Source organism: Streptomyces sp. SLBN-8D4 (assembly GCF_049739545.1).
Lineage (GTDB): Bacteria > Actinomycetota > Actinomycetes > Streptomycetales > Streptomycetaceae > Streptomyces > Streptomyces canus_C.
This window is the reverse complement of the sequence record NZ_JBMGQC010000001.1, coordinates 2,399,527-2,457,197: the sequence shown is the minus strand read 5'-3', so window position 1 is coordinate 2,457,197 and position 57,671 is coordinate 2,399,527. Positions and strand designations below refer to the sequence as shown.

Annotated in this window: 45 protein-coding genes and 2 pseudogenes (1 of these 47 running past the window's edge); 19 read left to right on the top strand and 28 right to left on the bottom strand. The window is 70.7% G+C overall.

Features of this window, described 5'->3' with window-relative positions; translation table 11 throughout:
- Positions 1 to 3,390: the 5' portion of a GH92 family glycosyl hydrolase gene (locus RKD20_RS10870; RefSeq protein WP_424883196.1), read on the bottom strand. Its footprint begins 345 nt before the window's first position; 3,390 of the gene's 3,735 nt are visible here — the first part of the coding sequence; the start codon lies at positions 3,388 to 3,390; its stop codon lies beyond the left edge, outside the window.
- 421 nt (positions 3,391 to 3,811) lie between these two features.
- Here RKD20_RS10870 and ngcE point away from each other — a divergent pair, with 421 nt between their 5' ends.
- The 10 genes from ngcE to RKD20_RS10820 all read left to right on the top strand — a co-directional run bounded on the left by ngcE (position 3,812) and on the right by RKD20_RS10820 (position 17,401).
- Positions 3,812 to 5,257 (top strand): N-acetylglucosamine/diacetylchitobiose ABC transporter substrate-binding protein, encoded by a 1,446-nt coding sequence (gene ngcE / locus RKD20_RS10865; protein ID WP_424877552.1) that lies wholly within the window; start codon positions 3,812 to 3,814, stop codon positions 5,255 to 5,257.
- A gap of 66 nt (positions 5,258 to 5,323) precedes the next feature.
- A complete protein-coding gene (locus RKD20_RS10860; protein WP_424877551.1) occupies positions 5,324 to 6,259 on the top strand; it encodes a carbohydrate ABC transporter permease in 936 nt (311 codons plus the stop codon).
- 17 nt (positions 6,260 to 6,276) lie between these two features.
- Entirely contained in the window at positions 6,277 to 7,200 is a 924-nt protein-coding gene (locus tag RKD20_RS10855; RefSeq protein WP_037720422.1) for a carbohydrate ABC transporter permease, read from the top strand.
- Positions 7,201 to 7,383: 183 nt separating this feature from the next.
- Positions 7,384 to 8,583, top strand: coding sequence for an ROK family transcriptional regulator (locus tag RKD20_RS10850; RefSeq protein ID WP_424877550.1), 1,200 nt, complete (start codon positions 7,384 to 7,386; stop codon positions 8,581 to 8,583).
- A 133-nt stretch (positions 8,584 to 8,716) separates the two neighbouring features.
- A complete protein-coding gene (locus RKD20_RS10845; protein ID WP_424883195.1) occupies positions 8,717 to 9,805 on the top strand; it encodes a sugar ABC transporter substrate-binding protein in 1,089 nt (362 codons plus the stop codon).
- A 288-nt stretch (positions 9,806 to 10,093) separates the two neighbouring features.
- Positions 10,094 to 10,885: an ATP-binding cassette domain-containing protein gene (locus RKD20_RS10840; RefSeq protein ID WP_424877549.1), complete on the top strand. Its 792-nt coding sequence runs from the start codon at positions 10,094 to 10,096 to the stop codon at positions 10,883 to 10,885.
- Complete coding sequence (locus tag RKD20_RS10835; RefSeq protein ID WP_424877548.1) at positions 10,882 to 12,198, top strand: sugar ABC transporter permease; 1,317 nt, start codon at positions 10,882 to 10,884, stop codon at positions 12,196 to 12,198. The genes RKD20_RS10840 and RKD20_RS10835 overlap by 4 nt, the downstream gene beginning before the upstream one ends.
- Before the next feature lie 136 nt (positions 12,199 to 12,334).
- Positions 12,335 to 14,254, top strand: a complete 1,920-nt coding sequence (gene dxs, locus RKD20_RS10830) for a 1-deoxy-D-xylulose-5-phosphate synthase (protein WP_424877547.1) — start codon at positions 12,335 to 12,337, stop codon at positions 14,252 to 14,254.
- A 142-nt stretch (positions 14,255 to 14,396) separates the two neighbouring features.
- Complete coding sequence (locus tag RKD20_RS10825; protein WP_424877546.1) at positions 14,397 to 15,896, top strand: amino acid permease; 1,500 nt, start codon at positions 14,397 to 14,399, stop codon at positions 15,894 to 15,896.
- 74 nt (positions 15,897 to 15,970) lie between these two features.
- Positions 15,971 to 17,401: an ArnT family glycosyltransferase gene (locus tag RKD20_RS10820; RefSeq protein WP_424877545.1), complete on the top strand. Its 1,431-nt coding sequence runs from the start codon at positions 15,971 to 15,973 to the stop codon at positions 17,399 to 17,401.
- 100 nt (positions 17,402 to 17,501) lie between these two features.
- On the opposite strand, the gene RKD20_RS10815 is transcribed toward RKD20_RS10820, so the two are convergent.
- The gene (locus RKD20_RS10815) at positions 17,502 to 17,867 is read right to left on the bottom strand and encodes an NTP pyrophosphohydrolase (RefSeq protein WP_424877544.1); all 366 of its coding nucleotides are present in this window, start codon (positions 17,865 to 17,867) and stop codon (positions 17,502 to 17,504) included.
- Positions 17,868 to 17,937: 70 nt separating this feature from the next.
- Between RKD20_RS10815 and RKD20_RS10810 the strand changes: the two genes are divergently transcribed.
- On the top strand, positions 17,938 to 18,966 hold the full coding sequence (locus RKD20_RS10810) for a hypothetical protein (protein ID WP_424877543.1): 1,029 nt from the start codon (positions 17,938 to 17,940) through the stop codon (positions 18,964 to 18,966).
- 82 nt (positions 18,967 to 19,048) lie between these two features.
- Here RKD20_RS10810 and RKD20_RS10805 read toward each other — a convergent pair whose 3' ends face one another.
- The 4 genes and pseudogenes from RKD20_RS10805 to RKD20_RS10790 form a co-directional block, all read right to left on the bottom strand.
- On the bottom strand, positions 19,049 to 21,175 hold the full coding sequence (locus RKD20_RS10805; RefSeq protein WP_424877542.1) for a 3-hydroxyacyl-CoA dehydrogenase NAD-binding domain-containing protein: 2,127 nt from the start codon (positions 21,173 to 21,175) through the stop codon (positions 19,049 to 19,051).
- The gene (locus RKD20_RS10800) at positions 21,172 to 22,398 is read right to left on the bottom strand and encodes a thiolase family protein (protein ID WP_037720402.1); all 1,227 of its coding nucleotides are present in this window, start codon (positions 22,396 to 22,398) and stop codon (positions 21,172 to 21,174) included. Before RKD20_RS10800 ends, RKD20_RS10805 begins: the two co-directional genes overlap by 4 nt.
- 118 nt (positions 22,399 to 22,516) lie before the next feature.
- A complete protein-coding gene (locus tag RKD20_RS10795) occupies positions 22,517 to 23,554 on the bottom strand; it encodes a LacI family DNA-binding transcriptional regulator (RefSeq protein ID WP_424877541.1) in 1,038 nt (345 codons plus the stop codon).
- A pseudogene (locus RKD20_RS10790) lies at positions 23,551 to 25,921 on the bottom strand (glycoside hydrolase family 2 protein). The gene RKD20_RS10795 and the pseudogene RKD20_RS10790 overlap by 4 nt, the downstream one beginning before the upstream one ends.
- A 163-nt stretch (positions 25,922 to 26,084) precedes the next feature.
- Here RKD20_RS10790 and RKD20_RS10785 point away from each other — a divergent pair.
- The 3 genes from RKD20_RS10785 to RKD20_RS10775 are packed head-to-tail and all read left to right on the top strand — an operon-like array spanning position 26,085 to position 29,166.
- Positions 26,085 to 27,398, top strand: coding sequence for an extracellular solute-binding protein (locus RKD20_RS10785; RefSeq protein ID WP_424877540.1), 1,314 nt, complete (start codon positions 26,085 to 26,087; stop codon positions 27,396 to 27,398).
- A complete protein-coding gene (locus tag RKD20_RS10780; protein ID WP_424877539.1) occupies positions 27,398 to 28,339 on the top strand; it encodes a carbohydrate ABC transporter permease in 942 nt (313 codons plus the stop codon). Before RKD20_RS10785 ends, RKD20_RS10780 begins: the two co-directional genes overlap by 1 nt.
- Positions 28,336 to 29,166, top strand: coding sequence for a carbohydrate ABC transporter permease (locus RKD20_RS10775; RefSeq protein WP_424877538.1), 831 nt, complete (start codon positions 28,336 to 28,338; stop codon positions 29,164 to 29,166). The genes RKD20_RS10780 and RKD20_RS10775 overlap by 4 nt, the downstream gene beginning before the upstream one ends.
- Before the next feature lie 16 nt (positions 29,167 to 29,182).
- On the opposite strand, the gene RKD20_RS10770 is transcribed toward RKD20_RS10775, so the two are convergent.
- From RKD20_RS10770 to RKD20_RS10760, 3 genes are all read right to left on the bottom strand, one after another.
- Positions 29,183 to 30,463: an HRDC domain-containing protein gene (locus tag RKD20_RS10770; protein WP_424877537.1), complete on the bottom strand. Its 1,281-nt coding sequence runs from the start codon at positions 30,461 to 30,463 to the stop codon at positions 29,183 to 29,185.
- A 134-nt stretch (positions 30,464 to 30,597) separates the two neighbouring features.
- Positions 30,598 to 31,260 (bottom strand): helix-turn-helix transcriptional regulator, encoded by a 663-nt coding sequence (locus tag RKD20_RS10765; protein ID WP_031044887.1) that lies wholly within the window; start codon positions 31,258 to 31,260, stop codon positions 30,598 to 30,600.
- A 235-nt stretch (positions 31,261 to 31,495) separates the two neighbouring features.
- The gene (locus RKD20_RS10760) at positions 31,496 to 32,164 is read right to left on the bottom strand and encodes a DUF3000 domain-containing protein (RefSeq protein ID WP_424877536.1); all 669 of its coding nucleotides are present in this window, start codon (positions 32,162 to 32,164) and stop codon (positions 31,496 to 31,498) included.
- Between the two features lie 116 nt (positions 32,165 to 32,280).
- Here RKD20_RS10760 and hemE point away from each other — a divergent pair, with 116 nt between their 5' ends.
- A complete protein-coding gene (hemE, locus tag RKD20_RS10755) occupies positions 32,281 to 33,336 on the top strand; it encodes a uroporphyrinogen decarboxylase (protein ID WP_424877535.1) in 1,056 nt (351 codons plus the stop codon).
- A 6-nt stretch (positions 33,337 to 33,342) separates the two neighbouring features.
- Here hemE and RKD20_RS10750 read toward each other — a convergent pair whose 3' ends face one another.
- Positions 33,343 to 34,170: a rhomboid family intramembrane serine protease gene (locus tag RKD20_RS10750; RefSeq protein WP_424883194.1), complete on the bottom strand. Its 828-nt coding sequence runs from the start codon at positions 34,168 to 34,170 to the stop codon at positions 33,343 to 33,345.
- 135 nt (positions 34,171 to 34,305) lie between these two features.
- Here RKD20_RS10750 and RKD20_RS10745 point away from each other — a divergent pair, with 135 nt between their 5' ends.
- Entirely contained in the window at positions 34,306 to 34,632 is a 327-nt protein-coding gene (locus RKD20_RS10745) for a hypothetical protein (protein WP_031044898.1), read from the top strand.
- A gap of 3 nt (positions 34,633 to 34,635) precedes the next feature.
- Here the strand turns inward: RKD20_RS10745 and RKD20_RS10740 are convergent, their stop codons facing one another.
- Positions 34,636 to 36,030, bottom strand: coding sequence for an FAD-dependent oxidoreductase (locus RKD20_RS10740; RefSeq protein WP_424877534.1), 1,395 nt, complete (start codon positions 36,028 to 36,030; stop codon positions 34,636 to 34,638).
- A 27-nt stretch (positions 36,031 to 36,057) separates the two neighbouring features.
- Complete coding sequence (locus RKD20_RS10735; RefSeq protein ID WP_424877533.1) at positions 36,058 to 37,095, bottom strand: DUF4349 domain-containing protein; 1,038 nt, start codon at positions 37,093 to 37,095, stop codon at positions 36,058 to 36,060.
- A 157-nt stretch (positions 37,096 to 37,252) separates the two neighbouring features.
- On the opposite strand from RKD20_RS10735, the gene hemG reads away from it, so the two are divergent.
- Together hemG and hemQ are read left to right on the top strand one after the other, a co-directional pair.
- Positions 37,253 to 38,692 carry a protoporphyrinogen oxidase gene (gene hemG / locus RKD20_RS10730; RefSeq protein ID WP_424877532.1) on the top strand — a complete coding sequence of 480 codons (1,440 nt, stop codon included), beginning with the start codon at positions 37,253 to 37,255 and terminating at the stop codon, positions 38,690 to 38,692.
- Between the two features lie 5 nt (positions 38,693 to 38,697).
- Positions 38,698 to 39,429, top strand: coding sequence for a hydrogen peroxide-dependent heme synthase (gene hemQ / locus RKD20_RS10725; protein WP_020122144.1), 732 nt, complete (start codon positions 38,698 to 38,700; stop codon positions 39,427 to 39,429).
- On the opposite strand, the gene RKD20_RS10720 is transcribed toward hemQ, so the two are convergent.
- The 16 genes and pseudogenes from RKD20_RS10720 to zapE all read right to left on the bottom strand — a co-directional run bounded on the left by RKD20_RS10720 (position 39,430) and on the right by zapE (position 56,699).
- Positions 39,430 to 41,046: an alpha/beta hydrolase gene (locus tag RKD20_RS10720; RefSeq protein ID WP_424877531.1), complete on the bottom strand. Its 1,617-nt coding sequence runs from the start codon at positions 41,044 to 41,046 to the stop codon at positions 39,430 to 39,432.
- Between the two features lie 300 nt (positions 41,047 to 41,346).
- Positions 41,347 to 42,189, bottom strand: a complete 843-nt coding sequence (locus tag RKD20_RS10715; RefSeq protein ID WP_424877530.1) for a TIGR04222 domain-containing membrane protein — start codon at positions 42,187 to 42,189, stop codon at positions 41,347 to 41,349.
- 100 nt (positions 42,190 to 42,289) lie between these two features.
- Positions 42,290 to 43,078: a DUF4142 domain-containing protein gene (locus RKD20_RS10710; protein ID WP_424877529.1), complete on the bottom strand. Its 789-nt coding sequence runs from the start codon at positions 43,076 to 43,078 to the stop codon at positions 42,290 to 42,292.
- A 292-nt stretch (positions 43,079 to 43,370) separates the two neighbouring features.
- Positions 43,371 to 44,669 (bottom strand): DUF692 domain-containing protein, encoded by a 1,299-nt coding sequence (locus tag RKD20_RS10705; protein WP_424877528.1) that lies wholly within the window; start codon positions 44,667 to 44,669, stop codon positions 43,371 to 43,373.
- A gap of 142 nt (positions 44,670 to 44,811) precedes the next feature.
- On the bottom strand, positions 44,812 to 45,444 hold the full coding sequence (locus RKD20_RS10700) for a TIGR03086 family metal-binding protein (RefSeq protein ID WP_424877527.1): 633 nt from the start codon (positions 45,442 to 45,444) through the stop codon (positions 44,812 to 44,814).
- An 83-nt stretch (positions 45,445 to 45,527) separates the two neighbouring features.
- A pseudogene (locus RKD20_RS10695) lies at positions 45,528 to 46,164 on the bottom strand (TetR/AcrR family transcriptional regulator).
- A complete protein-coding gene (locus RKD20_RS10690; protein WP_424877526.1) occupies positions 46,128 to 46,844 on the bottom strand; it encodes a peptidyl-tRNA hydrolase in 717 nt (238 codons plus the stop codon). The pseudogene RKD20_RS10695 and the gene RKD20_RS10690 overlap by 37 nt, the downstream one beginning before the upstream one ends.
- Positions 46,845 to 46,860: 16 nt before the next feature.
- Complete coding sequence (locus tag RKD20_RS10685; RefSeq protein WP_424877525.1) at positions 46,861 to 47,022, bottom strand: hypothetical protein; 162 nt, start codon at positions 47,020 to 47,022, stop codon at positions 46,861 to 46,863.
- Positions 47,023 to 47,031: 9 nt separating this feature from the next.
- Entirely contained in the window at positions 47,032 to 47,883 is an 852-nt protein-coding gene (locus tag RKD20_RS10680; RefSeq protein WP_424877524.1) for a polysaccharide deacetylase family protein, read from the bottom strand.
- Between the two features lie 57 nt (positions 47,884 to 47,940).
- Entirely contained in the window at positions 47,941 to 49,458 is a 1,518-nt protein-coding gene (locus tag RKD20_RS10675) for an FAD-dependent oxidoreductase (protein WP_424877523.1), read from the bottom strand.
- Between the two features lie 21 nt (positions 49,459 to 49,479).
- Entirely contained in the window at positions 49,480 to 50,376 is an 897-nt protein-coding gene (locus RKD20_RS10670; RefSeq protein WP_424877522.1) for a polyphosphate kinase 2 family protein, read from the bottom strand.
- Positions 50,377 to 50,455: 79 nt separating this feature from the next.
- Positions 50,456 to 51,862, bottom strand: a complete 1,407-nt coding sequence (locus RKD20_RS10665) for a PhoX family protein (protein WP_424877521.1) — start codon at positions 51,860 to 51,862, stop codon at positions 50,456 to 50,458.
- 100 nt (positions 51,863 to 51,962) lie between these two features.
- Positions 51,963 to 52,739 (bottom strand): slipin family protein, encoded by a 777-nt coding sequence (locus RKD20_RS10660; protein ID WP_424877520.1) that lies wholly within the window; start codon positions 52,737 to 52,739, stop codon positions 51,963 to 51,965.
- A gap of 101 nt (positions 52,740 to 52,840) precedes the next feature.
- On the bottom strand, positions 52,841 to 54,322 hold the full coding sequence (locus RKD20_RS10655; RefSeq protein WP_424877519.1) for a SulP family inorganic anion transporter: 1,482 nt from the start codon (positions 54,320 to 54,322) through the stop codon (positions 52,841 to 52,843).
- 5 nt (positions 54,323 to 54,327) lie between these two features.
- Entirely contained in the window at positions 54,328 to 54,906 is a 579-nt protein-coding gene (locus tag RKD20_RS10650) for a carbonic anhydrase (RefSeq protein WP_424877518.1), read from the bottom strand.
- Positions 54,907 to 55,598: 692 nt separating this feature from the next.
- Positions 55,599 to 56,699, bottom strand: coding sequence for a cell division protein ZapE (gene zapE, locus RKD20_RS10645; RefSeq protein WP_424877517.1), 1,101 nt, complete (start codon positions 56,697 to 56,699; stop codon positions 55,599 to 55,601).
- A gap of 37 nt (positions 56,700 to 56,736) precedes the next feature.
- Here zapE and RKD20_RS10640 point away from each other — a divergent pair, with 37 nt between their 5' ends.
- Positions 56,737 to 57,534, top strand: a complete 798-nt coding sequence (locus RKD20_RS10640; protein WP_424877516.1) for a pyrimidine reductase family protein — start codon at positions 56,737 to 56,739, stop codon at positions 57,532 to 57,534.
- The last annotated feature ends 137 nt before the right edge of the window (positions 57,535 to 57,671 follow it).

The following is a 57,671-nucleotide window of genomic DNA, read 5'->3' as shown; positions in this document are numbered from 1 at the left end:
CGGCACCTCGTCGTCCTGGGTGATCGACACCGGGGCGGCGTTCTTCCCGGTGCCCCACTTGGACGGCCGCGGACCCATGTCGAAGTCCAGGACGGCACCCTTCGACAGGTCCGAGTGGGGGAGCGAAGTCGACCTCCAGGGCTTGCCGTTGACCCTCAGGCTCTGCACGTACACGTTCCGCGCGCTGTTCTTCGGCGCCCTGACCACCAGGTCCCGGCCGTTCTCCAGATGGACCGTGGCCTTGGTGAACAGCGGGGAGCCGACGGCGTACTCGCCGCTGCCCATCACCAGCGGGTAGAAGCCCAGCGCCGAGAACAGGAACCAGGCCGACTGCTCGCCGTTGTCCTCGTCCCCGTGGTAGCCCTGCCCGATCTCGCTGCCGACGTACAGCCGCGACAGCACCTCACGTACGTTCTTCTGCGTCTTCCAGGGCTGACCGGCCGCGTCGTACATGTAGGTGACGTGGTGGGCGACCTGGTTGGAGTGCCCGTACATGCCCATCCGGACGTCCCGTGCCTCCGTCATCTCGTGGATGACACCGCCGTAGGAGCCGACGAGGTCCGGCGAGGCCGTCTCCGGTGTCGCGAAGTACTCGTCCAGCTTGTCTGCGAGACCCGAGCGGCCGCCGTACAGGTTGGCGAGGCCCCGGCTGTCCTGCGGGGCGGTGAAGGCGTAGCCCCAGCCGTTGGTCTCGGTGTAGTCGTAGCCCCACACACGCGGGTCGTACTTCGAGGACTCGACGCGCCACTCACCCGTCTCACCGCGTCCCTGGAAGAAACCCGCCTTGGGATCGAAGAGGTTCACGTAGTCCCGGGCCCGGTTGAGGAAGTACGCCGACTCCTCCTGGTAGCGCTTCTCGCCGGTCCTCGCGTACAGCGCCCGGCCCATCCGCGCGATGCCGAAGTCGTTGAGGTAGCCCTCCAGGGCCCAGGACAGGCCCTCGTGGGTGTCGGTGCTGGTGTAGCCGAGGAAGGGCGAGGTCTCCATGCCCTTGCGGCCCACGCCGGAGGACGGGGGCGCGACCGTGGCGTTCTTCAGGGCCGCTTCGTACGCCGACTTCGCGTCGAAGTCGACGCCCTTGACGTACGCGTCCGCGAAGGCGACGTCCGAGGAGGTGCCGGTCATCAGGTCCGCGTAACCGGGGGAGGACCAGCGCGAGGTCCAGCCGCCGTCCTTGTACTGCTGGACGAACCCGTCGACCATCTCGCCCGCCTGAGAGGGCGTCAGCAGCGAGTACGCCGGCCAGGTGGTCCGATAGGTGTCCCAGAAGCCGTTGTTGACGTACACCTTGCCGTCCACGATCTTCGCCCCGGTGTGCGTGGGGGTGTCGGGAGAGGGCATCGGGGAGAACGGGGACGCGTACTGGTATTTCGAACCCACCTTCTCGAAACCGGAGTTGGGGTACAGGTACAGCCGGTACAGGCTGGAGTAGAGCGTGGTCAGCTGGTCCTGCGTGGCGCCCTCGACCTCGACCTTGCCGAGCAGCCGGTCCCACTGTCCCCGGGCCCGGTCGCGGACCTTCTCGAAGGAGGTGCCGTCCGGGATTTCCTGGCGCAGGTTGTCCTTCGCCTGGTCGAGGCTGATCAGCGAGGTGGCGAGCCGCAGCGTGACGGTCCGGTCGGTGCCGGCGTCGAAGCGCAGATAGCCCTTGACCCCGCTCGACGAGCCGTCCGTGACCGGCCGGTCGAAGACGCCGTAGACGAAGAGCCGGGTGGCGCCGGTCGACAGCCCGGACTTCACGTCCGAGTAGCCGGTGATCACGCCCGCGTCCTTGTCGAGCGTCAGGCCCGCCTGGTCCGTCACGTTGTCGAAGAGCACGCTCGCGTCGTCGCCCGGGTAGGTGAAGCGCAGTGCCGCCGCGTGGTCGGTCGGCGCCATCTCCGTCTTCAGCCCGTTCTCGAACCGCACCCCGTAGTAGTACGGCCGCGCGGTCTCGTTCTCGTGCCGGAAGGCCAGCTCCCGCGCCTCGCGGCCGGTGTCCGGGGCGCCGGGGACGGTCGACGGCATCACCTGGAAGGTCTGCCGGTCGCCCATCCACGGGCTCGGCTCGTGGCTCGCGCTGAACGCCTGGATCGTCGGCAGGTTGTCGCCGTTGTTCGCGCGTGCGTAGTCGTACAGCCAGCTCAGCGAGGACGCGTTGGTCACCGGCGTCCAGAAGTTGAAGCCGTGCGGCACGGCCGTCGCCGGGAAGTTGTTGCCGCGCGAGAAGCCGCCGCTGGAGTGGGTGCCCCGGGTGGTGAGCGCGTAGTCGGACAGATGCGCCTTGGGTTCCTCCGGCGCGGCCCGCTCCAGCGTCACGTCGTCCAGCCAGCCCCGGAACTTCGCCGGCCCGCTCGGGGAGTCGTAGGCGACGAGGATCCGGTCGACGGTCCTCCCGGCCGCGACCGACCCGATCCGCGCGACCACGTTGTTCCACTGGTTGACGTAGAGGGCCTTCGAGGCGCCCTGTCCCTGCGGTGAGAGCGGGAATCCGTGCTGGTCGCGTGCTCCGAGGTCGCTGAGGAAGGTGCCGTCGGTGAAGGCCAGGTCCAAGGAGACGTTCGTCGCGTCGTAGTCCCGGTCGCCGTCCGCCATCGACGGGAAGATCCGGTAGGACAGCCGGGTGAGCGCATCGACCCGCACGTCCACGTCGAAGACCTTGTTGTACGAATACGCCCGCCCGTCCGCGATGTGCCGACCGGCGTAACGCAGAGCTCTCTTTCCGGTGAATCCGGCGCTCGCCTTCGCGGTGGGCGATCCGCTCGGACCACGGTCGACCAGCGAGAGCATGTCCGGCGGCACCGGCCCGTCGCCGCCGCCCGTGGAGAACTGCACGTCGGCCAGCTGCAGGATGCCGGAGGCGCCGTTGTTCGCGCTGATGTCGAGCCGGAAGTGCTGGTACTCGGCGACGGCGTCCGCGGGGATGTCGTACGACTTCGTCTGGAAGCGTTCGGCGAAGGTCTCGCCCGCCCGGCTGTCGAGGGTCTTCCAGTCCTTGCCGTCCGTGGAGCCCTTGAGTGTCCAGTCCCTCGGGTCGCGCTCGGCGAAGTCGTTGGCCGAGGTGAGTGCGTAGGTGACCGCCTTCACCGGCTTGTCCAGGTCGAACTCCACCCAGCCGGTGGACGCGAAGGCCAGCCACTTGGTGCCCGGCTCGCTGTCGGCGAGGTTCTCCTTCACCTCGCCGCCGGAGGTGTTCTCGGCACTCGCCCGGACGTCGGTGACCTGGTCGGTGACATTGCCCGGGATGCCGGTGCGGTAGCCGCCGTCGACGCCTGAGGCCCGGCCGTGATCGACGGTGCTGATCCAGTCGGGAGCCGGTTCTCCCGCCTCGAAGGAGGAGGCGAACCCCTGGTCGGCCGGGGTGGGAGCCTCGGGCAGGGCGACCGCGGCGCCCTGGGAGCCCACCGTCATGACAAAGGCGGCCGTGAAGACGACCGCCGTACTCCGTCTGAGCCGAGTTCTGTACCGATCCATCGGCGAGTACCCTCCCTGCACAAGGACGGACAACGTTGTCACACAATCCGTGCAAGGATCAGTAGGGGTCCAAGTGGACGGTGATGTCAAGGGTGTTGGCTGTGGCATTCGAGGCGTATGTCGCGGATTTTTCCGGCAAGCTTCGCACGGGGCGCTCATATTTCCGCGAGGTCTCAACTCGAACACACCCAAGACCAACATTGCATTCGATCTTGCTACGCCGACCGGAAGTGGACTATACCTGTCGGCGATTCACCCCACTTGCACGAACCTCCTGCACGAACCTGCTTGACCTGACCGCGGTGCCGGGGAGGATCCGGTTCACCGCCTGAGTCCTGGAGAAGGCGAGGACTTGAGCATGGGATCCACTTCCGCAGACAGCCACGGTGACGAGGGTGTCGGCCGCCGCGATCTGATCAAGCGTTCGGCCGCGCTCGGACTGGTCGCCGTCCCCGCGACCGGATTTCTGTCCGCCTGCGCCAGCGGCGGCGGCGGCGATTCGAGTGACAAGAGCACCAAGGGCGCCACCTCCAAGGAGAACCCCTTCGGCGCGGCGAAGGGCAGCAAGCTCGACGTCGTGATCTTCAAGGGCGGCTACGGCGACGACTACGCCAAGGCGTGGGAGGCCGACTTCCAGAAGAAGCTCGGGATCACCTCCACCCACACCGGGACCCAGGAGATCACCGGAAAGCTCCAGCCGCGCTTCAACGCGGGCAACCCGCCGGACATCGTCGACGACTCCGGTGCCCAGCAGATCAAGCCCGACGTCCTCTACAAGAACGGGCAGCTGCTCGACCTCGCCGAGGTCCTGGACGCGCCCGCGATCGACGACCCGAGCAAGAAGGTCCGCGACCTCATCATCCCGGGGACCCTCGACGCCGGTCTCCAGGAGGGCAAGATCGTCGCCCTCAACTACATCTACACCGTCTGGGGCCTGTGGTACTCCGGCAAGCTCTTCAAGGAGAAGGGCTGGGAGGAGCCCAAGACCTGGGACGACTTCCTCGCCGTCTGCCAGGACGCCAAGAAGCAGGGCATCGGCGGCCTCGCCCACCAGGGCAAGTACCCGTATTACATCAACGTCGCCATCATGGACCTGATCGCCAAGAAGGGCGGTCTGGACGCCATGAAGGCGATCGACAACCTCGACCCGAAGGCCTTCGTCGGCTCGGACGCGGCCCAGGCCGGCGTCGAGGCGATCTACGAGGTGGTGGAGAAGGGCCTGTTGATGCCGGGCACCAACGGACTCACCCACACCGAGTCCCAGACCCGCTGGAACCAGTACAAGGCCGCCTTCATCACCTGCGGTTCCTGGCTGGAGAACGAGCAGCTCAAGCAGACGCCGGCGGACTTCGACATGAAGTTCATGCCGATGCCGCTGCTGCCCGGCAGCGCGCTGCCCTTCGAGGCGATCCGGGCCGGCTCCGGCGAGCCCTTCATCATCCCGGCCAAGGCCAAGAACCTGCCGGGCGCGAAGGAGTTCATGCGGCGCATGCTCTCCAAGGAGTGGTCGACGACCTTCGCCAAGGAGGCCAACTCCCTCACCATCCTCAAGGACGGCGTGGACCCGAGCGTGAAGCTGCGCCCCGGCACCCAGTCCACCGTCGAGGCATCGAAGGCGGCCGGTGGCAACACCTTCCGTTACCTGTACACCGAGTGGTACAGCGAGATGGGAGCGGCGATCGAGGCCGCGTCCAACGAGCTGATGGCCAAGCGCATCCAGCCGAAGGAGTGGCTGAAGCGGGCCCAGGCCGCGGTCGACAAGCAGGCCAAGGACCCGGCCTCCAAGAAGAACCACCGGGACTGACCGCACGCCGTTTCCCGGGCCGGAGCACTCCGGCCCGGGAAAGGAGACCAGGGGCAGGAATCGCCAATGCGCAAAGGGCAGTACAGGTTCGTCGCGGGATTTCTCTTCGCTCCCGTGTCGCTCTATCTGATCTTCGTGATCTGGCCCTACGTCCAGACGTTCGGCTATTCGCTGACCGACTGGAAAGGGCAGTCGCAGACGTTCAAGTTCATCGGCCTGGACAACTACAAGGCGCTGTTCCACGACGACGTCTTCATGCAGGCGATCTGGCACAACATCCTGTTCCTGATCTTCATCCCGGTGATCACCATTCTGCTCGCCCTGTTCTTCGCGTTCATGCTGAACGCGGGCGGGCGCAGCAGGGCCGGCGGAGTACGGGGAGTCGCCGGATCGCACATCTACAAGGTCGTCTACTTCTTTCCCCAGGTGCTGTCCCTTGCGATCGTGGCCGTGCTGTTCAACGCGGTGTACCGCAGTGACGGCGGCGGACTCCTCAACGGAATCCTGATCAAACTCGGCCTGGTCGACTCCGAGAATCCGATGGAATGGCTGAACGAGCCCAACCTGGTGCTGTGGATGCTGGTCATCGCCGTGGTGTGGCACGGAGTCGGCTTCTACCTGGTGCTGTTCTCGGCCGCCATGCAGTCCATTCCGAGGGACATCTACGAGGCCGCGCTCATCGACGGCGCCGGCCGCAACCAGTCCTTCTTCCGCATCACGCTTCCGCTGCTGTGGGACACCGTGCAGACCGCCTGGGTCTATCTGGGCATCGTCGCGATGGACATGTTCGTGCTGGTGTCGTCGATGACCCAGAACATGGGCGCCTACGGAGGCGGCCCCGACCATCACAGCGACGTGATGTCGACGGTGATGATGCGCAACTTCCAGTACTTCGGCAAGAGCGGATACGCCTGCGCGATGGGCGTCGTCATGCTGCTGCTCACCCTGGTCCTGTCCGTGGTCATGCTGCGTGCCACCCGCCGCGACCGCGTCGAGTTCTGAGCGGGAGAGATACGACGATGAGCGCACCCATCAAGGAGACCGCCGCCGTCCCGGCACAGCGGGCCACGGGCACGGCCCCGGCCCGTCCGGGCGGCGAGCGCAGCGAGGGCGTCGTCCTGAACGCCTTCTCGCACGGCTTCCTCGCGCTGTGGGCCCTGCTGATCGTGCTGCCACTGCTGTGGCTGGTGCTCAGCTCCTTCAAGACCGATGCCCAGATCGGCGGTTCGGCCTTCGGCTGGCCGCAGAACTGGTCCCTGGACGTCTTCGGACGGGCCTGGGACAAGGGCATCGGCGACTACTTCCTGAACACCGTCATCGTGCTGGTCTTCTCGGTACCGCTGACGATGCTGCTCGGCTCCATGGCCGCCTACGTCCTGGCCCGCTACCAGTTCTGGGGCAACAGGTTCCTGTACTTCTTCTTCGTCGCGGGCGCGATGTTCCCGGTGTTCCTGGCCCTGGTCCCGCTGTTCTTCATGGTGAAGCGGCTGGACATGCTGAACACCTACCAGGGGCTGATCCTGGTGTACGTCGCCTACTCGATGCCGTTCACGGTGTTCTTCATGCACGCGTTCTTCCGGACGCTGCCCACGGCCGTCTTCGAGGCCGCGGTCCTCGACGGCGCCTCGCACACCAGGACCTTCTTCCAGGTGATGCTGCCGATGGCGAAGCCGGGACTGATCAGCGTCGGCATCTTCAACACCCTCGGCCAGTGGAACCAGTTCATCCTGCCCACGGTGCTGATGCAGCCGCAGAGCGGCGACGATCCGGAGCGCTATGTGCTCACCCAGGGCCTGATCCAGCTCCAGCAGCAGATGGGATACGCCTCGGACCTGCCCGTGCTCTTCGCCGGGGTGACCATCGCGATGATCCCGATGCTGGTGGTGTACCTGTCCTTCCAGCGCCAGGTGCAGGCGGGGCTGACTTCGGCCACCTTGAAGTAGCGCTGCGCGAGCGCACACACGCGCACCGTCCCCGGTTCCGGTGACGGTGTGCTCACGTGTGCCCTACACCCCGGATACCGTTCAACCTCTTGACGGGAGGCGACCCGAACGGCTCAGCTTAGAGTTCACTAGTTGGACATAGACGGGGCCTCATCGCTGCGGTCCCGTGCGCAGGAGGTCGTCGTGGAGACTCCGGGGTCGCAGTCGTCGCTGCACCGAGCCAACCTCGAGCGGGTCGTACGTGCCGTCCGGCTGGCCGGGTCGCTCACGCAGGCGGAGATCGCACGGACCACGGGACTGTCCGCCGCGACCGTCTCCAACATCGTGCGCGAGCTCAAGGACGGCGGAACCGTCGAGGTCACGCCCACGTCGGCGGGTGGCCGACGGGCCCGCGCGGTCTCCCTGAGCGGAGACGCCGGCATCGTCATAGGGGTGGACTTCGGACACACCCATTTGCGCGTCGCGATCGGGAACCTCGCGCACCAGGTGCTCGCCGAGGAGTCCGAGCCGCTGGATGTGGACGCCTCCTCCACGCAGGGCTTCGACCGGGCGGAACAGCTGGTCAACCGGCTGATCGAGGCTACCGGTGTGGACCGTACGAAGATCGCCGGGGTGGGCCTCGGCGTGCCCGGCCCGATCGACCTGGAATCCGGCTCGCTGGGCTCCTCCGCCATCCTCCCGGGCTGGATCGGCACCAAGCCCGCCGAGGAGCTCGGGGGGCGCCTCGGAGTGCCTGTCCACGTGGACAACGACGCGAATCTGGGCGCCCTCGGTGAACTCGTCTGGGGGAGCGGCCGGGGGGTGCGCGATCTGGCGTACATCAAGGTCGCGAGCGGTGTGGGCGCCGGTCTGGTGATCAGCGGCAAGATCTACCGGGGCCCAGGTGGCACAGCGGGAGAAATCGGGCATATTACTCTTGATGAGTCCGGCCCCGTCTGCCGTTGCGGCAACCGTGGCTGCCTGGAGACGTTTGCGGCCGCGCGCTATGTGCTTCCGCTGCTCCAGTCCAGTCACGGCACCGATCTCACCATGGAAGGCGTAGTTCGACTCGCGCGGGACGGAGACCCGGGTTGCCGTCGGGTGATCGCCGACGTCGGCCGACACATCGGCAGTGGAGTCGCCAATCTCTGCAACTTGCTGAACCCGAGCCGAGTCGTCCTGGGCGGTGATCTCGCCGAGGCCGGTGAGCTGGTGCTCGGTCCGATCCGGGAGTCGGTCGGTCGCTATGCGATCCCCAGTGCGGCACGTCAACTGTCCGTGCTTCCAGGGGCACTTGGAGGTCGTGCGGAGGTGCTCGGAGCACTCGCCCTCGCCCTCAGCGAGATGGGTGATTCGACCCTTTTGGACAGCACGCTGCATGCATCGGCACCTGCCTTCACTTAGAGAACGCAGGACGCCGTTGCCATCTCGTTAAGTATTTACTTCTTGACGTCGCACGTGTGGCCGAGTTGACTTCCAGCCACCTCGGCCGCAACGACGCGGCCTCGTCAGGGAGGTTTCTCAAGTGAACACGCTCATGCGTCGTGTGGCCGTATCCGTCGCCGTTTCGGCGCTCGCCGTCTCGGCCGCGGCCTGTGGCAAGGCCGGCGACGACAAGACCAGCGACAGCAGCAGCTCGGGCTCCGGCGGCAAGTCGATCGGTCTGCTCCTGCCCGACAACGTCACCGCGCGGTACGAGAAGTTCGACAAGCCGTACTTCGTCGCCAAGGTCAAGGAGCTGTGCAGCGACTGCACCGTCTCCTACGCCAACGCCGCGGCCGACCCGGCCAAGCAGGCCCAGCAGATGAGCAGCATGGTCACCAAGGGCGTCAAGGTGATCGTGGTCTCGGCGCAGGACTCCGCCGCCATCAAGTCCTCCATCGCCTCCGCGGTGAGCAAGGGCGTCAAGGTCGTCGCGTACGACCGTCTGGCCCAGGGCCCGGTCTCCGCGTACGTCTCCTTCGACAACGTCAAGGTCGGTGAGCTGCAGGGTCAGGCCCTGCTGGACGCCCTCGGCTCCAAGGCGACCCCCAAGGCGAACGTCGTCATGATCAACGGTGACGACGCCGACCCGAACGCCGCGCAGTTCAAGGAAGGCGCGCACAAGATCCTCGACGGCAAGGTCAAGATCGCTTACGAGCAGTCCGGCCTGTGGAAGGACACCGTCGCCGCGCAGAAGATGTCCGCCGCCATCACCCAGCTGGGTGCCAAGAACATCGCGGGCGTCTACGCCGCCAACGACGGCATGGCCGGTGGTATCGCCAACACCCTCAAGGGCGCGGGCATCAGCACCATCCCGCTGACCGGTCAGGACGCCGAGCTCGCCGCCATCCAGCGGATCGTCGCCGGCACCCAGTCCGCCACGGTCTACAAGGCCTACAAGCCCGAGGCCGACAACGCCGCCGAGCTCGCGGTCAACCTCCTGCAGGGCAAGGACATCAAGTCCCTGGCCGACACCCAGGTCACCAGCGGCTCCGGCGACAAGGTCCAGGCGAAGCTGCTGACCCCCGTCTCCGTGACCGTCAAGAACATCAAGGACACGGTCGTCAAGGACGGTCTCTACACCGTCGCCCAGATCTGCACCGCGGACTACGCCGCCGCGTGCAAGAAGGCCGGCCTTCAGTAAGAGCCGCTGAGCCCCGGGGCGCGTCCTTCGACGGACCCGCCCCGAGGCAGGCACCAAGCCTGTCCGGCGCCCGCACCGCCTTCATACCCCGCTGCGGGGCGGGCGCCGGACGGAAGCATGACGGACGCAGCCGTTGCCAAGAGGCACCGGTCGCGCGCATGTTCGACAGTAAATCCGTGCTTACGGCACAACTCGTCAGTCGAGTGCTACGAGCCTGAGTGCCACGAGCGCAACCCCTCCGCGCCTTACCCCAAGCGCGGCATCCCCGCCGGTCAGGCGGCGAAGGAGATGGTTCACGTGTCCGCTACGCCCGTGCTGGCGTTGCGCGGAGTCTCCAAGCGATTCGGTGCGGTGCAGGCCCTCACCGATGTCGAACTGGAGGTCCACGCCGGAGAAGTGGTCGCCCTGGTCGGCGACAACGGCGCCGGAAAGTCCACGCTGGTCAAGACGATCGCCGGTGTCCACCCCATCGATGAGGGCGTCATCGAGTGGGACGGCTCCCCAGTCAGCATCAACAGGCCGCACGACGCCCAGGGACTCGGCGTCGCGACGGTCTACCAGGACCTCGCCCTGTGCGACAACCTCGACGTGGTCGGCAACCTCTACCTCGGACGCGAGCTGCTGCGCCGTGGTGTGATCGACGAGGTCACGATGGAGAAGAACTCGCGCGAGCTGCTGAACACGCTCTCCATCCGCATCCCGAGTGTGCGCATCCCGATCGCGAGCCTCTCCGGCGGTCAGCGTCAGGTCGTCGCCATCGCGCGCGCCCTGATCGGTGACCCCAAGGTCGTGATCCTCGACGAGCCCACCGCCGCCCTCGGTGTCGAGCAGACCGCACAGGTCCTCGACCTGGTCGAGCGGCTGCGGGAGCGCAACCTCGGCGTCATCCTCATCAGCCACAACATGGCCGACGTGAAGGCAGTCGCCGACACCGTCGCCGTGCTGCGGCTGGGCAGGAACAACGGTTCCTTCTCGGTGAAGGACACCAGTCAGGAAGAAATCATCTCCGCGATCACGGGTGCCACGGACAACGCCGTGACCCGTCGTGCGGGACGTCGCAGCGCGGAGGCGGCAAAGTGAGCGACACGTCGAAGGTTTCCAAGGCGGACGCGGAGGCGCAGGACACTGTCGCTCCCGCCGACGACCCCACCGCGGCACCGGTGTCGGTGGTCGACCCCCGGCTGCTGGTCCGCGAAGAGGGCTTCAAGGGCTACTGGACCGAGTTCACGCGCAAGGTCAAGGGCGGTGAGCTCGGCTCGCTGCCGGTGGTGGTCGGTCTGATCGTCATCTGGGCGATCTTCCAGTCCCAGAACTCCCGCTTCCTGAGCGCCGACAACGTCTCCAACATCAGCTACTACATGTCGGCCACCGGCATGATCGCCATCGGCCTGGTGTTCGTGCTGCTGCTCGGTGAGATCGACCTCTCGGTCGGTTCCGTCAGCGGTCTGGCCTCCACCCTGTTCGCGGTGTGGGTGGTCAACCACGGCATGAACGTCTGGCTGGCGCTGGTCCTCGCGATCCTCGTCGGTATCGCCGTCGGCTCGCTCCAGGGCTGGTTCTTCGCCAAGGTCGGCGTACCGGCGTTCGTCGTCACGCTGGCAGGTCTGCTCGGCTGGAACGGCCTGATGCTGTGGCTGCTGGGCTCCAGCGGCACCATCAACATCCCGTCCGACTCGGGTCCGATCCACCTGTTCGGCCAGAGCTCGTTCTTCATGGACCAGGCCATCGTCGGCGCGTACCTGCTGGCCGGCCTCGCCGTCGTGCTGACCCTGGTCGGCAACCTCAACGAGCAGCGGCGCCGCAAGGCCGCCGGCGTGCCCTTCCGGCCGACCGGCGAGATCCTGGTCCGCGTCGGCGCGCTCGCCGTCGCCTCCTTCCTGGCCGCCGCCGTCCTCAACAACGCGGCCGGTGTCTCCAACTCGTTGGTGATCTTCCTGGCGGCGCTGGTGATCGTCGACTTCGTGCTCCGCCGCACCACGTACGGCCGTCAGGTCTTCGCGGTGGGCGGCGGCATCGAGGCCGCGCGCCGTGCCGGTATCAACGTGCCGATGGTCCGGATCACCGTGTTCGCCATCTCCGGCGGTTTCGCCGCGATCGGCGGTATGTTCTTCGCCGGTCAGACCGCGAGCGCGACGCTCAGCGCCGGTGGCGGCAACACCCTGATGCTCGCCATCGCGGCGGCCGTCATCGGCGGTACGAGCCTGTTCGGCGGCCGCGGTTCGGTGTGGTCGGCCCTCCTGGGCATGCTGGTCATCCAGTCCATCACGACCGGTCTGGACCTGCTGAACATGAACGCCTCGATCCAGTACATGATCACCGGTGGTGTTCTGCTGGGCGCGGTCGTCATCGACTCGGTGTCGCGAAGGTCTCAGAAGGCCTCCGGCCGCGGATAACACCGCAGGGGAGCGCCCCTCCGGATCGATGGTCCTGCCCGGCACCCACGAGGTGCCGGGCAGGACTGTTCTCGTAGAACATTAGACTCGACCCCGCCCGGCAAAGCTCGATCAGCTCTAACGCAAGGAGGCACGGGTGCCGCTGCTGACCCGTATCAGGGGACCGCGCGATCTGGACCGGCTCAGCCTCGAGGAGCTGGACCAGCTGGCGGAGGAGATCAGGAGCTTCCTCGTCGGCGCGGTCTCCAAGACCGGCGGCCACCTCGGCCCCAACCTCGGTGTGGTCGAGCTGACCATCGCGCTGCACCGGGTCTTCGACTCGCCCAAGGACCGGGTGCTCTTCGACACCGGCCACCAGGCGTACGTGCACAAGCTGCTCACCGGCCGGCAGGACTTCTCGAAGCTGCGCTCCAAGGGCGGGCTGTCCGGCTACCCCTCGCGCGCCGAGTCCGAGCACGACGTCATCGAGAACAGCCACGCCTCGACCGTCCTCGGCTGGGCCGACGGGCTCGCCAAGGCCAACCAGGTGCTCGAACGCGACGACCACGTCGTCGCCGTCATCGGTGACGGCGCACTGACCGGCGGTATGGCATGGGAGGCGCTGAACAACATCGCCGACGCCAAGGACCGCCCGCTGGTCATCGTCGTCAACGACAACGAGCGCTCCTACGCGCCGACCATCGGCGGCCTCGCGAACCACCTGGCGACCCTGCGGACCACCGACGGCTACGAGCGCTTCCTGGCCCGCGGCAAGGACCTCCTGGAGCGCACTCCGGTCGTCGGCCGCCCGCTCTACGAGACCCTGCACGGCGCCAAGAAGGGCCTCAAGGACTTCATCGCGCCCCAGGGCATGTTCGAGGACCTCGGCCTGAAGTACGTCGGCCCCATCGACGGCCATGACATCGAGGCGCTGGAGTCGGCGCTGGCCCGCGCCAAGCGCTTCGGCGGCCCGGTCATCGTGCACTGCCTCACCGAGAAGGGCCGCGGCTACGAGCCCGCCGAGCAGGACGAGGCCGACCGCTTCCACGGCATCGGCCCCATCCACCCGGACACCGGCCTGCCCATCAAGGCCTCCGCCGCCAGCTGGACCTCCGTCTTCGGCGACGAGATGGTCAAGCTGGGCCGCGAGCGGAAGGACATCGTCGCCATCACGGCGGCCATGCTCCAGCCGGTCGGCCTGAAGAAGTTCGCGGACACCTTCCCGGACCGGATCTACGACGTCGGCATCGCCGAACAGCACGCGGCCGTGTCGGCGGCGGGCCTCGCGACCGGCGGCCTGCACCCCGTCTTCGCCGTCTACGCCACCTTCCTCAACCGCGCCTTCGACCAGGTCCTCATGGACGTCGCCCTGCACAAGTGCGGGGTGACCTTCGTGCTCGACCGGGCCGGCGTCACCGGCGACGACGGCGCCTCGCACAACGGCATGTGGGACATGTCGATGCTCCAGGTCGTACCGACGCTGCGGCTGGCCGCCCCGCGCGACGCCGAGCAGTTGCGCGCCCAGCTGCGCGAGGCCGTCCAGGTCGACGACGCGCCGACCGTGCTGCGCTACTCCAAGGGCGTCGTCGGCCCCGCCGTACCCGCCGTGGGCACCGTCGGCGGCATGGACGTCCTGCGTGAGCCGGGCACGGACACGCCCGACGTGCTCCTCGTCTCCGTCGGCGCACTCGCCCCCATGTGCCTGGAGATCGCCGGTCTGCTGAACAAGCAGGGCATCTCCACCACCGTCGTCGACCCGCGCTGGGTCAAGCCCGTCGACGAGGCCATGGCCCCGCTCGCGGAGCGGCACCGCGTGGTCGTCACCGTCGAGGACAACAGCCGCGTCGGCGGTGTCGGCGCGGCGATCGCCCAGGCCCTGCGCGACGCGGGCGTCGACGTCCCGCTGCGCGACTTCGGCATCCCGCCGCGCTTCCTCGACCACGCCTCCCGCGCCGAGATCATGGCGGAGATCGGGCTGACCGCGCCCGACATCGCCCGCCAGGTCACGGGCCTCGTCTCGAAGCTGGACGGCCGCTACGACAGCGCCCCGGCCGAGGCGGAGGCCGCCCGCGACTGACGGCGACTCGCCCGAACGGGCCGGTCACACCACTCTTGACAGTGGTGTGACCGGCCCGTTCGCGTGAATCCGGCCGCGCCGGGGCATACGACCTACGCCCCCTCTCGATCATGTCGAGGACGACACAGCGTGGGAGGTCCCCGTGAGCAGCACCCTCTTCCGGACGAAGAAGGTCGAGCAGTCCATCCTCGATACCGAGGAGCCAGAGCACGCGCTCAAGAAGTCCTTGTCCGCGCTGGATCTGACCGTCTTCGGCGTCGGCGTCATCATCGGCACCGGCATCTTCGTCCTGACCGGCACCGTCGCCAAGAACAACGCCGGCCCTGCGGTCGCCCTGGCCTTCGTCGTGGCCGGCGTCGTCTGCGCGCTCGCCGCGCTCTGCTACGCCGAGTTCGCCTCCACCGTCCCGGTGGCCGGATCGGCGTACACCTTCAGTTACGCCTCCCTCGGTGAACTGCCCGCCTGGATCATCGGCTGGGACCTGGTCCTGGAGTTCGCGCTGGGCACGGCGGTGGTGTCCGTCGGCTGGTCCGGTTACATCGCCTCGCTGCTGGACAACGCGGGCTGGCATCTGCCGGCCGCGCTCGGCAGCCGCGACGGGGCCCACGGCTTCGGCTTCGACATCCTCGCCGCCGCGCTCGTCCTGGTGCTCACCGGCATCCTCGTGCTCGGCACCAAGCTCTCCGCGCGCGTGACCTCGGTCGTCGTCGCCATCAAGGTGACGGTCGTACTGACCGTGATCATCGCGGGCGCCTTCTTCATCAACGGCGACCACTACGACCCGTTCATCCCGAAGGCCCAGAAGGTGCCGGCCGGTGACAGTCTCCAGTCGCCGCTGATCCAGCTGATGTTCGGCTGGGCGCCCTCCAACTTCGGTGTGATGGGCATCTTCACCGCCGCCTCCGTCGTCTTCTTCGCCTTCATCGGCTTCGACGTCGTCGCCACCGCCGCCGAGGAGACCAGGAACCCGCAGCGCGACATGCCCCGCGGCATCCTCGGCTCCCTCCTCATCTGCACGACCCTCTACGTGGCCGTGTCGATCGTCGTGACGGGCATGCAGAAGTACACGGACCTGTCCATCACGGCCCCGCTCGCGGACGCCTTCAAGGCCACCGGGCACCCCTGGTTCGCGGGCTTCATCAGCTTCGGCGCCGCGGTCGGCCTCACGACGGTGTGCATGATCCTGCTGCTGGGCCAGACCCGGGTCTTCTTCGCGATGAGCCGCGACGGACTGCTGCCCACGTTCTTCTCCCACGTCCACCCGAAGTACCGGACCCCGCACCGGCCGACCATCCTGCTCGGCGTGATCATCGCGATCGTCGCCGGCTTCACGCCCCTGAGCGAACTCGCCGAACTGGTCAACATCGGCACCCTGTTCGCCTTCGTGGTCGTCGCCATCGGCGTGATCATCCTCCGCAAGTCCCGCCCCGACCTGCCCCGCGCCTTCCGCACCCCGTGGGTGCCGGTCGTCCCGATCCTGTCGGTGGCGGCCTCCCTCTGGCTGATGCTCAACCTGCCGGCCGAGACCTGGCTGCGGTTCGCGATCTGGATGGTCATCGGCTTCGCCGTGTACTTCCTCTACGGCCGGAGCCACAGCCGTCTCGGACAGCGCATGGCGGCGGCGGCCGACAACAGGGAGTAACACATACGTTCCCTCTCTCCGGCCCCGTATGTCCTGCTCACCCAGGAGATACGGGGCCGGATAGCGTGCGGCGCATGCCCGCAGAGCTCCTGCTCCCGTCACCCTCCGTACCCGGTTCCCGTACGGCGTACTGGAGCCGGCTGCTGCCCCCGCTCGCGGCCCTGGCCTGCGCGACGAGGATCCCGTCCTTCACGCGCCCCCTCTGGAACCCGGACGAGGGCTATCTCGCCGTCCAGGCACGGCTGCTGGCGCACGGCGGGCAGCTCTACGAGACGGTCGTCGACCGCAAGCCGCCGTTCGTGCCGTGGCTGTACGAGGCCACGTTCGCGGTGACCGGCTCCGGCACGCTGGCCGGGGTGCGGGTCCTGGCGGTCCTGGCCCACCTCCTCACCGCCGCCCTGCTGGCCTCCCTCGCCCGCCGCCGCTGGGGCGACGCGTCCGGCCGTACCGCGGGTGTGCTGTACCTGCTGATCTCCGTCGGACTGAACCCCGAGGACGCGCAGGCCGCGACCTTCGAGGTGTTCCTGCTGCCCTGCACGGCCGCGGCCATGTGGTGCGCGGACCGGCGGCGCTGGGGCGCGGCGGGAACGGCGGTCGCGTGCGCCTTCCTCACCAAGCAGACGGGCGGGGCGGTGCTGCTGCCCGTGCTGTGGCTGTACGCCACCTCGGGCGCTAGGCGTGGTGGCCTGGGGCGGCTGGCCGCGGGGGCGGTGCTGCCGGTGCTGGGCGCGGCGCTGGCCACGAACCCGGTCGGCTTCCTGTTCTGGACGGTGACGGGCTCGGGCGCGTACGCGACCCTGACCGGCTCCGAACTCCACGTGCTGGCAAGAGGGTCGGTCAACACCGCGATCGTGTCGGTGGCCTGCGCGGGCCTCGTCGCGCCGGTCGTGCGGGCCCGGCGCGCGCCGACGGCCGATCTGTGGCTGTGGCTGCTCGCCTCGGCGGGAGCGGTGCTGCTCGGCCTGCACTTCTTCGGCCACTACTACCTCCAACTCCTCCCGGCGGTCGCGCTCCTGGCCACGGCGGCGCTCCGGGCGCTGCCGTCCGACCGCACGGTCACGGCGGTGCTCACGTCGGCCTGTGCGTGCGTGCTGTTCCTGACATGGGGTGCGCTGGCCCCTCGCCCCGACCTCGACCACGCCCGCCGGGTCGCGCAGGCGGTGTCGTCCCGCACGGCGCCGGGCGAGCCGGTCCTGATCTGGGGGATGCACCCGGAGACGTACTGGCTGGCCGACCGCGCCCCGGCCACCCGCTATCTGACGGCGGGTCTGCTGACGAACTACAGCGGGGGCCGGGACGGCGGGCGAGTGGGGGAGAGGTACGCGGTGCGGGGCGCGTGGACGGTGTTCCGGCGGGAGACGGAATCGGCGGTCCTGGTGGTGGACGACTCCAGCGGCAAGCCGTACGCACCGGAACGAGTGCGGGGCCTACGGCGGTTGTTGGCGGCGCGGTACGAGGAGGCGGGGACGGTGGACGGGGCGGTGCTGTATGTGAGACGGCGGTAGCGGGTGCGTTGCCGGGTGCGGGCCGGTGGGGGCTGGTCGCGCAGTTCCCCGTGCCCCTGAGGTACGTGCACCGGACCCGCCTTCAGGGGCGCACCGCGCGTCATGGTCGAACCGTGCGCGGTCCCGCCACCTCCGCCCCCAACTCCTCGACCCTCCGCCGAAGTTCACGATCCGCCGTCACCACGAGCACCGGCCGCTCGCCCGCCTCCGCCACCAACTCCACGATCCGGTCGTCCCCGCTCCCCGGCGCGGACTCCACCCGGACCCCCGGCACGGACTCCACGCCCCGCGCCGCTCCCTCCACCACCAGCACGATCTCCGCCGGCCCGGCCCGCCCCGGCACGCCGTCCGCCGCCAGCCGGTCCCGCAACCGCTCCGCCGCCCCCCGACGGTCCCGCCACCACCCGTCCGGCACCGAGCCGACGACGTTCGCGGCATCCACGACGACCAACAGCACGTCACTCATGCCCCCAGCGTCCCACGACCGGCCCACCCGAGGACGGCACCGACCGCCCGATTAGAGTGGAGCCGTGTCAATGGTCCGTACAGTGAACGGCGACTGGCTCATCCGCGCCCGCGACGGCCGGCTCGGCGTCTACGCCCTCCGCGACGAAGCGGTGTGGTGCAGGGCGGAGCGCCGACCGGGCGGCGACACCTGGCTGCCCTGGCGCAAGGTCGGCGGCGACCAGCGCCTGCACCCCGGGCTCGCTGTGGGACACGGCGCCGACGGCTACGCACACCTCGTCTCCTGGCGGCCCACCAAGGCCCAGGAGTCCGGCCTGGTGCACTCCACGCACTTCCGTGTCCACCTCGCCGCCCTCGACTGGAGCCCGCTCGGCCACCCCGACAAGGCCGGTGCCCGTACCGGCACACCCGCCGTGGCCGTCGACGCGGAGGGCCGGGCCCATGTCTTCGTCCGCAACCGCGGGGGCAGTGTGCGCGCCCTCATCCAGAAGGAGCGCGGCGGCTGGAACGCCTGGGCCGACCTCGGTGGGACCGGCGTGCACGAGCAACTGACCGCCGTGACAGGGGAGTCGGGCCGCGTCGAGCTGTTCGGCACCGACCCTGACGGCATCCTGCGCTGGCTCCAGACGGAGGCGGGCGCCCCTCCGGTGCCGGCCGACCCGCTTCCGGTGCGCGTCGAGCCGGGCACGCTCAGCGCCCTGCCCACCTCCAAGGAACACACCACCCTGTTCTTCGCGGACCCCGAGGGCATGCTCTACGCCTGGCGTCCGGACACCGAGCCCGCCCCTCTGCTTGCGGCGGCCGGGCCCGGCCCGGCCGCCCTGCTGCGCTGCACCCTGGAGGGCCACGACTGCACGGTGCTCGCCCAGCGTTCGGCCTCCGGCCGGGTCGCCTTCGCCGCCTGTCCGGCGGAGCAGGAGTCGGCGGGCCTGTGGTGGACGGAGTCGGGACCGCAGTTGCCGGCGGACACGGCGGTCGCCCTCGCCGAGGACGCCTCCGGCCGGGTCGTCGCGGCGACGGTGACCCCGGACGGGGAGCTCAGGATCGCCCGGCAGAAGGACGAGCCGGGACTGGCCCTGGCCGCCTGGCAGGAGGTCTGAGCGCCCGCCCGCCCCCGTCAGGTCCACCGTGAACGACAGAGGGCCCCCGCCGAGGCGGAGGCCCTCTCAACCTGCTGGGGAGTTACGCCGGAACCGACGCCACACCCGGAGCCAGGAACTTCTTGCCGTTCACGCGCTCGGAGACACCCTCGCGGTCCAGGTACGGCGTGATGCCGCCCAGGTGGAAGGGCCAGCCGGCGCCCGTGATCAGGCAGAGGTCGATGTCCTGCGCCTCGGCGACGACACCCTCGTCGAGCATGAGCCCGATCTCCTGGGCGACGGCGTCGAGGACGCGCTCGCGGACCTGCTCCTCGGACAGGACGACATCGCCCTGCTTGAGGAGCGCGGCGACCTCCGGGTCGAGCTCCGGCTTGCCGGAGTCGTAGACGTAGAAGCCGCGCTTGCCCGCCTTGACGACGGCCGCGAGGTTCGGGGAGACCGTGAAGCGGTCCGGGAAGGCCCGGTTGAGGGTCTCCGAGACGTGCAGACCGATCGCGGGACCGACCAGCTCCAGGAGAACGAGCGGGGACATCGGCAGGCCGAGCGGCTCCACCGCCTTCTCCGCCACGGCCACCGGGGTGCCCTCGTCGATGACGTTCTGGATCTCGCCCATGAAGCGGGTGAGGATGCGGTTGACGACGAACGCCGGGGCGTCCTTGACCAGTACCGCGGTCTTCTTCAGCTTCTTGGCGACGGCGAACGCCGTGGCCAGCGAGGCGTCGTCGGTCTGCTCACCGCGGACGATCTCCAGGAGCGGGAGGATCGCGACCGGGTTGAAGAAGTGGAAGCCCACGACCCGCTCGGGGTTCTTCAGCTTCGACGCCATCTCCGAGACGGAGAGCGAGGAGGTGTTGGTGGCGAGGATCGCGTGCGCCGGGGCGACCGCCTCGACCTCCGCGAACACCTGCTGCTTGACGCCGATCTCCTCGAAGACGGCCTCGATGATGAAGTCCGCGTCGGCGAAGCCCTCGGCCTTGTCCAGCACGCCGGTGACCAGGGCCTTGAGGCGGTTGGCCTTGTCCTGGTTGATACGGCCCTTGCCGAGCAGCTTCTCGATCTCGGCGTGGACGTAGCCCACACCCTTGTCGACGCGCTCCTGGTCGATGTCGGTCAGCACGACCGGCACCTCAAGGCGGCGCAGGAAGAGCAGCGCGAGCTGGGAGGCCATGAGGCCGGCGCCCACGACGCCCACCTTGGTGACCGGGCGGGCCAGGTTCTTGTCCGGGGCACCGGCGGGGCGCTTGCCGCGCTTCTGTACCAGGTTGAACGCGTAGATGCCGGAGCGCAGTTCGCCACCCATGATCAGGTCGGCGAGGGCCTGGTCCTCGGCGTCGTAGCCCTGCTGGAGGTCGCCGTTCTTCGCGGCCTCGATGATGTCCAGGGCGCGGTAGGCGGCCGGAGCGGCCCCGTGCACCTTGGAGTCCGCGACGAAACGGCCCTTGGCGACGGCCTGGTCCCAGGCCTCACCGCGGTCGATCGCCGGACGCTCGACGACGATCTCGCCCTTGAGGACGGACGCCGTCCACAGCAGGGACTGCTCCAGGAAGTCCGCGCCCTCGAACAGCGCGTCGGCGATGCCCAGTTCGTAGACCTGGGCGCCCCCCAGCTGCTTGTTCTGGTTGAGGGAGTTCTCGATGATCACCGAGACGGCCTTCTCGGCGCCGATCAGGTTCGGCAGCAGGGTGCAGCCGCCCCAGCCGGGCACCAGGCCGAGGAAGACCTCGGGCAGCGAGAAGGCGGGCAGGGCCGCGGACACCGTGCGGTACTGGCAGTGCAGACCGACCTCGACGCCACCGCCCATCGCGGCACCGTTGTAGTACGCGAAGGTCGGCACCGCGATGCCCGCGAGGCGCTTGAAGACCTCGTGGCCGCCCTTGCCGATGGCCAGCGCGTCCTTGTGCTCCTTGAGGAGCTCGACGCCCTTGAGGTCGGCGCCGACGGCGAAGATGAACGGCTTGCCGGTGATGCCGACACCGACGATCTCGCCGGCCGACGCCTCCTTCTCCACCTGGTCGATGGCGGTGTTCAGGTTCGCCAGCGAGGCCGGGCCGAAGGTGGTCGGCTTGGTGTGGTCGAAGCCGTTGTCCAGCGTGATCAGGGCGAAGCGGCCCGCGTTGAACGGCAGATCCAGGTGACGTACGTGCGCCTGGGTGACGACCTCGTCCGGGAACAGCTCGGCCGCACCCTTCAAAAGCTCCGTGGTGCTCACTTGCTGCCTCCGGCGTCCTTGTGGTTCGGGTTCTCCCAGATGACCGTCGCGCCCATGCCGAAGCCGACGCACATGGTGGTCAGGCCGTAGCGGACCTCGGGCTGCTCCTCGAACTGGCGGGCCAGCTGCGTCATCAGCCGGACGCCGGAGGAGGCCAGCGGGTGGCCGTACGCGATGGCGCCGCCGTACTGGTTGACGCGGGCGTCGTCGTCCGCGATGCCGTAGTGCTCCAGGAAGGCGAGGACCTGGACCGCGAAGGCCTCGTTGATCTCGAACAGGCCGATGTCGGAGATGGAAAGGCCCGCCTGCGCGAGGGCCTTCTCCGTGGCCGGGATCGGGCCGTAGCCCATGACCTCGGGCTCGACACCCGCGAAGGAGTACGAGACCAGGCGCATCTTGACCGGCAGGTCGTTCTCGCGGGCGAAGTCCTCGGAGGCGATGAGGGAGGCGGTGGCGCCGTCGTTCAGACCGGCCGCGTTGCCGGCGGTGACCCGCCCGTGCACACGGAACGGCGTCTTCAGCCCGGACAGGTTCTCCAGGGTGGTGCCCGGACGCATCGGCTCGTCGGCGGTCACGAGGCCCCAGCCGGTCTCACCGGCCTCCGGGTTGGTGCGGCGTACCGAGATCGGCACCAGGTCGGCCTGGATCTTGCCGTTGGCGTAGGCCTTGGCGGCCTTCTCCTGGGAGCGCACGGCGTACTCGTCGGCGCGCTGCTTGGTGATCGTCGGGTACCGGTCGTGCAGGTTCTCGGCGGTCATGCCCATGAACAGGGCGGACTCGTCGACCAGCTTCTCGCTCACGAACCGCGGGTTCGGGTCCACGCCCTCGCCCATGGGGTGGCGGCCCATGTGCTCGACACCACCGGCGATGGCGATGTCGTACGCCCCGAAGGCCACGGAACCGGCCACCGTGGTGACGGCGGTCAGCGCGCCGGCGCACATGCGGTCGATGGAGTAACCGGGCACGGACTGCGGCAGACCGGCGAGGATCCCCGCCGTACGGCCGATGGTGAGGCCCTGGTCACCGATCTGCGTGGTCGCGGCGATGGCGACCTCGTCGATCTTCTTCGGGTCGAGACCCGGGTTGCGGCGCAGCAGCTCCCGGATCGCCTTCACGACGAGGTCGTCGGCGCGGGTCTCGTGGTAGATGCCCTTCGGGCCCGCCTTGCCGAACGGGGTGCGGACGCCGTCGACGAAGACGACGTCCCTGACGGTACGAGGCACGATGGCTCTCCTCCAGATGCGGGATCTGCACTGCTGCGATGCGCTGAGCGCGCGCTCAGGACCCATGCTACTTATGAGTAACGTGACTGCCCACCCCTGGAGGCGGGAGCGGCGAAGGTCACACCGCGGGAGGCGCCGTGGAGCCCCTCGGTGTCAGCACCGGAGTGGGCACGGGATGCGATCCCGGTCCCTCCCCGGTGATCACCCCGAACAGCGTACGAGCCGCCTCCGCGCCGAACCCGTGCACGTCGTGGCTCATCGCGGAGAGCGTGGGGTGGGTGAGCCGGCACAGCTGCGAGTCGTCCCACGCGAGCAGCGAGACATCGCGCGGGACGTGCAGCCCCATCTCGGCCGCGACCGACAGGCCGGCCACCGCCATGATGTCGTTGTCGTAGACGATCGCGGTGGGCCGGTCGCTCGGCGGGGCGGTCAGCAGGGACCGGGTGGCCCGCCCTCCGGCCTCTCCCGAGTAGTCGGTGGTCACCTGCCAGGCGCCCGCAAGGCCGAGCCCCCGCGCCGCGTCGTCGAACGCGGCCGTCCGCATCGCCGTGTGCCCGAGCGCCGCCGCACCCCCCACCCGGGCGATCCGCCGGTGTCCCAGCGCCGCCAGATACCGCACGGCCTCCGTCACGGCGGTGGCGTCGTCGGTCCACACGGAGGTGAGGCCGCCGGTGAACGACGGATGCCCTACGGCCACCACGGGCATCCCCAGCCGTTCGGCCGCCGCGACGCGCGGGTCGTCGGCGCGGAAGTCGACCAGGATCGACCCCCCGGCCTGCCGTCCCCGCCACCACGACTCCTGGAGCCCGACCTCCTCCTCCACGTTCCGCACGAGCCGCAGCAGCAGCGAGCAGTTCCGCTCGATCAGCACGCTCTCCACCCCCGACACGAACTCCATGTAGAAGGGTTCGAGGCCCAGCAGCCGGGCCGGCCGGCAGATCGCGAGACCCACCACGTCCACCCGCGACCCGGCCAGCGTCCGTGCCGTGAGGTTCGGCGCCCAGCCCAGCTCCCGAGCGGCCCGGAAGATCCGCTCCCGGGTCGCCTCCGACAGCCCCGGCTTGTGGTTGAAGGCGAGCGACACGGCCCCCTTGGACACCCCGGCGCGCGCGGCGACCTCCTTGATGGTGACGCGCGAGGCCGGCTGGGCTGTCATCGGCTGGGCTCCAGGCAGTACAGGGCGGACCGGGCGGCATCCGCGTCAGGAGTCTCCCAGCCCCGCACCCCGATGGTCACCCGCTCCCCGGGCAACAACGTCACCAGCCCCCGGTCGGCCCGCGCCCCCGGAATCCAGCCGGTCCGCCTGAAGCAACAGATCCCGTACGAGGGTGTGCGCGGTCACCGTCACGGCACCCGGCGCCACCGAGACGTCGAACTCGGGCCGGGGACAGGGGATTTCACGGTCGGGGGAGGGGAAGTGCAGGGCCCGCAGCCCGTCCGCGTCGGCCACCAGGAACTCCTTCGGCCCGACCGGATCCAGCTCGTCCGGCACGGCCACCTCGACAACAGCCCGCCGCTTCGCCCGGAACTCCACGTCCGCCTCGCCGATCACCGCCCCCTCGACCGACATCCGGCGCAGCCGCACGCTCCCCTTCCACTCCTCGGCCGCCTGGTTGACCACGGCCACCACCCGCTCCGGCCCCCGCACCTGAACCGTCAGCAACCGGTCCGCGTACAGTCGCCGCAGCTCGTGATAGAGCGGCTTCTCCCGGCCGTCGCCGTCCACCGCCGCCCACGAGGTCACCGGCCAGCAGTCGTTGAGCTGCCACACCACCGTGCCCGCGCACACCGGCCAGTGCGACCGCCAGTGCTCGATCCCGGCGGCCACGGCCCGCGCCTGGTTGACCTGCGTGAGGTAGTGCCAGCGGTCGAAGTCCCCCTCGGGGAAAGCGAAATGGTGCTCCAGGCCCCGCCGGAGCTTGCCGTTGCCGTCGTCCGCCTTCTGGTGGTGCAGCACCCCGGGGGAGTCCGCCGCGAGCTCCTCCCCGGGCAGCGCACGCGCGAGCGTGGCGTACGCGGGCGGTGCCTGCCAGCCGAACTCGGCCACGAACCGCGGGACGTCGTCGCGATACCCGGCGTAGTCGAGACGGTTCCACACCTCCCACGAGTGGTGCGTCCCGTGCGCCGGGTCGTTCGGGTGGTGCTCCCACGACCCGGACCAGGGACTGCCCGCCGAGTACGGACGCGTGGGGTCCAACTCGGCCACCACTCGCGGCAGTACGCCCAGGTAGTACCCCTCGCCCCAGGAGTCCCCGGCGAGCCGCGCCTCCCAGCCCCAGTCCCTAAAGCCCCACAGGTTCTCGTTGTTGCCGTTCCACAGCACGAGCGAGGGGTGCGGCATCAGGCGTACGACGTTCTCCCGGGCCTCCGCCTCCACCTCGCCCCTGAGCGGCTGCTCCTCCGGATAGGCCGCGCACGCGAACGGGAAGTCCTGCCACACCAGCAGCCCCAACTCGTCGCAGGCGTCGTAGAAGTCCTCGCTCTCGTAGATTCCCCCGCCCCAGATCCGCACGAGGTCGACGCCCGCGTCGGCCGCCTGTCCGAGCCGCTCCCGGTACCGCTCACGCGTGATCCGGGAGGGGAACACGTCGTCCGGGATCCAGTTCACGCCGCGCGCGAAGAGCCGCTCGCCGTTCAGGACGAACGTGAACCCCGTGCCGTGCTCATCGGCCGACCGGTCCAGCCCGACGGTCCGAAAGCCCACCCGGCGCCGCCACACATCGAGTGGGCGGCCCTCGTGCAGCAGCGTCAACTCCACGTCGTACAGCGGCTGTTCACCGTACCCGCGCGGCCACCACAGCCGCGCGTCCGGCACCTCCAGCCGTACCCTCCCCGAGGTCCCGTCGATCGCGGCGCGCGCCCGCACCCCGCCCACGGAAGCCTCCACCGACAGTGGCGCCTCGACCCTGGTCCGCTCCACCTCGACCGCCAACTCGACGATGCCCACGCTCCGTTCGACGGTCACCAGCGGCCGCACCCGCGCGATCCGGGCCGTCGACCACCGCTCCAGGCGGACCGGCCGCCAGATCCCGGCCGTCACCAGCGTGGGCCCCCAGTCCCAGCCGAACGAGCAGGCCATTTTCCGGAGGTACTGGTACGGCTCGGCGTACGCGGCGGGCCGCTCGCCCACCTTCCCGCGCACCGCCTCGGCCTCGGCGTACGCGGAGACGAACCGCACCGCGAGCCGCCCGGACATGCCGGTCACGTCGAAGCGGTACGAGCGGTGCATGTTCCGCGTCCGGCCCAGGAGCCGGCCGTCCAGCAGGACCTCGGCCACGGTGTCCAGGCCGTCGAAGACGAGGTCGGTCTGCTCATGCCCGTTCACGGGCGCGAGGTCCCTCTCGTAGGTCCACTCCCGCCGTCCCACCCACGCGACCTCGGTCTCGTTGCGTCCGAGGAAGGGGTCCGGGATCACCCCCGCAGCCAGCAGATCGGTGTGCACACAGCCCGGCACCACGGCCGGCAGCGCGCCCCCCTCGTGCCGCAGGAGCCATCCCTCGGTGAGCGGTGTGGCCTGAAGCATGTACACACTCCCTAAACCGATTAAGTCCAGCGCTGCGAACACTTTCCGGAAGCACTGCCATCGTTGGCGGGATAGGGACTTTACCGGTCAAGAAAACGTTGTCAGAGTACCGAACCAGCCAACCCGCTCGTGCTCGTCCGTCCCGTGAACGGAGCTGATGCACATGAACCGCCGTACAGCCCTGGCCCTGGCCGTGGGAACCGCCCTGCTGATCCCCGGGTGCACCGGCACCGGAGGCTCGTCGAAGGGGGCCGACGCCAAGGCTGCTGACGACCCGTCAAAAGTCACCGGCACCATCAAGGTCCTCACCGTCCGCACCGACCTCGTGCAGGACGGCACGATGAAGAAGTACGCCGCCGAGTTCAACAAGACGTATCCCAAGGTCAAGGTCGAGTTCGAGGCCCTCACGAACTACGAGGCCGAGGTCAAGATCCGGATGAACACCGAGAACTACGGTGACGTCCTGCTGATCCCCGCGGTCATCAAGAAGGCCGACTACCCGAGGTTCTTCGCCTCGCTGGGCACCGCGGCCGAGCGCGGCAGGAAGTACCGCTTCACCGACTACACCACCGTCGACGGCAAGGTCTACGGACAGAGCCCGATCGGCGTGGCCCCCGGGTTCGTGTACAACAAGCGGATCTGGAAGGAGGCCGGGGTCACCGCATGGCCCACCACCCCGGCCGAGTTCATCGCCGACCTCAAGGCCATCAAGGCGAAGACCGACGCGACCCCGTACTACACCAACTTCGCGGCCGGCTGGACGCTCACCTCATGGACGTACGTCGACGGCGCCGTCCACTGCGACCCGCAGGCCACCACCAAGCTCGCCGAGGGCGACCCGTGGGCGAAGGGCGCCGACCTGCGCGTCGGCGACACCCTGCTCCACGACATCGTGAAGGCCGGCCTGGTCGAGAAGGACCCCACCACCAGCAACTGGGAGGAGTCCAAGCCCCGTACCGCCAAGGGCGAGATCGCCACGCAGTGGCTCGGCACCTGGGCGATCGTGCAGTTCCGGGACGCCGCCCAGAAGGCCGGGGTGAACCCCGACGACATCGGCTTCATGCCCTTCCCCTCGCAGACGAACGGCAAGTTCTGCGCGACCGTGGCGCCGGACTACAACCAGGCCGTCAACGTCCACTCGAAGCACAAGGAGGCCGCCCGCGCCTGGATCGACTGGTTCACCGACAAGTCCACGTACGGGCGGGACAACCTGGCCATCTCGCCATTGAAGAACGCCTCCATGCCCGAGGTCCTCAAGCCGTACGAGGAGCAGGGCGTGAAGCTCATCGAGGTGGACGACTCCCAGGGCGCCCGGGTCAAGCAGCTCGACAGCGACTCGGAGGTCGGGATCTACGCCCCGGAGTACCGCCAGAACCTCGTCGATCTCGCCCGCGGGGCCCGCAAGGGCAGCCTCGACGGCTTCCTCGGCGACCTCAGCAAGCGCTGGACGGACGCCCGGAAGAACCTGGGGTCCTGATGACGGACACGACACAGAAGGCGGCCGTGGAGGTGACCCCGGCCGCCCCCGTCCCGGCGCCCGCCTCGCGCCGGACCCGTGCCTGGCGGGGCGTCACCCCCTGGCTGTTCCTGATCGCCCCGCTCGCGCTGCTGATCACCTTCACCTACGCGCCGATCGTCAACATGCTCGCGTACAGCTTCACCGACTGGGACGGCGTCAGCCCCGTCCTGCACTACACGGGCACGGAGAACTACCAGGAGGTCTTCACCCGCCCGGATCTCTTCGAGGTCTTCTGGGTGAGCGGTTACTACCTCGCCGCCTCCGCGGTCCAGATCGTGCTCGCGCTCTACTTCGCGACGGTCCTGAGCTTCGACGTCCGCTTCCGGAACTTCTTCAAGGGCGTGCTCTTCTTCCCGTACCTGATCAACGGGGTCGCGATCGGGTTCGTGTTCCTGTACTTCTTCCAGGACGGCGGCACCCTCGACTCGGTGCTGAGCCTGCTCGGCGTCCACACCGACCACGCCTGGCTCGGCACCCCGGCCTCCGCGAACACCTCGCTGGCCGGCGTCTCCGTCTGGCGCTACCTGGGCCTGAACTTCGTCCTCTTCCTGGGCGCGATCCAGTCCATCCCGGGGGAGCTGTACGAGGCGGCCGAGCTGGACGGCGCGGGCCGCTGGCACCAGTTCCGCCACATCATCGCGCCGGGCATCAAACCGGTCCTGACGCTGACGGTGATCCTCTCGATCTCCGGCTCGCTCTCGGTCTTCGAGATCCCGTACATCATGACCGGCGGCGCGACCGGCACCGAGACCTTCGTGATCCAGACGGTCAACCTGGCCTTCCGCTTCAACAAGACGGGCCTGGCCTCGGCGGCCGCCGTCGTCCTCCTGCTGATCATCCTGCTGGTGACCTGGGTGCAGCGGCGCCTGGTCCCCGACGACAAGGTGGACCTCGTATGACCCGCCGTACGCTCACCCGCGCCCTGGTCCACCTGTCGCTGCTCGCCGCGACGGTGGTCGTCCTGCTCCCGCTCGTCGTCGTCCTGCTCACCTCCCTCAAGTCGGAGAAGGAGATGGCGAACACGAGCGGGGCCCTCGACCTTCCGGACGACCCGCTGAACTTCCACAACTACGTGGCGGCCTTCCAGGACGGAAGGATGCTCTCCGCCTTCACCAACACGGCGATCATCCTGCTGGTCTCGGTCGGCGGCACGGTGCTCATCGGCTCGATGACGGCCTACGCCATCGACCGCTTCACCTTCCGCTTCAAGAAGCTGGTGGTGGCGCTCTTCCTGACGGCCGCGCTGGTCCCCGGCGTCACCACCCAGGTGGCGACCTTCCAGATCGTCAACAGCTTCGGCATGTTCGACTCGCTGTGGGCGCCGATCGTCCTCTACATGGGCACGGACATCGTCTCGATCTACATCTTCCTGCAGTTCGTCCGCTCGATCCCGATCTCCCTGGACGAATCGGCCCGCCTGGACGGCGCCAACGCCTTCACGATCTACCGGAAGATCATTTTCCCGCTGCTGAAACCGGCGACGGCGACCGTGGTGATCGTGAAGGGCATCACGGTCTACAACGACTTCTACATCCCGTTCCTCTACATGCCCTCGGAAGATCTTGGCGTGATCTCGACGTCGCTGTTCCGCTTCAAGGGCCCGTACGCGGCCCACTGGGAGGTCATTTCGGCGGGAGCGGTCCTGGTGATCCTGCCCACGCTCATCGTCTTCCTGTCGTTGCAGCGCTTCATCTACAACGGCTTCATGCGAGGAGCGACCAGATGACCTGCCGGGGCCGCGGCTAGGCGGACAGCGCGGCCACCAACACAGGAGTCACCTGCTCAACCTGCCAGGCCCGAGCGCCGTAACCGGCCAGCGCCGCCCCGACCGACTCCGCACTCACCACACCCGGCGGCTCCCAGCAGACCCGCCGCACGGTGTCCGGAGTGATCAGGTTCTCCTGAGGCATGTTCAGGGTCTCGGCCAACGCGGACACCGCCGCCCGCGCCGCGGACAACCGAGCCGCAGCCGCGGGATCCTTGTCGGCCCAGGCGCGCGGCGGCGGAGGTCCCGTCACCGACTGCCCTGGCTGCGGCAGCTGCGCCTCTGCCAGGGCCCTGGCCCGGTCGACGGCCGCCTGCCACTGCTCCAGCTGCCGCCGTCCCGTCCGGTGCCCGAACCCGTTCAGCGCGGCCAGCGCGTGCACGTTGACCGGCAGGGCCAGCGCCGCCTCGACGATCGCCGCGTCGGACAGCACCTTGCCCGGCGACACGTCCCGCCGCTGGGCGATCCGGTCCCGCGCCTCCCACAGCTCGCGCACGACGGCCAGCTGCCGCCGCCGCCGTACCTTGTGCATCCCGGAGGTCCGGCGCCAGGGATCCTTGCGCGGCTCGGCGGGCGGGGCGGAGGCGATCGCGTCGAACTCCTGAAGCGCCCACTCCAGCTTCCCCTGCCGGTCGAGCTCCTTCTCCAGCGCGTCCCGCAGGTCGACGAGAAGCTCCACGTCGAGGGCGGCGTAGCGCAGCCACGGCTCGGGCAGCGGACGGGTCGACCAGTCGACGGCCGAGTGCCCCTTCTCCAGGACGAAGCCGAGCACTCCCTCGACCATCGCGCCGAGCCCGACCCGGGGGAACCCGGCGATCCGCCCGGCCAGCTCGGTGTCGAAGAGACGCGAGGGGATCATGCCTATCTCGCGCAGACACGGAAGATCCTGTGTGGCGGCGTGCAGCACCCACTCGGCACCGGAGAGCGCCTCGCCGAGACCCGAGAGATCGGGACAGGCCACGGGGTCGATCAGCGCGGTCCCCGCGCCCGCGCGGCGCAGCTGCACGAGATACGCGCGCTGTCCGTAGCGGTAGCCGGACGCCCGCTCGGCGTCGACGGCGACGGGGCCGGAGCCCGCGGCGAAGGCGGCGATCACCTCGGCGAGCGCGTCCTCGTCGGCGATCACGGGCGGAATGCCCTCGCGCGGCTCCAGCAGGGGGATCGGAGCCTCCGCGACAGAAGATCCGCCGTCGTCCGGAGGGCCGCCTCCGGTGGTTCGCAGTGAAACGTCTGCTGCGGTCTCTTGGGCGTCGGTCACATGTCAAGGGTATCTGTGTATGGACAGCGCCTGCCGACGGAACGTTCCGTCAGCAGGCGCCTGGGGGTCGTAAACCAGTCAGCCCGGTGAAAGCTCTGGTTCACGTCCGTGAACAGTGAGGCTCGGACGGAGCCTCAGTGGATGATGCCGGTACGGAGAGCCACCGCCACCATGCCGGCGCGGTCTCCCGTGCCGAGCTTGCGGGCGATCCGGGCGAGGTGGCTCTTGACGGTCAGTGCGGACAGGCCCATCGAGACGCCGATCGCCTTGTTGGACTGCCCTTCGGCCACCAGCCGCAGCACCTCGACCTCACGGCCGGAGAGCTCGCGGTAGCCGCCCGGGTGGCTCGGGGCACCCGGGGGGCGGCGGTGCATACGGGCGGCGGCGGCGCCGATGGGGGCGGCTCCCGGTCGGGTGGGGAGCCCGAGGTTGGTCCGGGTGCCGGTGACGACATAGCCCTTGACTCCGCCCGCGAGGGCGTTGCGTACGGCGCCGATGTCGTCGGCCGCGGAGAGGGCGAGCCCGTTGGGCCAGCCCGCGGCGCGGGTTTCCGACAGCAGGGTCAGGCCGGAGCCGTCGGGGAGATGGACCTCGGCGACGCAGATGTCTCTGGGACTGCCGATACGGGGACGGGCCTCCGCAACGGACGAGGCCTCGATGACATCGCGCACACCGAGCGCCCAGAGGTGACGGGTGACGGTGGAGCGGACGCGCGGGTCGGCCACGACCACCATGGCGGTGGGCTTGTTCGGGCGATAGGCGACCAGGCTTGCGGGCTGCTCGAGGAGAACGGACACCGGGCCTCCTGGGGTGCGGGACGGCTTGGAAGGTCACAGACGTCTTCGGCACCGAACCCGGCGTCCTTTAGAGAATGATCACGATCTAGTGAGTAACAATTAGTGCAATTCGGACGTACGGTCGATCGTTCGGTGAACATATCGGTTCGTTCGATGACTCACTCCTGACTGAAAGTGGCCGTATCGACAAATTGATGCTCCATGTGGGTGGACGGCACGGCTGGTCAGGCAGGGGTCAGCGCGCTTGCGGGTCCCGCCGCTGCGGCAACGTCACCACCGAAGCGTCACCCGGCCCGGCCGGCGGGAGGCCCGCGACCTGGGACAGCAGGTCGCACCAGGAGGCCAGGTGCCCCGCCGTGTCCGGCACCCCGCCCAGGCCCTCACGGGGCGTCCACGAGGCCCGGATCTCGATCTGCGAGGCCGCGGGGCGCTCGGACAGACCGCCGAAGTAGTGCGAGCTCGCGCGCGTGACGGTGCCGCTCGGTTCGCCGTACGACAGCCCGCGCGCCGAGAGCGCGCCGGTCAGCCACGACCAGCAGACCTCGGGCAGCAGCGGGTCGGCGGCCATCTCCGGCTCCAGCTCCGCGCGCACCAGCGTCACCAGCCGGAAGGTGCCCCGCCAGGCGTCATGGCCGTCCGGGTCGTGCAACAGCACGAGCCGCCCGTCGGCGAGGTCCTGGTCGCCGTCGACGACGGTCGCCTCCAACGCGTACGCGTGCGGGGCGAGCCGCTGGGGAGCCCGGGTCGGCTCGATCTCGATCTGCGGCCGCAGCCGACTGCCGCGCAGGGCCTGAACCGCGGCCTGGAAGGCCGGCGGAGCCGCACCGCTCCCATCCCGGTCACTCCCCTTCGCGTCGTCCATTCCGCCCGTGTCGTCCGACAGTCGTCCCTGTGCCGCAGCCATGCCGGAAGGTTAAGGGGAACGGGGGCCCGGTGCGGGCCTAGACACCCTGACTGGGCTCCATGCCCACACAGACACCGCGCATCGGGCACGCATCGCACCGTGCGAGACTTTCCGACGTGAGTGCACACCAGACGCCGCCGCCGGCCACGTACGAATCCGCCTTCCTCAAGGCCTGCCGGCGCGAACCCGTGCCGCACACCCCCGTGTGGTTCATGCGCCAGGCCGGGCGCTCGCTGCCCGAGTACCGCAAGGTGCGCGAGGGCATCCCGATGCTCGAGTCCTGCGCGCGGCCCGACCTGGTCGCCGAGATCACGCTTCAGCCGGTGCGCCGGCACAACGTGGACGCGGCGATCTACTACAGCGACATCGTCGTCCCGCTCAAGGCCATCGGCATCGACCTCGACATCAAGCCCGGCGTCGGCCCGGTCGTCGAGCGCCCGATCCGCACCCGCGCCGACCTGGCCCAGCTGCGCGACCTCACCCCCGAGGACGTCTCCTACGTCACCGAGGCCATCGGCCTGCTCACCCGGGAGCTCGGCCCGACCCCCCTCATCGGTTTCGCGGGCGCGCCTTTCACCCTCGCGAGTTACCTCGTCGAGGGCGGCCCGTCCCGCACGTACGAGAACGCCAAGTCGATGATGTACGGCGACCCCGAGCTGTGGGCCGACCTCCTCGACCGCCTCGCCGAGATCACCGCCGCCTTCCTGAAGGTCCAGATCGAGGCCGGCGCCTCCGCCGTCCAGCTCTTCGACTCCTGGGCCGGCGCCCTCGCCCCCGCCGACTACCGCCGCTCGGTGCTGCCCGCCTCCGCGAAGGTCTTCAAGGCGGTCGAGGGATACGGCGTCCCGCGCATCCACTTCGGCGTCGGCACCGGTGAGCTGCTGCGGCTCATGGGCGAGGCCGGCGCGGACGTCGTCGGCGTCGACTGGCGCGTCCCGCTCGACGAGGCGGCCCGCCGCGTCGGCCCCGGCAAGGCGCTCCAGGGCAACCTCGACCCGACGGTCCTGTTCGCCTCCACGGAGGCCGTCGAGGCCAAGACCCGCGAGGTCCTGGACTCCGCCGAGGGCCTGGAGGGCCATGTCTTCAACCTGGGCCACGGCGTGATGCCGTCCACCGACCCGGACGCGCTGACCCGCCTCGTCGAGTACGTCCACACGCAGACGGCCCGATAGGCCGCCTCACCACGTGTGCCGGGGCCGCGCCTTCCTGCCGAACAGCAGACCGCGCGGTTCCGGCGGCGGGATCGTGCCCGGCTTCAGCGGCCAGGCGAGCAGCATCCCGACGAGGAAGCCGACCACGTGCGCCGCGTACGCGACCGTGCCCGCGGCGGAGACGCCCTCGCCGGACGAGTAGAACGCCTGGAGCACGAACCAGAAGCCCAGCACCAGCCAGGCCGGCAGTCTCAGGGGCAGGAAGACCAGGAAGGGCACCAGGACCCACACCCTGGCCTTCGGATACAGCACCAGATAGGCGCCCAGGACACCGGCGATGGCCCCCGAGGCGCCGATCAGCGGATCGCTCGAGTCGGCGTTGAGCAGCGCGAAGCCGTACGACGCCGCGTAGCCGCAGACGACGTAGAACAGCGCGAAGCGCACATGCCCCATGCGGTCCTCGACGTTGTTGCCGAAGATCAGCAGGAACAGCATGTTGCCCAGCAGGTGCAGCCAGCCGCCGTGCAGGAACATCGCCGTCAGGACCGACAGGGCGGGGGACTTGTCGTAGTCCGGCGGGGCCACCACACAGCCCGCCGCGCCCTGCGCGCTGGTGCCGACCTCGCCCGTGGGGACGAGTCGCGGCATCTGATGGTGGATCAACTCCTGCGGGATCGCCGCCCAGTGGTCCAGGAACGCCTGGAGGTGGCACAGCTGCGACACGCTGCTGTCGCCCGCCACGGAGCCGGCCAGGCCGGGCGTGTACAGGAACACGAGGACGTTGGCGGCGATGAGCGCGTATGTCACCACGGGGGTGCGGCGCACGGGGTTCACGTCATGGACGGGGATGACCACAAGGAAGTACTGCCCGCGATGGGCCCGGCGAATCTGTGGGGTCCCGGTGAACACCCGCACGCACGCGTGCGTATGTCTCCTCAACCGCCCGCGGCACGGGGAAGGCGGGCCGCGGGGACTACGTGAGGAACAGCGATGAACGACCGTATTACTCCTCCGATGCACGCTCTTCCCGACGGCGAGGCCGAACTCTCCCTCGTGGTGCGACTGCCGTGGGAGGACGTGGCCAGGCTCGGTCAGGAGGCCGGGCGGCTGGCGTCCCAGATGCAGCGGCCGGTGACGCTCGACGAGGCGGTGAGCAACCGGCTCCGGTCCACCCGGTCCGCGGCGCACGCGAAGCCGGCCGGTGAGCAGCCCACCGCGATGCCCGCCAGCACCAGCGCCTCCGTCTCGGCGCTGCCGCCCCGGCCGCCCGCCGACCAGGCCCGCCAGGCCATCGAGCGGATCAACGGAACGGCCTAGCCCTCAGGAGCCCCGCACCTTCGCGACGGCCTTCCTGGCCGCCACCAGCACCGGGTCCCACACCGGGCTGAACGGCGGCGCGTACCCCAGGTCCAGGGCCGTCATCCGCTCCACCGTCATCCCCGCCGTCAGGGCCACCGCGGCGATGTCGACCCGCTTGCCCGCCCCCTCTCTCCCGACGATCTGCACGCCGAGCAGCCGCCCCGTGCGGCGCTCGGCGAGCATCTTCACCGTCATGGGGGAGGCACCCGGGTAGTAACCGGCCCGGCTGGTCGACTCGATCGTGACCGACACGAACTGCAGGCCCACCCGGCGCGCGTCCTTCTCGCGCAGCCCGGTGCGGGCGATCTCCAGGTCGCAGACCTTGCTGACGGCCGTGCCGACGACCCCGGGGAAGGTGGCGTAGCCGCCGCCGACGCCCGTGCCGATGACCTGGCCGTGCTTGTTGGCGTGGGTGCCGAGCGCGATGTGCCGCTCCTGCCCCGACACCAGGTCGAGGACCTCCACGCAGTCTCCGCCCGCCCAGATGTTCTCGTGGCCGCGCACCCGCATCGCGAGGTCCGTCAGCAGTCCGCCGTGCTCGCCCAGGGGCAGGCCGGCCGCCTTCGCGAGCGTCGTCTCGGGGCGTACCCCGATGCCGAGCACCACCACGTCCGCCGGATACTCCGCGTCCTGCGTGGCCACCGCCCGCACCCGGCCGTCCTCGCCGGTGAGCACCTTGGTCACCTCGGTGTCGTTGACCATGGTGATGCCCAGGCCCTCCATGGCCTCGTGCACCAGGCGGCCCATGTCCGGGTCGAGCGTCGACATGGGTTCGCTGCCCCGGTTGACGACCGTCACCTCGTAACCGCGGTTGATCAGCGCCTCGGCCATCTCCACGCCGATGTACCCGGCGCCCACCACCACCGCCCTGCGGCCACGCGCGTGTGCCAGCGTGTCGATGAGCCCCTGGCCGTCGTCGAGGGTCTGCACCCCGTGCACACCGGGGGCGTCGGCGCCCGGCATGTCCGGGCGGATCGGGCGGGCGCCGGTCGCGATCACGAGCTTGTCGTACGCGGTCCAGGACTCGGCGCCCGAATCGAGGTCACGCGCGCGTACCCGCTGCCGGTCGACGTCGATCTCCGTGACCTCGGTGCGCATGCGCAGGTCGATGCCGCGCTCCCGGTGCTCCTCCGGCGTACGGGCGATCAACCGGTCCGGTCCGGAGACGTCCCCGCCCACCCAGTACGGGATCCCGCACGCCGAGTAGGAAGTGAAGTGGCCCCGCTCGAACGCCACGATCTCCAGCTCGTCGGGGTCCCTCATCCGGCGCGCCTGCGACGCCGCGGACATCCCCGCGGCGTCGCCGCCGATCACGACCAGACGTTCCCTCGTGTCCCGCGTACGGCTCATGTTCATGCGAACACGCTACGAGGGCGGGGCATTTCAGTCCCGCTCGCCCCGCTCCTGCTCGCCTCCCGGGGCCTGCGCGCCGCCGGGGCCCTGCGCGCGTTCCGGGTCCGGGACGGGACGCGCCATGGGCAGCGGGCCCAGCGCGGTCGAGGCACCCGCGGGCGCAGGCCGGCGCGGCAGCCGGGGCCGGACGAGCCGCAGCCACACCAGTACGAGCAGCGCGATCCCGGCCAGGAACGGCAGCACCGCGGCCAGCGCCATCACGATCCAGCGCAGCATGGTCACGAACGCGTCCCAGCCGCCCGCCAGCGCGTCCACGACGCCGGGGTCGTCGTCCTCCTCGGCCTTGACGACCGGCGACTCGGACAGGGACAGCGTGATGGTGGCCAGGCTCGTGCGGTCCTTCAGGGACGCCTGGCGGGCCAGCAGCGACTCCAGGTCGGCCTGGCGGGTGCTCAGTTCGCCCTCCAGGGTCACCACGTCGCTCAGTTTGGTCGCCTTGTCCATCAGCTCGCGGATCCGCGCCACACTCGCGCGCTGCGTCGCGATCCGGCTCTGCACGTCGACGACCTGGTCGGTGACGTCCTGCGCGTTCGCGGTGCGCTCCATGAGCTTGCCCGCGCCCTCCAGGTCGGCGAGGACCTCGTCGTACTTCTCGACGGGCACCCGCAGCACCACCTCCGTCCGCTCCCGGCCCTCCTCGTCCCGGGAGGTGGACTCCTTGCCGACGAACCCGCCCGCGTTCTCGCTGGTGGTGCGGGCCGCGGCGAGCGCCTTCGGCACGTTCTTGACCCGCACGGTCAGCGTGGCGGTGCGGATGATGTGGTTCGCGGCGGGCTGGGGCGCGGTCGTGGCCTGCTTGCCGCCCGGGCCGGCCTCGGCGCCGGCCGCGCCCTTCTCGTCGGCCAGCGAGGCGGCCTTGTCGTCCTGGGCGAGGGCGCTGCCGTCGCTGCCGGAGTCGGCGCCCGCGCTGCACCCGGTCAGCGCGAGGGCCGCGGCCAGCAGGAGCCCGGCCAGCGCCTGGGCGGGGCGTACCGAGCTTCGTGAACGGCGTGAACCTGGTGTGCGCATGGGCGTTCCCCCGAGGGTCGTGAACAACTGACGCTCCTTCGACGCCCGAGGGGGCGCGGACGTTGGACTCCGGTGGTTCCGATGCGGTCACGGTCAGGACTCGTGAAGGACACCGGGCCGCCGGTGGACTGTCAGTGGGATCTGAGAGGCTGGGTCCATGAGCGGATCACAGGTCGTCGTCATCGGAGCCGGCATCGCGGGACTCGCCGCGGCCCACCGGCTGACGCGGTGCGGCGCGCGCGTCACCGTGCTGGAGGCGTCGGACCGTGTCGGCGGCAAGCTGCTGCCCGGCGAGATCGCGGGCGCGCGCGTGGACTTCGGGGCCGAGTCGATGCTGGCCCGCAGGCCGGAGGCGGTGGCCCTGGCGCGTGAGGTGGGCCTCGACGAGCGCCTCCAGCCGCCGGCCACCGCGACCGCCTCGATCTGGACCCGCGGCGCCCTGCGCCCCATGCCCAAGGGCCACGTCATGGGCGTCCCCGGCACCGCCGAGGCCCTGGCCGGAGTGCTGTCCGAGGAGGGCCTCGCCCGCATCGAGCAGGACGCCGAACTGCCCCGCACGGAGGTCGGCGACGACGTGGCGGTGGGGGAGTACGTGGCGGCGCGCCTGGGCCGGGAGGTCGTCGACCGCCTCATCGAGCCCCTGCTGGGCGGGGTCTACGCGGGCGACGCGTACCGCATCTCGATGCGTTCGGCGGTCCCGCAGCTCTTCCAGGTCGCGAAGACCCACGCCTCACTGACGGAGGGAGTCCGGGAGATCCAGGCGAGGATGGCGGCCAACCAGCAGACCGGGCCGGTGTTCATGGGCATCGAGGGCGGGGTGGGCACCCTCCCGCTCGCCGTCGCCGACTCGGTCCGCGCGCGGGGCGGCGAGATCGTCACCGGCGCCCCGGTGCGCGAGCTGCGCCGCGAGCCCTCCGGCGGCTGGAAGGTCGTCACCGGGGACCGCGTCCTGCACGCCGACGCCGTGATCGTCGCCGTTCCGGCCCCGGCCGCCGCCGGCCTGCTGCGCGCCGAGGCCCCCGAGGCCGCCACCGAGCTCGACACCGTGGACTACGCCTCCATGGCCCTGGTCACCCTCGCCTACCGCCGCTCCGACACGGACCTTCCGGCGGGCAGCGGCTTCCTCGTCCCGCCGGTGGACGGCCGCACCATCAAGGCCTCCACCTTCGCCTCCCAGAAGTGGGGCTGGATCGCCGACGAGAACCCGGAGCTGGTGGTCCTGCGCACCTCCGTCGGCCGCTTCGGTGAGACGGAGATCCTGGAGCGCGACGACACCGCCCTGGTGGACGTCTCCCGCCACGACCTCGAAGCGGCCACCGGCCTGGCCGCCACCCCTCTCGAAACCCGGGTCACCCGCTGGACCGACGGCCTGCCCCAGTACCCCGTCGGCCACCACGCGCGCGTGGCCCGCATCCGTGAGCACGTCGCCAAGCTCCCCGGCCTCGCGGTGTGCGGGGCGCAGTACGACGGCGTCGGCATCCCGGCCTGCGTCGCGAGCGCCCACGCGGCCGTGGACCAGATCCAGGGCGACCTGACCGCGGTGCGGGAGCTCACCGCCAACCCGGTGCAGAGTCTGCACGGCGGAGCGGGAGAATAGGGGCCATGAGCAACGACGCCCCCACCCCCGAGTCCGGCAGGGTCCCGAACAAGGGCAAGCTGGCCAAGGACCTCAACGAGGTCATCCGTTACACGCTCTGGTCCGTCTTCAAGCTGAAGGACGTGCTCCCCGAGGACCGCACCGGCTACGCCGACGAGGTCCAGGAGCTGTTCGACCAGCTCGCCGCCAAGGACGTCACGATCCGCGGCACCTACGACGTGTCCGGGCTGCGCGCCGACGCCGACGTCATGATCTGGTGGCACGCGGAGACCAGCGACCAGCTCCAGGAGGCGTACAACCTCTTCCGCCGCACGAAGCTGGGCCGCGCCCTGGAGCCGGTCTGGTCGAACATGGCGCTGCACCGCCCCGCCGAGTTCAACCGCTCGCACATCCCGGCGTTCCTCGCGGACGAGCACGCCCGCGACTACGTCAGCGTCTACCCGTTCGTGCGGTCGTACGACTGGTACCTCCTGCCCGACGAGGACCGCCGCCGCATGCTCGCCGACCACGGCAAGATGGCCCGCGGCTACCCGGACGTCCGCGCCAACACGGTCGCCTCCTTCTCCCTCGGCGACTACGAGTGGATCCTGGCGTTCGAGGCCGACGAGCTGTACCGCATCGTCGACCTCATGCGCCACCTGCGCGCCTCGGAGGCCCGCATGCACGTCCGCGAGGAGGTCCCGTTCTACACGGGCCGCCGCAAGGACCTCGGCGACCTCGTGGCGGGTCTCGCCTGATCAGCGAGTCGGCTTGCCGGCCGCCTTGCGCGCGCCGGCCGTCGGCTTCGGCTGAGGCTCGGGGTGCGGGGCGCACGCGGCGCGCCGCACCGGGAGGCGGCCCTCCAGCAGGTAGGCGTCCAGGTATCCGTTGACGCAGGGGTTCGGGCCGCCCGCGATGCCGTGCGTGCCCGCGTCCCGCTCGGTCACCAGCACCGATCCGGACAGCCGCCGGTGCAGCTGCAGGGCGCCGTCGTAAGGAGCCGCCGCGTCCCTCTCGGCGGCCAGGATCAGCGTCGCGGGCAGCTCACCGGGCCCGGTCCGCACGTCCAAGGGCTCCTGCCGGGCCGTGGGCCAGTACGCGCAGGGCAGGTTCATCCACACGTTGTCCCACGTCTCGAACGGCGCCACCCGCGCCAGCCGTGTGTTGTCCCGGTCCCACACCTTCCAGTCCGTCGGCCAGGGCGCGTCGTTGCACTCGACGGCGGTGTAGACCGCGCTCGCGTTCTCCGACTCCTTCGCCGCCTCCTGATGCGGCGCCGCCTGCTGGATCAGCGGCTTCGGATCGCCCTTGAGATACGCCGACAGGGCCTGCGCCCGATGCGGCCAGAAGTCGTCGTAGTAACCCGCCGACAGGAACGCCCCCTGCAATTGCCCCGGCCCGACCTTCCCGCCGGCCGGCTCGGCGGCCAGCCGCGCCGCCGCCTTCTCGTAACTGCGCAGCACCTCCTCGGACGTGGCCCCGAGGCCGTACACGTCGTCGTGCCGGGCCACCCATTCCCGGAAGTCCGCCCAGCGCCCCTCGAACGCGGCCGACTGGTCCAGGTTGTTGCGGTACCAGACCTGCTCCGGGGCCGGGTTCACCGCCGCGTCGAACACCATCCGCCGTACATGGGAGGGGAAGAGCGTCGCGTACAGCGCGCCGAAGTAGGTGCCGTACGACGCCCCCATGAACGTCAGCCGCTGCTCGCCCAGGGCGGCCCGCAGGACGTCGAGGTCCCGGGCGTTGTTCAGCGAGCTGTAGTACGGGAGAGCCGCGCCCGCCCTCCGCGCGCATCCGCGCGCGTACGCCTTCGCCTGCGCGACGTGTTCCTTCTTGTACGACTCCGAGGGGTGCGCCGGCGCCTGCGTGGGCGCCTTGAAGTACTGCTTCGGGTCCGTGCAGGACAGCGGCGCCGAACGGCCCACCCCGCGCGGGGCGTAGCCGACCAGGTCGTAGGCCGCGGCGAGCCCCTTCCACTCGGGCAGAGCGCCGATCAGCGGGAAGTACATGCCGGAGGCGCCGGGACCGCCGGGGTTGTAGACCAGGGCGCCCTGCCGGGGCACCCGGCGCTTGCTGTTGTGCGGGTCCTTCTGGGTGGCCCGCACCCGGCTGACGGTCAGTTTGATCTGCCGGCCGTCGGGGTGCGCGTAGTCGAGCGGAACGGACACCGTGCCGCACTGGACACCGCCGGGCAGGTCCTCGACCGCCGGGCAGGCGCCGAAGCGGACGCCGGCCGTCCCCGCCCGCGCGGCGGCGACCGCGGTGCCATGCAGCTCGGCCGCACCCGGGGCGGCCGGGGCGCCCCCGGCCGGTGCGGCGGCGAGCGTGGTCAGGAGCAAGGCTCCGGCGGCCGTGTGGAGGGCGGGAGCTCTCATGGGTGTCCCTTCGGTGCGCGGCAGCGACAAAAGGGATGTTTGGTTCGGCCGCGGGGGAAGGCAAGCACCGCCTCGCCGGTGTCGGCCCCAATGCCTCCGTGCGCCCCCGGGTGGGTTCGGTCGCGCCGGTGCCGAGGGCGGTGTTTCGCGGTGGGGGCGCCGATGATCGCCGCGGCGCGAGCCGAGCACGCCGCCGACCGGAGAGTGTCCCACCGCCGCAGCTCACGAGCCTGTCCCCCCGGAGGGTGCGGCGGGCGGCGGTGCGGTGAGCCGGGTGCGGGGATGCCCCCCGGGGTGGATTCAGTCGTGCCGGTGCGGGCGGCGGTGGTCCTCGCCGTGTCCGCCGGGGCGCTGTCCTCGCCGTTCCTCGTGGTGCGGGCCGTCGTGCTGCTCACGGTGGGCGAAGGCCGCGCGCAGGTCCGGTTCGCCGATCGCGCTGATGCCGCGCACCGCGACACAGGTGAGATACGTCCGCTCGTCCGTGCCGCCCGGGCGCCGGGTCAGGGTGCCCAGGAGCCGCTGACCCGCCGGGGACGCCCAGCGCGAGTACGGGTGGACCTCCATCCGCGCGATGGCCAGACAGCTCACGGTCAGCGCGAACGGCAGCGCGAACCAGAGGGCGACCAGATGCCGCGGCATCTCCGACGGGGCGGGCGTCAGCAGCGCGATCGCGCCCAGCGCGACGACGGCCACCGCGGCCAGCCGCACCTGGCGGATTCCCGCCGCGATGCCGGAGCGGGTGCCGGCGGGCACGGCGAGCCCCGCGTCCACGAGCCGGTCGGCGAGGCCGCGCACCGCCTCCGCCGAGGCCGCGACCGCCCGCACCGGAGCGATCCGGGACTGTCCCTCGGGCCCGATGGCCCCGATGACCGTGCGCTCCATCTCGTCCCGGCCGCGCGGATCGACGACGGTCGCCCAGCCGGTGTGGGCCAGCAGCAGCCGACGCTGCCGGGCCATGGAGACGAGCGTCAGATCGGCGACCCGCCGTGGGCCGCCGGACAGGAACGCGGCCTCGTAGAGCGTCAGATCGTGTCCCCGGGCATCCGCGTCCGCGTCCGCCGCGTGTACGGCGGCCAGGCACAGCCGCGTGCACGCGGTGCCGGCGGCGGCCCAGGCCAGCAGCAGAAGAAGAACCCAGAACATGCCGCGTTTCTATGCCAAAGGCTCCTGGCGGCGCCATGGGCTGTTCACGATCCGGACGGAGTGTTGTCGGTGTGTGACGTTCCGTTTGTCCGGAAGCGGACTACGACGGCACGGGCACCGGAGGTGGGCTGGAGGCGGCCGGGGGCAGGGTGAAGGTCGTGGCGTACGGCGACGGGGTGACCGGGACGACCCGGCCCGGGTCGGTCGTCGGGCCGGGCGGGGCCGGGGAGTTGGTGATCGGCGGGGTGCTGCTCATGGCCATGTCCCGGGCCAGGGCGCCGAAGTCGACGTACCCGGTGGCCTCCAGGATCTTGATGTGGTCCAGCACGGTGCTGTTGGCGTCGTCGGCCAAGGTGCGGACCAGGGAGTTCTGGGTGCCGGCGCGGACCTCGGCGACGACGGAGAACACCCTGCCGTGCGCGAGGCGCAGGATGTTGGCGAACTGGCGGTCGTAGTCGACGCCCTGGGCCTGGTCCAGGGTGGTGAGCCACTGCTTCTGCTGCTCGTTGGGCTCGTTGGGCAGGGCCAGTCCGAGCTTGGACGCCACGTCCCGCACGCGTGCGTCGAGGAACGTGTGCCCCTCCACGAGGTGCTGCCCCGCCGTCCGCACGGCCTGCGTCGTGCCCTTCTGCTGCGCCTGCTGGCCCGCGGGCAGCTCCCACAGCCCCGCGAGGCGCACCTTCGTGACGAACTCCCGGTCCAGCGCGGAGAGCGGCCCGTACGGCGTCGTCACGGTCTCGGCGTTGAGCACGCTCAGCCCCGTGCCGGAGCGGTCGGCGTACGACCAGATCGGGATGAGCAGGGCCACGAGGGTCGCCGTCAGTCCGGCGATGATGACGCCGGTGCCGGTGAAGATGCCTCGTCCCTTGACGGGCGGTCGCGGTCGCATGGTGCCTCCTGTTGCGGCACCGCACGCTAGGGGGTCTCAGGTGCGGGGTTGACATATTACTGCCGGGTCAATGTCCCCTTCCGCCGGGTTCGCCCGGCCGCGACGGCTTGGCCCCGGGCATCCGCGCCTGTCCGGGCAGCCGTATCCGCCGTGGGGCCCTGCGCCTGTCTGGGGCAGCCGTATCCGTCGTGGGCATCCGCACCTGTCCGGGGCAGCCGTACCTGCCGCGCCCCCCGCACTCTCACCCGCCCCCGCCCCCCGCACCCTCACCCGCCCCGGGGCGCCCGTACGCTCACCGCCGCAGCAGCGCCCGCCGTGTGGCCCGGGCCAGCCGGACCCCCGGCCTCCGGGACCTCGGCGCCGGTCCCGACCGCTCCAGCCACCACTCCCGCAGCTCCCGCCGCACCCGCGCGTCCCCCGGCTCCCCGCCCAGCAGGAGGTGCTCGGCGAAGTCCAGCGCATCCCGCCGATAGCCGTCGGTCATCGGTGCCCCCTGCGCATACGCCAGGAACGCCGGCCGGTAACCCGCCCCGAGGATCACGGGCAGTTCGGGCGCCACCTTCGCCACCACGTCCGCCCGCTTCCCCGCGAGCGCCCGCGCCTGCACCCCCAGCCGCACCCGGTCGAACCCCTCCGGCACCGGCGTCCCGGCCACGAGCGCGGACAGCAGCGCGGTCTGGGCGAGTGCGACCCGCTGGCGGGCGGGCTCGGTCGAGACGCTCGACGGCTCCGCGGCAGCGCGCCACGCACCGTCGGCCCGCGCCCCGCCCCCCTTCTCCACCGCTTCCCGGATCGCCGCCAACTCCCCCTCCAGCTCGGCCGGTTCGGGGAAGTTCTCGTCCCGCTCCAGCAGCACCCCCGGCGGCGAGACCCGGGACGCGAGCTCGGTGAGGATGTCGAGGACCGGCCGCGGAACCGGGTGGGCGTGGCTGTCGTGCCACACCCCGTCCCGCTCGAACCCGCCCGCGACATGGACGTACGCGATCGCCTCCAGGGGAAGTCCGGCCAGTGCCTCGGCCGGGTCCTCGCCGCGGTTGACGTGGTTGGTGTGCAGGTTGGCCACGTCGATCAGCAGCCGTACCCCCGTCCGGTCGGCCAGCTCGTACAGGAACTGCCCCTCGGTCAGCTCCTCGCCCGGCCACGCGATCAGTGCGGCGATGTTCTCCACGGCGAGCGGCACCGGCAGCGCGTCCTGTGCGATGCGGATGTTCTCGCAGAGGACGTCCAGGGCGTCCCTGGTGCGCGGGACGGGCAGCAGATGCCCCGCCTCCAGGCGCGGGGAGGCGGTCAGCGGGCCGCCCGCCCGGACGAACGCGATGTGCTCGGTGACCAGCGGCGAGCCCAGTGCCTCGGCCCGCTCGGCGAGCGCCAGGAGCCGCCCGGCGTCGGGCCGGTCCGCCCCGCCGAGGCCGAGCGAGACGCCGTGCGGCACCACGGTCACGCCACGCTCGCGCAGCCGCCGCAGCGACTCGGGCAGGTGCCCGGGGCAGACGTTCTCGGCCACGGCCTCGACCCAGTCGATGCCCGACATGTTCTCCACGGCGTCCGCGATCTCCGGCCGCCACCCGATCCCCGTGCCCAGTCGCTCCATGGTCCGTCCCCCTCCTCGGCCGCGCCTGCATCCGCTCCGGTCGTCGCCCCGCCCGGCGTGACGGAGGTATGGCCCCGGGGTCCGGGTCCGAACCGCGCCGGGGGAACGTTCAGAGCAACATTTGAGGTTCGCGGGGGTGGGGTCACCTGCCCGTCGCGGGCCACGCCTGCGGCTCGCGGCCCAGCAGCCGCAGTGTCTCCTCCAGCGGCCCGGTCCCCTCCGGAACCCTCAGCGCGGGCGCGAACGCGAATTCCGGGCCCCGCCCGGCCGGATCCGTGGGAACGCGCCGGGCCACGGCCAGCGCCGCGACAAGCACCTCGTCGGTGAGCCCGAGCGGCACCCCGAGCGTGGCCGCCACGTCCCACGCGTGCACGACGTAGTCGACGAAGTGAAAGCCGATCGCCGTACGGCCCGCGAACCCTCCGCCCAGCTCCGCCAGCACGAACTCCCTTTCCGTCACACCCGGTTCGGCGAACGCCGAGAGCACCGCGTCCGCGGCGGCGCGATGCGCCCGGCCGGGCTCGCCCACCTCCCTCTCCTCCCGCCAGTACTCCCGCTCGCCTCCCACACCCCGTGCCGCGGCCGCGAACCCGCGGTGCTGCGCGGTCATGTGCGCCACCAGCCGCCGCAGGTCCCACCCCGCACAGGGGGTGTCCCGTGCCCAGTCTCCGTCGTCCCCGCCCCGGGCCAGCTCCACCACCCGAGCGGCCTCCTGTACGGCGATCCGGTCCAGCGCGACGACGTCCATCCGAACTCCCGTGAAGTCGGTGCCCATGCCTCGACCCTAAAACTAGACGAACGATCGTGCTACTAGTTTGCGGGACCGGAAGGGCCTTGGCGACCAATCTGCCTCGGGCCTCAGGTCCGCAAGCGTGCGGCGATGCCCCGCCGGGCCCTGACATAGGGCGCGGTCTCGCCGTGCAGTACCGACATCGCGTTCGCCGTCTCCATCAACGCGACGACCTCGAAGGCGAGTTGCGCCGGATCGGTGTTCGCGCTCAGCTCGCCCGCGTCCCTTGGCCCGCTCGGCGCACCTCTCCAACTCCGCGAGCCAGGTGCGCTGTGCCTCGACGAGTGCGTCATGGACCGCTCCCTCGCGGGCGTCGAACTCGGCCATGACGCCGTAGAAGAAACAGCCCCCCGGGAAGACCCGCCGCTCCGAGTACCGGAGCCAGCCCTCGCACAGGTCCCGCAGCCGGGCGAGCCCTTCGGCCGCCTCGGAGGCCGTCTCCAGCACCTCGGCGACGAAAATCCGCGAGGCCTCCCGCACGGTCGCCAGCTGCAGCTCCTGCTTGGACCCGAACAGCGCGAACACCCCGCTCTTGCTCAGCTCCAGCTCCCCGGCGAGGCGCCCCACCGACAACGCCTCCAGCCCCTCGACCGAGGCGATGTCGACGGCCCGCCGCAGCACGGTCCGCCGGGTGCGGTTGCCCCGCTCGACGCGCCCGTCGACTTTGGTCACCGCAGTGCCGGATGGTCCGCGACGACCGTGCAGGAGCCGGGCGCGATCTCGGTGAAACCGGCGTCCCGGACCAACGGCAGCCCGCCGGCGGTGAGTTCGGCCCAGTGATCGGGAGCCGCGGTCCGTACGGCGAGCGGGAAGCCGGCGTCCCGCCAGGCGGCCCGCTCCTCGGCCGACAGTTCCCACCAGGCCAGTTGGGCGCCGTGACCGGCCTGGGCCATCGCCTTGCCGGCCGACATGTCGAGGTCCGGGCTGAGCCACAGCACGGGCACCGCCGGGTCCGCCGCCGCGGGCGGCTCGGGATCGTCCAGATCGGTACCGGAGACCTGGAGCTTGGCCAGCTCCTTGGGCCATCCGTCGAGCGGCACGGGCGGAAACACCCGTACCTCGGCCGACTTCCCCGTCACGGTGATCCCGGGCAAGGCCTCGGCCCGCCGCCACTCGGCCCCCCGGGCCCGCCGTACGACCTTGCGGATCCGCGCGTCCTGCCAGTCCCGCACCACCTCGGCCCACTCTCCGTCGCCGACCGAGCGCTCGTCGGCGAGCAGGACGAGAACGGCGCGGGCGGCGGTCTCGAGGGCGTCGGTACGAGCGGGCGGAGCGGCCTTCTCGATGCGGACGACCAGGGGCAGCACGAACTGGGGTGCCTGGTCGCGGGCGGTCGGTTCGGAACGGAAGGGGCTGTCGGTCGAGGGCGTCACGTCGTGGCTCACCCGCACAACCCTAAGGTCACCCCGAACAAGCCGTCCGCTGAGCCTCCTGCCACTCGCACACCGGGCACAGCGTGATCCCCCTGTACGACTCCGGATACTCGGTCGGCTTCCGGCACAGCACGCACTCCGCGTACGGCGGCTTCGGCTCGTCGCCGATCGTGCAGTGGTCCTCGCTCATCCCTCCAGCCTAGGACCCGATCAGCTCGGACACCTTCACGAACCGGAACCCCCGCGCCCGCAGCTCGGGCACCACCGTCCGCACCACCCGCTCCGTCGTCGGCGCGGCACTGCGCGTGCAGTGCATGACCACGACCGAGCCCGGCCGCACCCCCTCCAGCACCTGCCGGGACACGGCCTCCGCGTCCGTCGCGAACGCGTCCCCGCTCACCACGTCCCACTGCACGGCGGTCACGCCGACCGGGGTCAGCGCCTTCAGCGCCCGCCGGTCGTAACACCCGCCGGGGAAGCGGAAGTACGGCCTCGCGTCCGGCACCCCGGCTTTCCGGAACGCCGCGTACGCCCGCTCCACGTCCGCCCGCATCCGGTCACCGGAGACGGTCGGCAGCCCGTAGCAGTCGTCGGTGAAGGCGTAGTGGCTGTAGGAGTGGTTGGCGACCTCGAAGAGCGGGTCCCGCCCGAGGGAGCGGGCCTGGTCCGGGTACTCCTCGGCCCACCGCCCGGTCATGAACACGGTGGCCGGCACCTTCAGGGCGCGCAGCGCCGCGATCAGCCCGGGATTGTCGAAGTGCTCGCCGGCCGCGGCCCGCGGCCCCTGGTCCGCGGTCATGTCGGCGTCGAAGGTGAGCGCGACCGTTTTGCCGCGGTCACGGGAGCCGTTCTTGAAGACGGGGGTCAGGCCCCCGGGGCCGGGGGCGAGCGTGGGGGGTGCGGAGGTCGCGGAGGGGGCTGGGCGGGCTACCCGGGGGGCCTGGTGGGCCTGGTGGGCCTGGTGGACCTGGTGGGGAGTGGCGGCGCAGGCCGTGAGGGCGGCGCCGAGGAGGCAGGCGGCGGTGACGCGTCGTACAAGAGTGATCACCATATGAAAATATGGCGAACTGTCCTATTTGCCAGTCACCCCGGCCGTGACGTCACCCGCTCAGATGTCCCGCTGCTCCAGCGGCTTGGTCGCCGGTCCCTGGATCACCTTGCCGTCCGTGGCGAAGCGGGAGCCGTGGCACGGGCACTCCCAGGCGTCCTCGGCGCCGTTGAAGGAGACCAGGCAGCCCAGGTGGGTGCAGCGGGGGGAGAGGGCGTGGAGGTTGCCGTCGTCGTCGCGGTAGACCGCGAGGCGGTCGCCGTTCACCCGGACCACCGCGCCCTCGCCCGGCGGGAGGGACTCCAGCGGGGGTGCCGGGCGCAGCCGGTCGCCGACGAAGTGGCGGGCCACCTGCGCCTGGGTCTTGAGGAAGGTCGGGGCCTCGCGGACCGTCGAGCGCAGGCGGCGCGGGTCGTACAGCTCGCTCCACGCGCACTCCTCGCCGGTGATCTGGGCCGCGAGCAGGCGGCCCGCCATGATGCCGCCGCTCATGCCCCAGCCGCCGAACCCGGTGGCGACATAGGTGTGCCGGGCCCCCGGGTGCAGCGGGCCGACGAGCGGCACGGTGTCGGTGGGGTCGTTGTCCTGGGTGGCCCAGGCATGGCTGAGCTCGACGCCCGGGAAGTTCTGAGTGGCCCAGGCCGAGAGGTCGTCGAACCGGGCCCGGGTGTCGCCCGTGCCGGGGGTGAAGTGCTCGCCGGTGACGATGAGCAGCCGCCGGTCGGCGTCCCAGGGTGCCGTGCGTACCGAGCGGGTGCCCTCGTCCGGCGTGATGTACATGCCGTCCGGATCCCGCTCCCGCTCGATCGTCCCGGCGACGACCAGCTCGCGGCGCGGGGAGAGCCGGGTGAACAGCAGGGCCCGGTCGAAGATCGGGTAGTGGGTGGCGACCACGACGTCCCGGGCCGTCACTGTGGCCCCGGTGTCGGTCGACAGCCGGCACGGCTCGCCCTCGTCGAGCCCGAGGACCGCGGTGTGCTCGTACACGGCCGCACCGGAGGCGACCAGGTCCTCGGCCAGGGCCAGCAGGTACTTGCGCGGATGGAACTGCGCCTGCCCCGTCACCCGCACCGCGCCCGCCACCGGGAACGGCAGCCCGGTCTCCGTCACGAAGGACGCCGGCAGCCCCGCCTCCCGGCCGGCCGCCGCCTCGGCCCGCAGCTCCTCGACCCGGCTCGCGTCATGGACGTAGGTATAGGCACTGCGCTGCTCCCAGTCGCAGTCGACGCCCAGCTCGTCCGCGATCTCGGCGGCCCGTTCGACGGCCTCGCTCTGCGAGCGGGCGTACAGCCGGGCGCCTTCGGGGCCGCGGGTGCGGCGAAGCTTGTCGTAGATCAGGGTGTGCAGGGCGGTCAGCTTGGCGGTGGTGTGCCCGGTGACGCCGGCGGCCACCTGCCCGGCCTCCAGGACCGCCACCCGCCGCCCGGCCCGCGTCAGCTCCCACGCGGTGCTCAGCCCGGCGATGCCGGCGCCGATGACGGCCACGTCGACGTCGAGGTCCTCGGTCAGCGGCGGCCGGGGTCCGCCGGGTGCCGTCTCCAGCCAGTACGAGCCCTTGACATGCCGGTTCTCGGTCATGCGCCCCGAGTACCCCGGGATTCACTGTTCCAGCAGCCGCCGGCGGGCCTCCTCCACGTCGAAGTCCGCCTCCGGGTGGCGCGGGTCCAGCTCCGCCAGGTGCTCCAGGAGGAGTCGGCTGATCGCCCAGTTCCGGTACCACTTGCGGTCGGCGGGGATGAGGTACCAGGGGGCGTGCGGGGTCGAGCAGCGCTCCAGGGCCAGTTCGTACGCCTGCTGGTAGGCGGGCCACAGGGCACGCTCGTCGATGTCCGAGACGTGGAACTTCCAGTGCTTGTCCGGGCGGTCGAGGCGCTTGAGCAGGCGGTCGCGCTGTTCGTCGTACGAGATGTGCAGGAAGCACTTGATCACGGTGACGTCGTTGTCGGCGAGGGACCTCTCGAAGCGGTTGATCTCGTCGTAGCGGCGCTCGATCTCGTCGGTCCGGGCGAGGGCGTGGACGCGGGCGACGAGGACGTCCTCGTAGTGCGACCGGTCGAAGATGCCCAGCTCACCGGCTTGCGGGAGGGCCCTTGTGATGCGCCAGAGGAAGGGGTGCCCGAGTTCCTTGGGCGTGGGCGCCTTGAAGGCGTGGACACGGCAGCCGGCCGGGTTGAACAGGCCGATGACGTGCTTGACCGTGCCGCCCTTGCCGCTGGTGTCCATGCCCTGGAGCACCAGCAGGATCCGGCGCCGGTCGCCCGCCGTGCTCGCCGCCCACAGGCGTTCCTGCAGGTCGGCGAGCGGGTCGGCCAGCTCGGTCATCGCGGCCAGGCCCGCCTGCTTGTGAGAGGGGCCGGCCGGGGTCTCCCGGGGGGCGTGGGCGGCCAGTTCCACCGGCTTGCCGCCCGGTACGCGCAGCAGCTCGCGCAGGGCGAGACCGTCCCCGCCCTGCGTGCCCTTCTTCGCCTCGCGTGCCTTCGAGCCCTTCTTCGACATGGGGCACCCCTTCCGGTCCGGGTCCGGCCCCTCGATCCTGCGCCGGGGGACCGGGGCGCGCCAGCCGTCGTCCAGGCGGCTACCTGCGCCAGGGCCCCGTCACCGCGAAGGTCGTCCCGGGCGTGTAGCAGTTGACATACATCGTCTGCCCGTCGGGGGAGAAGGTGACGCCGGCGAACTCGCCCCATTCCGGCGCCTCCGGCGTGCCGCCCGCCGCGGAAGCGGCCGATGTAATGGCCTGCCGGCCGCGGGCCATGGCGTAGACCTCGCCGTGCCGGGTCACGCCGAAGACGTGCTGGGCGCCGTTGCCGTCCTCGCACACCATCAGGCCGCCGCTCGGCGCGAGGCAGATGTTGTCCGGGGACTCGCCGGGCAGCTGCACGTCGGTGTCCGGGCCGAAGACGATCACCAGGGTGAGCCGGCGCGCCCAGGGGTCGTAGCGCCAGATCTGCCCGAAGTGGTCGGCGCCCGAACCGTCGGCGCTGCGCGCGAAGGACGAGACGAAGTAGACGCTCCTCCCGCCCCAGTAGCAGCCCTCCAGCTTCTGGGCGTGCGTGATGCCCCCGGGGCCGAAGTCCTGGAGCCGGACGGGGGTTTCGCCGGCCAGCGGGTCCGGTACATCGACCCACTCGATGCCCTCGAAGCAGGCACCGGTCTCCTGGATCACCGACAGGTCCGGTACGCCGGGCACCCGCATCGCCTGGAGCCGGCCGCCCGCCCGCAGTGAACCGAGGCCGCCCTCGGGCCTGTTGGGCAGGAAGCGGTAGAAGAGGCCGAAGGGCTTGATGAAGGCGTCCTCGGTCTCGTACACGATGCCGCGTTTCGGGTCGATCGCGATGGCCTCGTGCTGGAAGCGGCCCATCGCGGTCAACGGGACCGCGCCACTGCGGTGCGGGTCCGTCGGATCGACCTCGAAGATGAAGCCGTGGTCCTTGGTGTAGCCGTTGGTGCCGGCTCGGTCCTCGGTCTCCTCGCAGGTCAGCCAGGTGCCCCAAGGCGTGGGCCCGCCCGCGCAGTTGACGGCGGTGCCGGCGATGGCGACCCGCTCCGACAGCACGTTGTTGCGGGAGTCCAGTGTGAGGGCCGTACAGCCCCCCTTGCCCGCGGGGTCGTAGGTCAGGCCCGCGACGGTGGGGACGGCGATGGCCGCGGTGGGGCGGTTCTCGTGGTTGCGGACCAGGTGGACGCGGCCGTGTCTGCCGGGCAGAGCGGTCATGCCGTCGTGGTTGGAGGGGACCTTGCCCTCGCCGGAGCGGAGCTGGTCGCCCTCGCGGGACAGGACCTTGTAGCTGAAGCCCTTCGGCAGGTCCAGCAGGCCCTTCGGGTCGGGGACGAGGGGGCCGTAGCCGGTGTGTCCGAGGGACTGGGCGGCGGCGGTGCCGGCGAAGAGCTCGGAGAGGGCGCCGGTGAAGGCGATGCCCACGCCCAAGGCGCCGGAACGGGCCAGGACCTGACGTCGTGTCGCTGGAGAACCGGACAGAGACATGGCGAAGCAACCTTCCTGCTGGCGGACAGGACTGTGACCTCGCTGTGTCTATCACCTGGGTCGGCCCGCGGGAACCACGCGCGTAGCGTGTCCCGGCCCGTCAGGTCCCGGTCGGGCGCTCCTGCGCCCGCTCCAGGAAGCGCAGCAGCTCCACCGGGAAGGGCAGGACGAGCGTCGAGTTCTTCTCGGCGGCCACCGCCACGACCGTCTGCAGCAGCCTGAGTTGGAGAGCGGCGGGCTGCTCGGACATCTGCTCGGCGGCCTCCGCGAGCTTCTTGGAGGCCTGGAGTTCGGCGTCGGCGTTGATGATCCGGGCCCGCCGCTCACGGTCGGCCTCGGCCTGCCGGGCCATCGACCGCTTCATCGCGTCCGGCAGCGACACGTCCTTGATCTCGACGCGGTCCACCTGCACGCCCCAGCCGACGGCCGGGCTGTCGATCATCAGCTCCAGGCCCTCGTTGAGTTTCTCGCGGTTGGACAGCAGGTCGTCCAGCTCGCTCTTGCCGATGATCGAGCGCAGCGAGGTCTGGGCCATCTGGGAGACGGCGAACTTGTAGTCCTCGACCTTGACCAGGGCGCTCGCCGCGTCGACGACCCGGAAGTAGACGACCGCGTCCACGCGCACGGTCACGTTGTCCCGGGTGATGCCCTCCTGGGCCGGCACCGGCATCGTGACGATCTGCATGTTCACCTTGTGCATCCGGTCCACGAACGGCACGATCGCCGTGAACCCGGGCTCGCGCACCTCGCCCCCGAGGCGTCCGAGGCGGAAGACCACCCCGCGTTCGTACTGCTTGACGACCCTGGCCGCCGCCGCGAGGTAGACGGTCCCGGCGGCCGCGGCCGCCACGGCCGCCGTCAACAGTTCCTGGAGCATTCCGGCCTCCTCGTCCAGAGGTCCGTATGTCTGCTCTTGCAACGATATGCCCGGTGCCCGGTCCGGGGCCACGACGGGCCCCCGGACCGGGCGGGGGAGCACTAGGCGGCGGTGGCCTTCGCCGGCTCCGGCTCCGTGACCCGGACCGGTTCCGTGCCGACCGCGCTGTGCCGCTCGGCCCAGTTCTCCAGGGCCGTACGGCAGGCGTGGTCCAGGTGGTGCAGACCGGAGAGGTCCAGTTCCACGGGCCGGTCCTGGGGGAGCGACTCCAGGCTGTCGAGGATCTTCGGCAGCCTGAGGAAGGTCGCGTTGCCCGACAGGTGCGCCTGGATCGGGCCCGCACCCTTGTCGACGATCTCCAGCTTGAGGTGCGAGGCCTCCCACGCGGTCTTGACGACCGACAGGGCAAGACCGATCAGCACGCCCTCGAACATGTTCACCGCGACGATCGAGACGGCCGTGGCCACCAGGATCAGCGCCTCACCGCGGTGGCCGCGCCACAACGTCACGATCTCCCGGAAGGGGATCAGCTTGAAGCCCGCGTGGACCAGGATGCCGGCGAGGGCGGGCAGCGGGATCAGCGCCAGCGTCGAGGGCAGCAGGGCCGCGAACAGCAGCAGCCACACACCGTGCATGACCCGGGACGCCTTGGTCTTCGCGCCCGCCTGGACGTTGGCGGAGCTGCGCACGATGACCGCGGTCATGGGCAGGGCGCCGAGCGCGCCGCACACCGTGTTGCCCACGCCCTGGGCCATGAGCTCCTTGTCGTACTCGGTGCGCGGACCGTCGTGCAGCCGGTCCACCGCGGCCGCGCTGAACAGCGATTCGGCGGAGGCGATCAGCGTGAACGCGATGATGGTGCCGAAGATGGCCGGGTTGGCCAGTTCGCCGAAGGCGTCCATGCCGGGCGGCTGGACGGAGGCCAGCAGGCCGTTCACCTCGACAGTGGCGATCGACAGACCGAAGACCTGGGTGACCAGGGTGGCCAGCAGGACCGCGGCGAGCGCGCCGGGCACGGTCTGCGCCTTCTTGGGCAGCTTCTTCCACAGCACGAGCACCGCGACGGTGCCCGCGCCGACGGCGAGCGAGGTGAGCGCGGTGGTGCTGCCGAGCGCGTCGACGGCGGCACCGGGCAGCCCCAGGATCTTGTCGATGCCCGTGGTGGGCGCCTTCAGACCGGCCGCCGAGTACAGCTGGCCGGCGATGAGCACGAGGCCGATGCCGGCCAGCATGCCCTCGACGACCGAGACGGATATCGCCCGGAACCAGCGCCCCAGCTTCAGGGCGCCCATGGCGAGCTGGATCAGTCCGGCGGCCAGCACGATCACGCCGAGCGCGGGCAGCCCGAACTCCTGCACCGCCTCGAAGACCAGGACGGTCAGACCGGCGGCGGGACCGGACACCTGGAGGCTGCTGCCCCGCATGAATCCGGTGACGATGCCGCCGACTATGCCGGTGACGAGGCCCAGTTCGGCCGGGACACCGGAGGCGACGGCCACGCCCACGCAGAGCGGGAGCGCGACCAGGAAGACGACCAGGGAGGCGGCGAAGTCCTGCCGCAGGTGAGGGTATTTGGTCATCATGCCGATCACAGACCCTCGAACGCGTCGGTCTCGGAGCGGTGGACGCGCACCGCGCCCGTGTGCACCTCGTAGTACCAGGCGTGCAGGGTCAGTTGGTCCTCCGCCAGCTTCTTGTCGATGAACGGGTACGACCTGAGGCGCAGCACCTGGGCCAGGACGTGGTTCTGCACGCCCTCGGCCACTTCCGGGTCCTCGACCGTGCCGGCCGGGCGCGGGGTGGCGTGGTTGAGCCAGTCGCGGACGGCCGGCACGGCCTCCAGGTCGTCGCCGCGGACCAGGGCGCCGACGGCGCCGCAGTGCGAGTGCCCGCAGACCACGATGTCGCGGACGCCCAGCACCTCCACGGCGTACTCGATGGTGGCCGCCTCGCTGGTGGGGTGCTCGGAGGCGTAGGGGGGAACGATGTTGCCCGCGGTGCGCAGCTCGAAGAGCTCGCCCGGGCGGGCGCCCGTGATCAGGGCCGGGACGACCCTGGAATCCGAGCAGGTGATGAACAGAACCTGGGGGGACTGGCCTTCGGCCAGCTTGGCGAACTCCTCAGGGCGCTGTCCGAACGTACGGGCGTTGTCGATGAGGGGCTGCATGTGGTGACTCCTCCTGGCGCGCCGTGGGGGCGCGTCGGGCTTACCAGGCGCGCCGAAGGGCGCGTCGGTTGACATGACAGGTGGGGGAAACAGAGGTGGGGGACTGCTCTGCTGTCAGCAGCGGAACACTTGAAGTGCCGCCGGAGTGTGCGCTGTCGAGGGTCTCGACAGGGGGAACTCGCCTGCTGCGACCCGCTCGGGCGTGGCCGCCTGCTGCTGAGCCGCCAGGGGCCGTTCGGGCCCCTCGGGGGCGAAGTCGACGGCGCGGTGCCGGTCGCGGGTGCGCAGGGGACCGGTCGGGTCCCCGACGTGGTTGCAGTGGCGCTTGCCCGAGGCTTCGGCGCGGGGCGCCTTGCCGGAGAGCTTGCTTCCGGTCTGAGCTTTGGCCTCAGTCTGACGGGCTGTGTGCGCGGTTGCGAATCCCTCTGTGGAAGCGAAGAACGCGAGCGCCAGAAGGACGGCGGTGAGAACCGCTACCACGGTCCGTACCGTCGCACCTCGGAACATGCGCCCCCCTCTCGGCAGTTCACACTTCTAGTCCAGACCAACCGCTGGTCAACGGGTGGTCAAGAAACACCTTAACTCGGCAAAGTTGTTTGCTGGGTTAACTTAACGTTTCCGGCTGAAGAGAGGCTGAAGCGTGCCGGGTCGCTGACGCGAACTGGCCCTTGACGTGCGAGGTTTCGCTGTGACTAAGCGACGAGACCCTTGGCGTCGCGCGCCAGCGCGGTCAGCCGGGATATCGCGCGGAAGTACTTCTTGCGGTACCCGCCGTTCAGCATCTCCTCGCTGAACAGCCGGTCGAAGGGCTGCCCGGAGGCCAGCACCGGTACCTCGCGGTCGTAGAGACGGTCGGCGAGCACCACGAGCCGGAGCGCCGTCGACTGGTCCGGCACCGGCTGCACGTCGGTGAGGCAGACCGCCCGGAGGTCGTCGGTCAGGGCGCCGTACCGGCTGGGGTGGACCCTGGCGAGGTGCGCCAGCAGGCTCGGGAAGTCGTCGAGCGAGGCGCCCTCGGTGGCGTACGCGGCCCTGGTGACCTCCTCGTCGGTGAACGGCGCCGGTGCCTCGGGCAGCCCGCGGTGACGGTAGTCCTCGCCGTCGATGCGCAGCGGCCGGAAGTGTGCCGACAGGCCCTGGATCTCGCGCAGGAAGTCGACGGCCGCGAACCGGCCCTCGCCGAGCTTGCCCGGCAGGGTGTTGGAGGTGGCGGCGAGCGCCACGCCCGCGTCGACCAGCCTGCCGAGCAGGGTGGAGACCAGGACGGTGTCGCCCGGGTCGTCCAGCTCGAACTCGTCGATGCACAGCAGACGGTGGCCGGAGAGCGTCTGGACCGTCTTCTGGAATCCGAGGGCGCCCACCAGGTTGGTCAGCTCGACGAAGGTGCCGAAGGCCTTGAGGGAGGGCTCGGCGGGGGTGGCGTGCCAGAGGGAGGCCAGCAGGTGGGTCTTGCCGACGCCGTAGCCGCCGTCGAGGTAGACGCCACGGGGCCCGGCCGGGGTCTTCGGGGCCCTGGGCCTGCCGAGCCCGAGGAAGCCGCGCTTGCCGCCGCCGACCGCGTGTGCGCCGCCGAGGCCCGCGGCGAAGCCCTCCAGGACCCGGACGGCCTCGGTCTGGCTGGGCTGGTTCGGGTCCGGGAGGTACGTGTCGAAACGCACCGAGTCGAACCGCGGCGGCGGCACCATCTCGGCGACCAGCCGGTCCGCGGGGACGTGCGGCTCGCGGTCGCACAGGGACGGCGGGGCGGTGTCGGTCATCGAACCGGACCCGGACGCGGCGGGGGAAGTAGACACGGTTCACCATGCTAAGCGCCGTGCCACACTGCACGACATGCGACGCCTGTTCCCTGTGACCGACGAGACAGAGATCCGGAGCCCCGAGGGGGAGGCCGGCCACGACTGGAGCCTCGCCGAACTGGCCGCCGCCTACGCGTACCCGGAGCTCGGACCCGACCCCGGGACCCCCGGGGTGTGGCTGCGCGCCAACATGGTCGCCACGCTGGACGGGGCCGCCCAGCACGACGGCCGGTCGCAGCCCATCTCCACCGCGACCGACATGCGGATCTTCGGGACGCTGCGAGCCCTGGCGGACGTGGTGATCGCCGGTGCGGAAACGGTACGGCAGGAGGGGTACCGGCCCGCGCGCGTGCGGGACGAGTTCGCGGGGCTGCGGGCGGCGGCCGGACAGGGCCCGGTCCCGGCGATCGCGGTGATCACGGCCAGCCTGGACCTGGACTTCTCGCTCCCGCTGTACACCTCGCCCCTGGTGCCCACGCTGATCCTCACCGGCGCCGCGGCGGCCCCGGACCGGATCGCCGCGGCCGAGAAGGCCGGCGCGCGGGTGGTGATCGCCGGGGACGGTGTCGGTGTGGACCCCGCGCGGGCCGTGCGGGCGCTCGCCGAGCTGGGACACACCCGGCTGCTGACCGAGGGCGGCCCCCGGCTGCTCGGGCAGCTGGTGGCCGCCGGGGTGCTCGACGAGCTCTGTCTGACCCTGTCCCCGATGCTCACCGCGGGGAGCGCGCAGCGGATCGCCGGGGGGCCGTCGGTGGCCGTCCCGGCACGGTTCGAACTGGACTCCCTGCTAGAGGAGGACGGGTTCCTCTTCAGCAGGTATCGCAGGCACTGACCGCCCGGACGCGGGTTCGACCGGTACCGCTGAGGCCGACATCAGCGGAATCTGTCGTTCCGTTCAGTTTCCGGCGGGCACACTGAATCCGGCACTACCCGTGCGATCACGGGGCAGGATGGTTTCCGCAGCGCGCA

Coding starts and splice junctions, on each gene's coding strand:
- RKD20_RS10855 (WP_037720422.1), top strand. CDS start 6,277: ATGAGCGCACCCATCAAGGAGACCGCCGCCGTCCCGGCACAGCGGGCC.
- RKD20_RS10660 (WP_424877520.1), bottom strand. CDS start 52,739: ATGCTCCAGGAACTGTTGACGGCGGCCGTGGCGGCCGCGGCCGCCGGG.
- RKD20_RS10705 (WP_424877528.1), bottom strand. CDS start 44,669: ATGGAGCGACTGGGCACGGGGATCGGGTGGCGGCCGGAGATCGCGGAC.
- RKD20_RS10810 (WP_424877543.1), top strand. CDS start 17,938: ATGGTCCGTACAGTGAACGGCGACTGGCTCATCCGCGCCCGCGACGGC.
- RKD20_RS10670 (WP_424877522.1), bottom strand. CDS start 50,376: ATGTCGAAGAAGGGCTCGAAGGCACGCGAGGCGAAGAAGGGCACGCAG.
- RKD20_RS10785 (WP_424877540.1), top strand. CDS start 26,085: ATGAACCGCCGTACAGCCCTGGCCCTGGCCGTGGGAACCGCCCTGCTG.
- RKD20_RS10700 (WP_424877527.1), bottom strand. CDS start 45,444: ATGGGCACCGACTTCACGGGAGTTCGGATGGACGTCGTCGCGCTGGAC.
- RKD20_RS10650 (WP_424877518.1), bottom strand. CDS start 54,906: ATGCAGCCCCTCATCGACAACGCCCGTACGTTCGGACAGCGCCCTGAG.
- RKD20_RS10685 (WP_424877525.1), bottom strand. CDS start 47,022: ATGAGCGAGGACCACTGCACGATCGGCGACGAGCCGAAGCCGCCGTAC.
- ngcE (WP_424877552.1), top strand. CDS start 3,812: ATGGGATCCACTTCCGCAGACAGCCACGGTGACGAGGGTGTCGGCCGC.
- RKD20_RS10740 (WP_424877534.1), bottom strand. CDS start 36,030: ATGAACATGAGCCGTACGCGGGACACGAGGGAACGTCTGGTCGTGATC.
- RKD20_RS10815 (WP_424877544.1), bottom strand. CDS start 17,867: ATGAGTGACGTGCTGTTGGTCGTCGTGGATGCCGCGAACGTCGTCGGC.
- RKD20_RS10655 (WP_424877519.1), bottom strand. CDS start 54,322: ATGATGACCAAATACCCTCACCTGCGGCAGGACTTCGCCGCCTCCCTG.
- RKD20_RS10795 (WP_424877541.1), bottom strand. CDS start 23,554: ATGACAGCCCAGCCGGCCTCGCGCGTCACCATCAAGGAGGTCGCCGCG.
- RKD20_RS10665 (WP_424877521.1), bottom strand. CDS start 51,862: ATGTCTCTGTCCGGTTCTCCAGCGACACGACGTCAGGTCCTGGCCCGT.
- RKD20_RS10820 (WP_424877545.1), top strand. CDS start 15,971: ATGCCCGCAGAGCTCCTGCTCCCGTCACCCTCCGTACCCGGTTCCCGT.
- RKD20_RS10640 (WP_424877516.1), top strand. CDS start 56,737: ATGCGACGCCTGTTCCCTGTGACCGACGAGACAGAGATCCGGAGCCCC.
- RKD20_RS10675 (WP_424877523.1), bottom strand. CDS start 49,458: ATGACCGAGAACCGGCATGTCAAGGGCTCGTACTGGCTGGAGACGGCA.
- RKD20_RS10775 (WP_424877538.1), top strand. CDS start 28,336: ATGACCCGCCGTACGCTCACCCGCGCCCTGGTCCACCTGTCGCTGCTC.
- RKD20_RS10745 (WP_031044898.1), top strand. CDS start 34,306: ATGAACGACCGTATTACTCCTCCGATGCACGCTCTTCCCGACGGCGAG.
- hemG (WP_424877532.1), top strand. CDS start 37,253: ATGAGCGGATCACAGGTCGTCGTCATCGGAGCCGGCATCGCGGGACTC.
- RKD20_RS10780 (WP_424877539.1), top strand. CDS start 27,398: ATGACGGACACGACACAGAAGGCGGCCGTGGAGGTGACCCCGGCCGCC.
- RKD20_RS10760 (WP_424877536.1), bottom strand. CDS start 32,164: ATGGCTGCGGCACAGGGACGACTGTCGGACGACACGGGCGGAATGGAC.
- RKD20_RS10715 (WP_424877530.1), bottom strand. CDS start 42,189: ATGTTCTGGGTTCTTCTTCTGCTGCTGGCCTGGGCCGCCGCCGGCACC.
- hemQ (WP_020122144.1), top strand. CDS start 38,698: ATGAGCAACGACGCCCCCACCCCCGAGTCCGGCAGGGTCCCGAACAAG.
- RKD20_RS10845 (WP_424883195.1), top strand. CDS start 8,717: ATGCGTCGTGTGGCCGTATCCGTCGCCGTTTCGGCGCTCGCCGTCTCG.
- RKD20_RS10840 (WP_424877549.1), top strand. CDS start 10,094: ATGGTTCACGTGTCCGCTACGCCCGTGCTGGCGTTGCGCGGAGTCTCC.
- RKD20_RS10720 (WP_424877531.1), bottom strand. CDS start 41,046: ATGAGAGCTCCCGCCCTCCACACGGCCGCCGGAGCCTTGCTCCTGACC.
- RKD20_RS10860 (WP_424877551.1), top strand. CDS start 5,324: ATGCGCAAAGGGCAGTACAGGTTCGTCGCGGGATTTCTCTTCGCTCCC.
- RKD20_RS10680 (WP_424877524.1), bottom strand. CDS start 47,883: ATGGTGATCACTCTTGTACGACGCGTCACCGCCGCCTGCCTCCTCGGC.
- RKD20_RS10735 (WP_424877533.1), bottom strand. CDS start 37,095: ATGCGCACACCAGGTTCACGCCGTTCACGAAGCTCGGTACGCCCCGCC.
- RKD20_RS10710 (WP_424877529.1), bottom strand. CDS start 43,078: ATGCGACCGCGACCGCCCGTCAAGGGACGAGGCATCTTCACCGGCACC.